The 57,671-nt window shown below is 49.2% G+C and carries 53 protein-coding genes and 2 tRNA genes (2 of these 55 cut by a window edge); 37 read left to right on the top strand and 18 right to left on the bottom strand.

The features are described 5' to 3' along the window. Window positions 1–85, bottom strand: the start of a protein-coding gene (locus EIH22_RS02590) for a DsrE family protein (RefSeq protein WP_124054249.1). It extends 260 nt beyond the left edge of the window; the window shows 85 of its 345 coding nt (coding positions 1–85); the start codon lies at window positions 83–85; the stop codon falls past the left edge of the window. A 201-nt stretch (window positions 86–286) separates the two neighbouring features. Here EIH22_RS02590 and EIH22_RS02585 point away from each other — a divergent pair, with 201 nt between their 5' ends. From EIH22_RS02585 to EIH22_RS02570, 4 genes are all read left to right on the top strand, one after another. Further along, the gene (locus tag EIH22_RS02585; RefSeq protein WP_124054248.1) at window positions 287–1,897 is read left to right on the top strand and encodes a succinic semialdehyde dehydrogenase; all 1,611 of its coding nucleotides are present in this window, start codon (window positions 287–289) and stop codon (window positions 1,895–1,897) included. A gap of 9 nt (window positions 1,898–1,906) precedes the next feature. Next, window positions 1,907–2,755, top strand: coding sequence for an SDR family oxidoreductase (locus EIH22_RS02580; RefSeq protein ID WP_124054247.1), 849 nt, complete (start codon window positions 1,907–1,909; stop codon window positions 2,753–2,755). A gap of 93 nt (window positions 2,756–2,848) precedes the next feature. Further along, entirely contained in the window at window positions 2,849–3,679 is an 831-nt protein-coding gene (gene rsmI, locus EIH22_RS02575) for a 16S rRNA (cytidine(1402)-2'-O)-methyltransferase (protein ID WP_124054246.1), read from the top strand. Continuing rightward, complete coding sequence (locus tag EIH22_RS02570; RefSeq protein ID WP_160149006.1) at window positions 3,672–5,903, top strand: MMPL family transporter; 2,232 nt, start codon at window positions 3,672–3,674, stop codon at window positions 5,901–5,903. Before rsmI ends, EIH22_RS02570 begins: the two co-directional genes overlap by 8 nt. A gap of 99 nt (window positions 5,904–6,002) precedes the next feature. Here EIH22_RS02570 and EIH22_RS02565 read toward each other — a convergent pair whose 3' ends face one another. Next, a complete protein-coding gene (locus EIH22_RS02565; protein WP_124054244.1) occupies window positions 6,003–7,085 on the bottom strand; it encodes an isochorismatase family protein in 1,083 nt (360 codons plus the stop codon). 194 nt (window positions 7,086–7,279) lie between these two features. Here EIH22_RS02565 and metG point away from each other — a divergent pair, with 194 nt between their 5' ends. The 7 genes from metG to EIH22_RS02530 all read left to right on the top strand — a co-directional run bounded on the left by metG (window position 7,280) and on the right by EIH22_RS02530 (window position 15,960). Then, window positions 7,280–9,085 (top strand): methionine--tRNA ligase, encoded by a 1,806-nt coding sequence (gene metG, locus EIH22_RS02560; RefSeq protein ID WP_124054243.1) that lies wholly within the window; start codon window positions 7,280–7,282, stop codon window positions 9,083–9,085. Between the two features lie 9 nt (window positions 9,086–9,094). Further along, window positions 9,095–10,054: a TatD family hydrolase gene (locus EIH22_RS02555; protein ID WP_124054242.1), complete on the top strand. Its 960-nt coding sequence runs from the start codon at window positions 9,095–9,097 to the stop codon at window positions 10,052–10,054. Window positions 10,055–10,347: 293 nt separating this feature from the next. After that, window positions 10,348–11,631 carry an aggregation-promoting factor C-terminal-like domain-containing protein gene (locus EIH22_RS02550; RefSeq protein ID WP_124054241.1) on the top strand — a complete coding sequence of 428 codons (1,284 nt, stop codon included), beginning with the start codon at window positions 10,348–10,350 and terminating at the stop codon, window positions 11,629–11,631. A 57-nt stretch (window positions 11,632–11,688) separates the two neighbouring features. Further along, entirely contained in the window at window positions 11,689–12,663 is a 975-nt protein-coding gene (rsmA, locus tag EIH22_RS02545; RefSeq protein ID WP_124054240.1) for a 16S rRNA (adenine(1518)-N(6)/adenine(1519)-N(6))-dimethyltransferase RsmA, read from the top strand. Next, complete coding sequence (locus EIH22_RS02540) at window positions 12,660–13,565, top strand: 4-(cytidine 5'-diphospho)-2-C-methyl-D-erythritol kinase (protein WP_124054239.1); 906 nt, start codon at window positions 12,660–12,662, stop codon at window positions 13,563–13,565. The genes rsmA and EIH22_RS02540 overlap by 4 nt, the downstream gene beginning before the upstream one ends. After that, complete coding sequence (locus EIH22_RS02535; RefSeq protein ID WP_124054238.1) at window positions 13,565–15,424, top strand: ABC-F family ATP-binding cassette domain-containing protein; 1,860 nt, start codon at window positions 13,565–13,567, stop codon at window positions 15,422–15,424. The genes EIH22_RS02540 and EIH22_RS02535 overlap by 1 nt, the downstream gene beginning before the upstream one ends. Before the next feature lie 20 nt (window positions 15,425–15,444). Further along, window positions 15,445–15,960 (top strand): MarR family winged helix-turn-helix transcriptional regulator, encoded by a 516-nt coding sequence (locus EIH22_RS02530; protein WP_200829147.1) that lies wholly within the window; start codon window positions 15,445–15,447, stop codon window positions 15,958–15,960. A gap of 134 nt (window positions 15,961–16,094) precedes the next feature. Here the strand turns inward: EIH22_RS02530 and EIH22_RS02525 are convergent, their stop codons facing one another. Both EIH22_RS02525 and EIH22_RS02520 read right to left on the bottom strand, forming a co-directional pair. Further along, window positions 16,095–17,309, bottom strand: coding sequence for an ABC transporter permease (locus tag EIH22_RS02525; protein WP_124054236.1), 1,215 nt, complete (start codon window positions 17,307–17,309; stop codon window positions 16,095–16,097). Between the two features lie 2 nt (window positions 17,310–17,311). Beyond that, window positions 17,312–18,280 (bottom strand): ABC transporter ATP-binding protein, encoded by a 969-nt coding sequence (locus tag EIH22_RS02520; RefSeq protein ID WP_235001743.1) that lies wholly within the window; start codon window positions 18,278–18,280, stop codon window positions 17,312–17,314. 164 nt (window positions 18,281–18,444) lie between these two features. On the opposite strand from EIH22_RS02520, the gene EIH22_RS02515 reads away from it, so the two are divergent. The 11 genes from EIH22_RS02515 to EIH22_RS02465 all read left to right on the top strand — a co-directional run bounded on the left by EIH22_RS02515 (window position 18,445) and on the right by EIH22_RS02465 (window position 30,417). After that, window positions 18,445–18,515: transfer RNA gene (locus EIH22_RS02515), tRNA-Gln, on the top strand. Window positions 18,516–18,562: 47 nt separating this feature from the next. After that, complete coding sequence (locus EIH22_RS02510) at window positions 18,563–19,633, top strand: NTP transferase domain-containing protein (RefSeq protein ID WP_124054235.1); 1,071 nt, start codon at window positions 18,563–18,565, stop codon at window positions 19,631–19,633. A 77-nt stretch (window positions 19,634–19,710) separates the two neighbouring features. Further along, window positions 19,711–20,691, top strand: a complete 981-nt coding sequence (locus EIH22_RS02505; protein WP_124054234.1) for a ribose-phosphate diphosphokinase — start codon at window positions 19,711–19,713, stop codon at window positions 20,689–20,691. A 496-nt stretch (window positions 20,692–21,187) separates the two neighbouring features. Then, window positions 21,188–22,504 carry an MFS transporter gene (locus EIH22_RS02500; RefSeq protein WP_124054233.1) on the top strand — a complete coding sequence of 439 codons (1,317 nt, stop codon included), beginning with the start codon at window positions 21,188–21,190 and terminating at the stop codon, window positions 22,502–22,504. Between the two features lie 5 nt (window positions 22,505–22,509). Then, on the top strand, window positions 22,510–23,481 hold the full coding sequence (gene aes / locus EIH22_RS02495) for an acetyl esterase (protein WP_235001742.1): 972 nt from the start codon (window positions 22,510–22,512) through the stop codon (window positions 23,479–23,481). Window positions 23,482–23,503: 22 nt separating this feature from the next. Further along, a complete protein-coding gene (caiA, locus tag EIH22_RS02490; protein WP_124054231.1) occupies window positions 23,504–24,637 on the top strand; it encodes a crotonobetainyl-CoA dehydrogenase in 1,134 nt (377 codons plus the stop codon). A gap of 9 nt (window positions 24,638–24,646) precedes the next feature. Continuing rightward, window positions 24,647–25,858, top strand: coding sequence for an L-carnitine CoA-transferase (caiB, locus tag EIH22_RS02485; RefSeq protein WP_124054230.1), 1,212 nt, complete (start codon window positions 24,647–24,649; stop codon window positions 25,856–25,858). 93 nt (window positions 25,859–25,951) lie between these two features. Next, window positions 25,952–27,529, top strand: a complete 1,578-nt coding sequence (locus tag EIH22_RS02480) for an AMP-binding protein (protein WP_124054229.1) — start codon at window positions 25,952–25,954, stop codon at window positions 27,527–27,529. A 16-nt stretch (window positions 27,530–27,545) separates the two neighbouring features. Continuing rightward, the gene (locus EIH22_RS02475) at window positions 27,546–28,421 is read left to right on the top strand and encodes a MaoC/PaaZ C-terminal domain-containing protein (protein ID WP_124054228.1); all 876 of its coding nucleotides are present in this window, start codon (window positions 27,546–27,548) and stop codon (window positions 28,419–28,421) included. A gap of 11 nt (window positions 28,422–28,432) precedes the next feature. Beyond that, complete coding sequence (locus EIH22_RS02470) at window positions 28,433–29,776, top strand: MFS transporter (protein ID WP_124054227.1); 1,344 nt, start codon at window positions 28,433–28,435, stop codon at window positions 29,774–29,776. Between the two features lie 2 nt (window positions 29,777–29,778). Further along, window positions 29,779–30,417, top strand: coding sequence for an MBL fold metallo-hydrolase (locus EIH22_RS02465; RefSeq protein ID WP_124054226.1), 639 nt, complete (start codon window positions 29,779–29,781; stop codon window positions 30,415–30,417). A gap of 23 nt (window positions 30,418–30,440) precedes the next feature. Here the strand turns inward: EIH22_RS02465 and EIH22_RS02460 are convergent, their stop codons facing one another. Then, a complete protein-coding gene (locus tag EIH22_RS02460) occupies window positions 30,441–31,082 on the bottom strand; it encodes a TetR/AcrR family transcriptional regulator (protein ID WP_124054225.1) in 642 nt (213 codons plus the stop codon). Window positions 31,083–31,233: 151 nt separating this feature from the next. Here EIH22_RS02460 and EIH22_RS02455 point away from each other — a divergent pair, with 151 nt between their 5' ends. The 11 genes from EIH22_RS02455 (at window position 31,234) to EIH22_RS02405 (ending at window position 44,015) form a co-directional block, all read left to right on the top strand. Further along, on the top strand, window positions 31,234–31,995 hold the full coding sequence (locus tag EIH22_RS02455) for an electron transfer flavoprotein subunit beta/FixA family protein (RefSeq protein ID WP_124054224.1): 762 nt from the start codon (window positions 31,234–31,236) through the stop codon (window positions 31,993–31,995). 20 nt (window positions 31,996–32,015) lie between these two features. Further along, window positions 32,016–32,891, top strand: coding sequence for an electron transfer flavoprotein subunit alpha/FixB family protein (locus EIH22_RS02450; RefSeq protein WP_124054223.1), 876 nt, complete (start codon window positions 32,016–32,018; stop codon window positions 32,889–32,891). 5 nt (window positions 32,892–32,896) lie between these two features. Continuing rightward, window positions 32,897–34,195 carry an FAD-dependent oxidoreductase gene (locus tag EIH22_RS02445; protein ID WP_124054222.1) on the top strand — a complete coding sequence of 433 codons (1,299 nt, stop codon included), beginning with the start codon at window positions 32,897–32,899 and terminating at the stop codon, window positions 34,193–34,195. After that, window positions 34,195–34,491, top strand: a complete 297-nt coding sequence (locus EIH22_RS02440) for a ferredoxin family protein (RefSeq protein WP_124054221.1) — start codon at window positions 34,195–34,197, stop codon at window positions 34,489–34,491. Before EIH22_RS02445 ends, EIH22_RS02440 begins: the two co-directional genes overlap by 1 nt. 402 nt (window positions 34,492–34,893) lie before the next feature. Next, complete coding sequence (locus EIH22_RS02435) at window positions 34,894–35,493, top strand: 50S ribosomal protein L25/general stress protein Ctc (RefSeq protein WP_124054220.1); 600 nt, start codon at window positions 34,894–34,896, stop codon at window positions 35,491–35,493. A gap of 112 nt (window positions 35,494–35,605) precedes the next feature. Next, complete coding sequence (gene pth, locus EIH22_RS02430) at window positions 35,606–36,205, top strand: aminoacyl-tRNA hydrolase (RefSeq protein WP_235001741.1); 600 nt, start codon at window positions 35,606–35,608, stop codon at window positions 36,203–36,205. Between the two features lie 17 nt (window positions 36,206–36,222). Further along, on the top strand, window positions 36,223–39,744 hold the full coding sequence (gene mfd / locus EIH22_RS02425; protein ID WP_124054218.1) for a transcription-repair coupling factor: 3,522 nt from the start codon (window positions 36,223–36,225) through the stop codon (window positions 39,742–39,744). 221 nt (window positions 39,745–39,965) lie between these two features. Beyond that, window positions 39,966–41,246, top strand: coding sequence for a phosphopyruvate hydratase (eno, locus tag EIH22_RS02420; protein ID WP_124054217.1), 1,281 nt, complete (start codon window positions 39,966–39,968; stop codon window positions 41,244–41,246). 197 nt (window positions 41,247–41,443) lie between these two features. Further along, on the top strand, window positions 41,444–42,367 hold the full coding sequence (locus tag EIH22_RS02415; protein WP_124054216.1) for an FtsB family cell division protein: 924 nt from the start codon (window positions 41,444–41,446) through the stop codon (window positions 42,365–42,367). 52 nt (window positions 42,368–42,419) lie between these two features. Continuing rightward, the gene (locus EIH22_RS02410) at window positions 42,420–42,977 is read left to right on the top strand and encodes a DUF501 domain-containing protein (protein WP_407640824.1); all 558 of its coding nucleotides are present in this window, start codon (window positions 42,420–42,422) and stop codon (window positions 42,975–42,977) included. A gap of 51 nt (window positions 42,978–43,028) precedes the next feature. Then, window positions 43,029–44,015: a Ppx/GppA phosphatase family protein gene (locus tag EIH22_RS02405; protein ID WP_124054215.1), complete on the top strand. Its 987-nt coding sequence runs from the start codon at window positions 43,029–43,031 to the stop codon at window positions 44,013–44,015. Window positions 44,016–44,024: 9 nt separating this feature from the next. Here EIH22_RS02405 and nhaA read toward each other — a convergent pair whose 3' ends face one another. Next, complete coding sequence (gene nhaA, locus EIH22_RS02400) at window positions 44,025–45,272, bottom strand: Na+/H+ antiporter NhaA (RefSeq protein WP_124054214.1); 1,248 nt, start codon at window positions 45,270–45,272, stop codon at window positions 44,025–44,027. Between the two features lie 258 nt (window positions 45,273–45,530). On the opposite strand from nhaA, the gene EIH22_RS02395 reads away from it, so the two are divergent. Continuing rightward, window positions 45,531–45,604: transfer RNA gene (locus EIH22_RS02395), tRNA-Leu, on the top strand. A gap of 5 nt (window positions 45,605–45,609) precedes the next feature. Here EIH22_RS02395 and EIH22_RS02390 read toward each other — a convergent pair. The 4 genes from EIH22_RS02390 to EIH22_RS02375 form a co-directional block, all read right to left on the bottom strand. Further along, window positions 45,610–46,263: a DUF4126 domain-containing protein gene (locus EIH22_RS02390; RefSeq protein WP_124054213.1), complete on the bottom strand. Its 654-nt coding sequence runs from the start codon at window positions 46,261–46,263 to the stop codon at window positions 45,610–45,612. Window positions 46,264–46,278: 15 nt separating this feature from the next. After that, window positions 46,279–46,779 (bottom strand): DUF456 domain-containing protein, encoded by a 501-nt coding sequence (locus tag EIH22_RS02385; protein WP_124054212.1) that lies wholly within the window; start codon window positions 46,777–46,779, stop codon window positions 46,279–46,281. 205 nt (window positions 46,780–46,984) lie between these two features. After that, the gene (locus EIH22_RS02380) at window positions 46,985–47,818 is read right to left on the bottom strand and encodes an ABC transporter permease subunit (protein WP_160149005.1); all 834 of its coding nucleotides are present in this window, start codon (window positions 47,816–47,818) and stop codon (window positions 46,985–46,987) included. Between the two features lies 1 nt (window position 47,819). Beyond that, the gene (locus EIH22_RS02375) at window positions 47,820–48,770 is read right to left on the bottom strand and encodes an ABC transporter ATP-binding protein (protein WP_124054210.1); all 951 of its coding nucleotides are present in this window, start codon (window positions 48,768–48,770) and stop codon (window positions 47,820–47,822) included. 326 nt (window positions 48,771–49,096) lie between these two features. Here EIH22_RS02375 and EIH22_RS02370 point away from each other — a divergent pair, with 326 nt between their 5' ends. Further along, window positions 49,097–49,939, top strand: a complete 843-nt coding sequence (locus tag EIH22_RS02370; RefSeq protein ID WP_124054209.1) for a Bax inhibitor-1/YccA family protein — start codon at window positions 49,097–49,099, stop codon at window positions 49,937–49,939. 79 nt (window positions 49,940–50,018) lie between these two features. On the opposite strand, the gene EIH22_RS02365 is transcribed toward EIH22_RS02370, so the two are convergent. The 3 genes from EIH22_RS02365 to greA all read right to left on the bottom strand — a co-directional run bounded on the left by EIH22_RS02365 (window position 50,019) and on the right by greA (window position 51,776). Next, complete coding sequence (locus EIH22_RS02365) at window positions 50,019–50,426, bottom strand: FKBP-type peptidyl-prolyl cis-trans isomerase (protein ID WP_124054208.1); 408 nt, start codon at window positions 50,424–50,426, stop codon at window positions 50,019–50,021. Between the two features lie 91 nt (window positions 50,427–50,517). Continuing rightward, window positions 50,518–51,195: a peptide-methionine (S)-S-oxide reductase MsrA gene (gene msrA / locus EIH22_RS02360; RefSeq protein ID WP_124054207.1), complete on the bottom strand. Its 678-nt coding sequence runs from the start codon at window positions 51,193–51,195 to the stop codon at window positions 50,518–50,520. A 107-nt stretch (window positions 51,196–51,302) separates the two neighbouring features. Beyond that, window positions 51,303–51,776: a transcription elongation factor GreA gene (gene greA, locus EIH22_RS02355; RefSeq protein WP_124054206.1), complete on the bottom strand. Its 474-nt coding sequence runs from the start codon at window positions 51,774–51,776 to the stop codon at window positions 51,303–51,305. Between the two features lie 305 nt (window positions 51,777–52,081). Between greA and mca the strand changes: the two genes are divergently transcribed. Continuing rightward, window positions 52,082–52,966: a mycothiol conjugate amidase Mca gene (mca, locus tag EIH22_RS02350; RefSeq protein WP_124054205.1), complete on the top strand. Its 885-nt coding sequence runs from the start codon at window positions 52,082–52,084 to the stop codon at window positions 52,964–52,966. 88 nt (window positions 52,967–53,054) lie between these two features. Here mca and EIH22_RS02345 read toward each other — a convergent pair whose 3' ends face one another. Both EIH22_RS02345 and trhA read right to left on the bottom strand, forming a co-directional pair. Continuing rightward, window positions 53,055–54,290, bottom strand: coding sequence for a PPK2 family polyphosphate kinase (locus EIH22_RS02345; protein ID WP_124054204.1), 1,236 nt, complete (start codon window positions 54,288–54,290; stop codon window positions 53,055–53,057). A 183-nt stretch (window positions 54,291–54,473) separates the two neighbouring features. After that, entirely contained in the window at window positions 54,474–55,127 is a 654-nt protein-coding gene (gene trhA, locus EIH22_RS02340) for a PAQR family membrane homeostasis protein TrhA (RefSeq protein ID WP_124054203.1), read from the bottom strand. Window positions 55,128–55,272: 145 nt separating this feature from the next. Between trhA and EIH22_RS02335 the strand changes: the two genes are divergently transcribed. Continuing rightward, entirely contained in the window at window positions 55,273–56,034 is a 762-nt protein-coding gene (locus tag EIH22_RS02335) for an isoprenyl transferase (RefSeq protein WP_124054202.1), read from the top strand. Window positions 56,035–56,273: 239 nt separating this feature from the next. On the opposite strand, the gene EIH22_RS02330 is transcribed toward EIH22_RS02335, so the two are convergent. The 3 genes in view from EIH22_RS02330 to xseA are tightly spaced (each overlapping or abutting the next) and all read right to left on the bottom strand, a layout consistent with a single transcriptional unit that may run on beyond the window. After that, the gene (locus EIH22_RS02330; protein ID WP_124054201.1) at window positions 56,274–57,242 is read right to left on the bottom strand and encodes a carbohydrate kinase family protein; all 969 of its coding nucleotides are present in this window, start codon (window positions 57,240–57,242) and stop codon (window positions 56,274–56,276) included. After that, window positions 57,242–57,577: an exodeoxyribonuclease VII small subunit gene (locus EIH22_RS02325; protein ID WP_124054200.1), complete on the bottom strand. Its 336-nt coding sequence runs from the start codon at window positions 57,575–57,577 to the stop codon at window positions 57,242–57,244. Before EIH22_RS02325 ends, EIH22_RS02330 begins: the two co-directional genes overlap by 1 nt. Then, on the bottom strand, window positions 57,574–57,671 hold the 3' end of the coding sequence (gene xseA / locus EIH22_RS02320; protein WP_124054199.1) for an exodeoxyribonuclease VII large subunit. 1,339 nt of this gene lie beyond the right edge of the window; 98 of the gene's 1,437 nt are visible here — the last part of the coding sequence; its start codon lies off the right edge, out of view; its stop codon occupies window positions 57,574–57,576. The genes EIH22_RS02325 and xseA overlap by 4 nt, the downstream gene beginning before the upstream one ends.

Here is a 57,671-nt window from a genome sequence, read left to right as displayed (position 1 = left end):
AGCGCACCAAGTTTCGAACTGATCGAATTGTGAACGGCCAGCGATCGTTTTCATTGACGTGGAACACGATTTTCAAGTCAGACATGAGTACTCCTCTGTTTCGGGTGGGGCGTTGAGCTCGAACTTCTTTGCTGAGCTCGGAGCGCGAACCAAGGCGACATTGCGCTGAATCTCAGATTACTACTTTTCGGGACCTTGGTCACTAATAACTCGAAAAGTACGCTCTACGAAAAGAATTATCCCAAACGCTTCCCGGTGAATTGAAAAACAGTGCAAAATAGGACTTATGACTGATACCTTAAGTTCTAAAAACTTAGCGTTTAAATTTGCGCAATTGGATAAGCGTGGTCGTCGCGCCTTAGATTCTTTAGCTCCTCGTCCGCAGGATCTATGCTCTACAAATCCGCAATCTGAACCTGTTATGGAATCAAAGACTTCTGCGTTGACTGATTCGGTTATTGCAGAACTTCCCACGATCAAGGGCAGTGATGTTGCTGTTGTTTTTGATCGTGCCCGTGAAATTGGAAAGGCGTGGGCTGCAACGGATATTCGCGAGCGCAAGCGTCTTGTTCTCTCGTTTGTTGATACCTTGCTTAAAGAGTATGAAGCGGTTCTTGACATTATTCAGTGGGAGAACGGAAAGAACCGTGGATCTGCTTATGAAGAGGTATATGACGTAGCAATGAACTCTCGCTACTACGCTTTGCATGCAGAAAGAATTCTTCGTTCGAAGTCTGTGGCTGGAGCGGTTCCGGTGCTGACTAAGACACAGATTAACTTCGTCCCAAAGGGTGTAGTTGGCATTATCTCACCATGGAACTACCCGTTAACGTTGGCTGCTTCGGATGCTATCGCAGCGATCATGGCAGGTAATTCGATTGTTTTGAAGCCAGATTCTCAAACGCCGTTCTCAGCTTTGGCGATTAAGGCATTGATGGAGCGAGCGGGCTTGCCGCGCAATCTTTTTCAGGTTGTTATTGGATCGGGCCGCGAACTTGGCGGTCCGATGATTGAGAATGCCAACTATATTATGTTCACGGGTTCTTCTCAGACTGGACGTACGATCGCTAGGCAATCCGGTGAAAAGCTGATTGGTTTCTCGGCGGAACTTGGTGGAAAGAATGCAATGATTATTCGTGCGGATGCGCCTGTTGAGCGAGCTGCGGCTGGTGCAGTTAAGGCCTGCTTCTCATCTTCTGGTCAGCTCTGTATCTCAATGGAACGCATCTATATTCATAAAGATATTTGGGATCGTTTCGTTCCAGCATTCCTTAAGCGCGTGAAAGAAATGAAACTCGAAGCGTCAATGGACTGGAAGGCTGATATTGGTCCGTTGATCAACGATGCCCAGGTTGAGAAGGTTGCCGAACATATTAACGACGCCGTTGCCAAAGGTGCGAAGGTACTTGCGGGTGGTCATTTGGTTCCTGAGGTTTCGAACCGTGCGTTCTTGCCAACGGTTTTGACGGATGTTACTCCGGATATGAAGGTTTTTGGAGAAGAAACTTTCGGTCCGCTCGTCTCCCTATACAAAGTAGATAGCGACGAACAGGCCTTAAGTCTTGTTAATGCTACAAATTACGGTTTAAATTCGGCGATTTGGTCTGATGATCTGAAGATTGCTCAGTCAATGGCGATACGTGTAGAAGCTGGTACCGTTAATATTAATGATGGGTACGCCGCAGCGTGGGGATCAATCCATGCGCCTAGTGGAGGATTCAAGGACTCGGGATTGAGCCATCGCCACGGGGTAGAAGGCTTAGTCAAGTACACCGATGTACAAACTGTTGCCACCCAGCGATTGATGCACATCGGTGCACCAAAATGGCTTGGGGAAAAGGCGTGGGCAAAGGTGCTCCATACTTACCTCAGGGCTCAGCGAAGATTCGATCTCTAAGGAGACAAAATGTTTAGCAAGCCAACCAAAGTTCCAATCCGTGGTGCTGTAGTTCTAATCACCGGCGCGGGATCAGGAATCGGTAGATTGATGGCGCTGGGGGCCGCGGAACGCGGTGCCAAAGGCGTGGTGGTATGGGCACACAAAGAACGTGATGCGAAATCTGTTGCAACTGAGATCAAAGATCTCCATCCTCGCGTGAAAGTAAGTGGATATGCGGTTGATGTAACGGACTCTGAGCGGGTAAAAGAGGTTGCCACCGTTGTGCTCGCTGAGCAAGGCCGAGTTGATATTTTGATTAATAACGCAGGAATCGTGACGGGGAAGGACTTTTTGGACATAACCGACGATGAAGTACAGCGAACCCTTGCGGTCAATACGATTTCACACTTCAAAACCACGCGTGAGTTCCTTCCGGGAATGCTTGAGCGTGATCGTGGTTCGATTGTGACTGTTGCATCGGCTGCCGGATTAGTTGGTGTGGCAAAACAATCTGATTACAATGCCTCGAAGTTTGGTGCGGTTGGATTTGCGCAGTCACTACGCGCTGAATTGCGTCATAAAGGGTCGAAGGTTCATACTTTGCTCTACTGCCCCTACTATATTTCTACAGGAATGTTCGACGGAGTAAAGACGAAGTTTCCTCTTCTGCTCCCGATTCTTTCGCCGCAGAAGATTGCAAAGCAGATTCTCGATGCCATTGAAGCCGGTATACAGATGAAGGTGGCACCACCAATCGTTCGTCTTGTTCAATTGATGCAGCCATTCCCTGTTCCGTTTGTAGATGAAGTTCTGCAGTTCTTCGGAATCAACTCCACTATGGACGAATTCAAGGGAAAGAAGCCACGACCCGCCTAGTTCGGAGCGTGCTCCATCTTCACGTAAGCTAGACGGCGTCGTCATAATTAAACAGTGCAACTCGGTGTGCGCTCGTGCGGTTGGAGAAACACAATGATCATCTTAGTAGGAACGCCTCTTGGTAATGACGGTGATGCTTCGTCGCGCCTACGTGAATCTCTAGAATCTGCCGACCTCATTGCTGCCGAAGACACACGGCGCCTGCTTAATTTGGTTGGACGTCTAGGGATCGATATTCATGCGCCGGTTGTACCTTATCATGACCATAATGAGAGGCAGAAAGCCCCAGATCTTATCCGAGTTGCGCAAAATGGAAAGACCGTCGTTGTTGTGACGGACGCGGGTATGCCGTCGGTCTCTGATCCTGGTTATCGTCTTGTTTCTCTTGCTACTGATTCGGGAGTGCCTGTCACAGTTGTGCCCGGTCCTTCAGCGGTGCTCACTGCCCTCGCTATATCCGGGCTCGCATCCGACCGCTTTAGTTTCGAAGGATTTTTACCTCGAAAAGATGGCGAGTTAAGGCATGTGCTGAATGAACTCCGGGCTGAAACGCGCACGATGATCTTCTTTGAATCTCCTCGTAGACTCAAAGAGTCGCTAAATGTTATGCGTGAAGTATTCGGTGATGAGCGTAAAGCTGCCGTGTGTCGAGAACTAACAAAAACCCATGAGGAGGTTTGCCGTGGGTCATTAGCGGAGTTGGTTACGTGGGCATCGCAAGGAGTATTAGGTGAGATTTCGATCGTCGTTGAAGGAGCCGAAAAAAACGAGAATTCTGATCCTGCGAAGTTCATTCCTGAAGTATTGACTCTTGTGGAGCGCGGACTACGACTTAAAGACGCAGTAGCGCATATAGCGGAGCGCCAAAAATTGCGAAAGAATGAGCTATATCGATTGGCTTTAGAAAATGGAAACAATGTTTAAAATTAACGATCTTACTTCGAAACGAGCGCTACCGATAAGGCTAGCGCTCCTTGTATTTTGGCTGACCATGTTTACTTTAGGTGGTATGGCACAGGGAAATATATCCACTGTTTCGAATAATGATCAAGCAACTTTCTTGCCAAAATCGGCCGAATCGACGTTAGCTGCCAATGAAGCTCGTAAGTTTAACGATACTCATTCGCTTCCGCTCCTCATTGTGGCTTCGACGTCTAATGGTGGGCGTATAGCTCCCGAAAAGATCAATGAAGTGCGAAGCAGTGCACGGGATTTGAAAAATATCCAGATCGGAAGCAACTCTCGCTTTTCAGATTTTATTCTTGGTCCAATTGTGACAATTCCTAATAAGGATCAGTCTGCGATTCTTATCCCGATTCAGCTTGATACTAATCAAACAAACAAATTAGATTCCGATGGGAAAAAGAGCCTCAGCACTGTGGTTGAGGAGGTGCGGAAGCACATTGCAGATAATCAGAAAGATGCAACGCTAAAGTTCTTTGTTTCCGGACCGGCAGGCATTGCGGCGGATCTTGGCGGCGCATTCGCTGGAATTGACCTAACTCTTCTTCTTGTTGCGCTCGTACTTGTATTTATCATTCTTTTGGTAGTGTACCGTTCATTATTATTGCCATTAGCTGTCCTTTTCACTGCGTTTACTGCCCTTTGTGGTGCAGTATTGGTTGTTTATCAATTAGCGAAAGCTAGCGTGGTTGACCTTAACGGGCAAACTCAGGGGATTCTTGCAATCTTGGTGGTTGGAGCAACAACAGATTATTGTTTGCTTCTGATTTCCCGGTATCGAGAAGAGCTTTCGAGCGGTGGTGTTCCTAGTAATGCTATGAGTAGGGCGCTCCGTGGCACTTGGGAACCAATACTTGCTTCAGGCGGAACGGTGATTGCTGGGCTCCTTACTCTGTTGCTGTCTGATCTTTCTTCTACGGCATCTCTTGGTCCGATTGCGTCAATTGGAATCATTTTCGCGATGTTCGCTGCACTTACTTTGCTTCCGGGGTTGCTTCTGGTACCGGGCAAGCATGCTCGAGTCATGTTTTGGCCAGCGAAGATTCAACAGTCTTCGGGAGATGCTGTTCTTGAGGGAACCAAGATTGACTATATCGACGAGCGTATTTCCAAAAACCATCCTTTCTGGAATAAAATCTCCACATTTGTTACGAAACGAGGCAGAGTTGTTTGGGTGGCGACGACGGTTGTATTAGTTGCGTTCGCTGCCTTTGCCCCTTCTTTTAAAGCTAACGGTGTTTCGACGTTAGACACCTTTATGAAACCAACGGAATCCGTTGAGGGGTTTAGAGTCATTGGAGATAAGTTCCAATCGGGCTCTGCTCAGCCAACCACAGTCGTTATTTCGAACAAGTTGTATAGCGATGCGGTGAAAGAAATTTCGCAGATCAACGGAGTGGCGACGGTTGTACCTCAGTCCGATCTTCCATCGATTCCTGGTCAGTCTGCTCCAGCTAATACTCGCCCAACCGTTGTTGATGACCAAGTGCTTCTCAATGTAACTACGACGATGCCGGCGGAAGATGCGCAGTCAGCACAGGTTGTGCGTAATATTCGCACCGTGGCTCACAAAATTGATCAAAGCTCACTGGTGGGTGGGCCAGCAGCGCAGAATCTCGATACCCAAGAAACTGCTCGAGTCGATTTTGTGAAGATTGTTCCAGTTGTGTTGCTCGTAATTTTCTTCATGCTGGTTTTGCTACTGCGTTCAGTTGTTGCGCCAGTTTTAATTATCGTGGCGAATATCGTGTCGTTTGCAAGCGCTATGGGGCTGTGCGCGCTGCTGTTCAATCATGTTTTTGGGTTCTCTGGTTCGGATGCGTCGGTGCCAATCTACGCTTTTGTATTCCTTGTGGCGTTGGGCATCGACTATACGATTTTCCTGATGTCGCGCGTGCGGGAAGAATCTCGCCATTACGGCACTGAAGTGGGTGTGCGTCATGGTGTGGCTGTGACTGGTGGAGTGATTACTTCGGCTGGTGTGGTGTTGGCTGCTACTTTTGCGGCGCTGGCGGTAGTGCCTTTGCTTTTTATGGTGCAGCTGGCCGTAATCGTGGCTTTGGGTATCGTGATAGACACGTTTATTGTGCGGTCCTTGCTGGTGCCTGGCGTGGTGTTGGAATTTGGCGATCGGGTGTGGTGGCCGTCGGCACTTAATAAACGAGCAAGCGATAATTTGCAATAATTCGAAAAACTTTGGCGATTCGAAGAAAGAGATGACTATTTAAAGTTGGTCGTAATCATTACTTACAACCGACCTTAAAAATATTTTGAAACCTTCAAATCACGGCTTAAAGTCAATATCCGAAAAGTCGAAGTCTTCGTCGTCGGCATCGCCCGAAAAATCGAAGTTCTCATCGTCAAGATCGAAGGCATCCTCGTCGATTCCAAATTCGGAAAGATCAAGGTCGGAAAGATCAAGGTCGGAAAGATCCTCGACTTCAGCCAGGTTTTTTACAACGTCAAGCTCTTCATCTTCGCCGTCGGACGTAAGCTCGGGATCGGCGTCGTCGTCATAATTATCGGAATTATTCACGGCTTCGGCTCCGGGCTCGTGTGCGGTGAGGAATTCATCAGCTAAGAAATCTGCTGCTCCTGCTTCGTCCCGATCCCAATCGGTATCGGACCATTCGTTATCTGAGTAGTCATCGTCAGGTGAATCAAATGAATCGGAGCTCCACTCATCTGCGGAGCCCCAAGAATCAGCACGACCAAAGCCTGATCCAGCTGATCCGTTTGCCTCCTCTCCTGGGATCGGAGTATCTTCTTGTTCTTCATAAAAACCGAAAGCAACGGAAGATGAAATTTGCTCCACACCTGCTTCGTCCATTTCTTGGCGGGCGAGTTCTCCCAGCTCTGGGGTAACAGGAACAGTGAGGTCAGAGAACACGCGAGTTGGCCACCCTGCACGCAAGGAGTCTAGTGCAGTGTCCTTGACACAGTGTGATTCAGCAATTCCAACCACATCTACGCTTTGGATCGAATGCGAACGCAATACGTCTTCAAGGGTCTCGCCATCGTCGGTCTTTCCTTCGAAACCGGAGTAAGCAGGAGCATACTGGCCCTTCTTAACGGAATAATGGAAAGGTAAACCAGCAATTTCTTCGTGGAGCTCGGCTTCAGGAGTACCTGCCACGCCGTGCGTGGGCCAGGTATCAACGAAATCGGGTTCGTCAGCAAAATGTTCGCCTGGTTCAACATGCCAGTCTTGAGTTGTGATGATCAGCGAGTATTCGTCTGCGTGCTCAGTAACAAAATCAGCGATTCGCATCGCTACAGCGTTGCCGCCTTCAACTCCAAGTGCGCCGCCTTCGGTGAAAGTTGGCTGAACGTCAACGATAAGTAGTGCCCGATTTTCGGCTTCCATGGTTCCTCCACGTGGAAAAGTAAAACCTTTAAGTTATAGTGTATGACTTTATTAGAGATGGGGCATCAGAAGCGAGCCGAATGAATCGCTGGTGAAGCGCCACTGAACGGAACTTTAGCGGTGTCAAGGTGTGAACTTGGCTCCGCTTCACCACAAGTTTTACGAACACACGTTTTTAGCCGTAATCTTAAGGTATGTCAAAAATCCTTTCAGCAGTTGCCTGGCCGTATGCAAACGGCCCGCGCCACATCGGCCATGTGGCTGGATTCGGTGTTCCATCGGACGTCTTCTCGCGCTATATGCGAATGGCGGGTCACGACGTCTTGATGGTGTCCGGAACTGATGAACACGGCACTCCGATCATGGTGGCAGCTGATAAGGAAGGGATGACTCCACAAGAACTGGCGGATAAAAACAACCGAATTATTGCGGAGGACCTTGTTAACCTTGGTCTTTCCTATGATCTATTTACCCGCACTACCACTGGAAATCACGAAAAAGTTGTGCAGCAACTCTTCGAGGGGTGTCGCGACAACGGCTACATGGTTATTCAAGAGTCCGCGGTGGCAATTGATCCGAAGACGGGTAATACTTTGCCCGATCGCTATATTGAAGGTAAGTGTCCTTTGTGTGGTGCTGAAGGGGCTCGTGGAGATCAGTGCGATAACTGTGGAAACCAGCTCGATCCACAGGATTTGATCGACCCCGTTTCGAAGATTTCGGGATTGACTCCAGAATTTAAGATCACCGAGCATTACTTCCTTGATCTTCCTGCTCTTGCGGGTGCGTTGGGCGAATGGCTCGATCAAGTTGAAGAAACAGGAAAGTGGCGTCCGAACGTTATTTCCTTCTCTAAACATCTCCTCGACGACGTTCGCCCACGTGCGATGAGTCGCGATATTTCCTGGGGTATTCCGATCCCAGGTTGGGAGGATCAGCCCAACAAGCGTCTCTATGTATGGTTTGACGCTGTGATTGGTTACCTTTCGGCGTCGATCGAATGGGCACGACGCCGCGCTGCCAATGGCAAGGGAACCGCCGAAGATTGGCGGGAATGGTGGACGAACCCAGAAGCGCTGTCCTACTACTTCATGGGTAAAGACAACATCGTTTTCCACTCCCAGATCTGGCCGGCTGAGCTTCTTGCCTACAACGGCAAGGGGCAGCGCGGTGGATCAGAGCATGAGCTAGGAACGCTGAACTTGCCAACTCAGGTAGTTGCATCAGAGTTCCTAACGATGGAAGGTAAGAAGTTCTCATCGTCGAAGTCAGTCGTTATCTATGTGCGTGATATTCTTTCGCGCTACCAGCCTGACGCTTTGCGATATTTTATCTCTATCGCTGGTCCAGAGACTTCGGATTCGGATTTCACCTGGGAAGAATTCGTTCGTCGCAATAACTCAGAATTGGTTGCTGGCTGGGGTAACTTGGTTAACCGTACCGCTGCAATGATTGCAAAGAATTTTGGTGAGATCCCGGCCGCCGGTGAGCTTGAAGATATTGATCGTGAGTTACTTGAAGTAGTTCGTGGCGGCTTCGATACCGTGGGTAATCTGATTGCAAACCATCAGCAACGTGCTGCGCTCGGTGAAATTATGCGCCTAGTTGGCGAAGCAAACGGATATGTGTCGCGTACCGAGCCATTCAAAATGAAGGACGAATCGCTTCGTGAACGTCTTGGAACCGTTCTTAACACGTTGATCCAAGCGGTTTCGGATCTTAACACTATGATGAGCGTTTTTCTTCCGCATTCCTCGAATACGATTGACGTGATCTTGGGTGGAGAAGGAACTATCGCTCCGATGCCTCAATTGGTTGAGACGGTTGATATCGATAACGGTCATCCGTTCCCGATTATCACCGGTGACTATAGTAACGTTCGACCTTGGGCTGCGCGTGACGTCGTCGTCGGAACTCCTATTTCGAAGCCGAAGCCTGCTTTCCAGAAACTGGATGATTCGGTTGTAGAAGAAGAGCTTGAGCGCTTGAACTTTTCGTGAGTGTAGGGAATGTCCAAAAAGAAGAAGCGTAACGTTCCCGATATTCCGGATTTTCTTCCCGAAGGGATCGTAGATAACCACACCCATATTTCGCCAAATCCCCAGCCAGATCAGGTGGGAGAGAGTGTGGATCATGCACTGATTCAAGCTCACACGGATGATGGTCAGCTTAAACTCCCGATTCTCGAAGAAACGTTGATCGAAGGGATGCGCCAGGGAGGGATTCGAGCAGCTATCACTTCTGGTTGTGATATCCCCGAGCTCAAGCCTTCCCTTGCATTGGCCCACCGATGGGACGAAATATGGGCTGCGCTGGCGATTCATCCCAACGAAGCGGCGATGCATGCGGGTGTTCGTGAGATAGCTCCGGATGGTCTCGAGCATGAGCCCGAGGTCCACCACCTCCAGTATTCTTTGGACGAAGCGATTGAACGTGTTGCTCAGCTTTGTAAGGATGACGCCGTCGTTGCTGTTGGTGAAACGGGCCTGGATTATTTCCGCACCGGTGAAGCAGGGAAAGTCGCCCAGAGAGATTCATTCCGTGCTCATATTGCACTAGCAAAAGAACTTGGAAAACCTCTCCAAATACATGATCGTGATGCTCACGGAGATGTGGTAGAGATTCTTCGAGCCGATGGTGCGCCAGAGCGAACCGTTTTCCACTGTTTTTCCGGGGATCGAGAGTTGGCCGCAGTGTGTGCAGATCACGGTTGGTACGCGTCTTTTGCGGGGCCAATAACTTATCCTGCTAACGACTTTCTACGAGATGCTTTCTTGGTTCTTCCGAGCGAGTTAATTTTGGTGGAAACCGATGCACCGTACCTCACACCTGCACCGTTCCGCGGGCACCCGAATATTTCGTGGGGTGCTGCCTATACTGCTCGTTTTCAAGCCGATTTACGTGGGGTTTCGCTTGAAGATTGGTGCGTCCAGCTTAATTTGAACACTAAAATGGTTTACGGGATTTAATTTTCTTTTAGTAATTTTCCCCACCCGTAGTTGCATGAAGTAACAATTTGGTTACAATCTATATAGAAATTGTTACGAACATTTAGTCTGATGAATTCGCAAAGAAAACCGACTAAGCGTGGCACCGATCAAAAGATTGGAAAGTGCTATTTGGTTTATGAAGGAAACGCGGCACTGAAGATTAGATGAACGTCTTGTAGGGAAGATGTTAACAACGAGCTTTTCGTGAGGGATACACGAGCTGAGAGCTCATTGCCAAAATTCCTTGCTGTTGGCTCGACTTTGGAGAGATTTTGGGTAGACATACTGCCTCTGAGGGTACGTCGCTGAATATTGAGCATTTAGCGCCAGCTAAACCAGGTTCACGTCGCGCCCTGCGTGAAGCACAACGGGCACAGGAGCGCTCTATGAATAAAGCTTCTGTTGTGACGGCGGCACATATTGCGCAGGCTGTAGAGGGTGTAAGTGCGCCAAAAGCACAGCCGCAAATGCTCGTCACCCCGTATGTAGCAGCAAAACCAGCGGTCGCTGTTGAGAGCTCTGATGTTACGACGGAACATGTAGCTACAAATACTTATGCTGAGTACATGAACGATAACTTGGTTCGTCCTGAAGTTATCATCCGCACTCCTAAGCGTGCTCCGCGAATCTTTACAAAGTCTCGCGCAGCGGTAGTGGCGTTGGTGGCTGCTAGCTCCACGCTCAGCGTTGCTGCTGGTGCGTCGTCGTACACCTCTGCACACCAAGTTGTTAATGCTCAAGGAACTGCTTTCGCTTCGGCAACCAAGGCTCCAGTAGTTCAGAAGCTGACTCTTTCCGTTGAGGTTGACGGCAAGAAGCACAGTGTGGATGCCCTCACCGGAGCAACTGTGGCACGAGTTCTTGACGATGCTGGTATCACGGTTGGAACGTTGGACGAAGTATCTAAAGCTCTTGATTCAACTGTGGACGACGGCGATTCCATCAAGATCGTACGCGTCACCAAAGATACGATTTCTGAGCAGTTCACGGATCCACACTCATCATCTGAGCAACAGGACGCGAATTTGCCAAAGGGTGAGCGTCAGGTTGCCACTCAGGGTGTGGACGGGCAAGGATCGCGAACCTACTCCATTACCTATAAAGATGGCGTCGAAGTTAAACGAGAGGTGCTTGCTGAATCAATCACCCAAGCTCGTGTAGACGAAGTAGTGAAAGTTGGAACTGCGGAGAAGGCTGCAACGCCAGTTCCTGGTACAGCTGCTCCAGGTGCGCCCGCATCCGGTCCAGTTAGCCCAGGATCGAATCGAGAGATTGCCCAGTCAATGCTGGCATCCTTTGGATGGGGCCCTGAACAGTTCGCATACCTTGATTACCTATGGCAAAAAGAATCCGGATGGAATCAGCATGCCGCAAACCGTAGTTCTGGTGCTTACGGAATTCCTCAGGCATTACCAGGAGGTAAGATGGCATCAGCAGGTGCAGATTGGGCGACCAATCCTGCGACTCAGATCCGCTGGGGACTTGGCTACATCAAGGGTCGTTATGGTTCTCCACAAGCAGCTTATGCTCACTCCAAGAGCACAGGTTGGTACTAGTCACGATTAGCTCGGGTAAATATTAATCGAAGGGCAAACTAGGTAGTATTAACATTTATGACGAGTGAAACTTATCCGGGTAGTGGCGAAAACTCGCCGCTACCCGGAACTTTATTGGGGCCGGTACAAATTCGTGATCTGGCAAAGCGACTGGGTATTCGACCCACTAAGACGCTTGGCCAAAATTTTGTGCACGACGCAGGTACCGTTCGCCGTATCGTTCGTGATGCCCAGGTAAAACCGGGGGATGCCGTGGTGGAGGTTGGCCCCGGTTTAGGCTCACTCACTTTGGCAATCCTTGAAACCGGAGCTTTAGTTTCCGCAATAGAAATTGATCCGCCGCTTGCTCAACAACTACCAAATACGGTTGCGGAATTTATGCCCGAATTAACTAAGAATTTCGCAGTTCTTAATCGCGACGCAATGAAAATTGGATCGAACGTCGATCTTGCCATTCCCGCTATGTGGGGTGCTGAGAACCCTGGTGTTGCCTTTGCACCAAAACACCTAGTTGCGAACCTGCCGTACAACGTGGCTGTGCCGATTCTTATCGTTTTGCTAGAAAATTTACCGAGCCTAGAGACCGTTACTGTAATGGTGCAGTCTGAAGTTGCCGATCGTTTGGCGGCTGAACCAGGTTCACGAACCTACGGCGTGCCTTCAGTCAAAGCAGCCTGGTATGCAGATATCTGGCGTGGCGCGAAGATTTCTAGAAACGTATTTTGGCCGGTTCCTAACGTCGATTCGGCATTAGTTCATATGAAAGCCCATCCCACCCCACAGAACGTTGATCGGGAACTTGTTTTCGACGTCGTCGATGCAGCGTTTGCGCAACGACGCAAGACTTTGCGTGCAGCGCTCGGATCATGGATTGGCACTCCGACGCTTGCCGAAGATATCTTGACGAAAGCGGGAATAGATTTCCGTCTAAGAGGCGAACGCTTGACGATTGCGGACTTCATCCAGGTTGCGCAAGCGATTGAATCAGGATTAACTCCCGAACAAATCAGAGAACTAAAAGTTCGGAAATGAACGAGGTTAGCGTGCATAGAGTTGTTGTATCCGCACCTGCGAAGGTAAACCTAGCGCTACGAGTGGGAGCCAAACGTGAAGATGGTTTTCACCCGTTAGACACGGTATTTGAAGCCCTAGATTTATTTGACGACGTCGAAGCCACGGTAGCCGATGAACTCTCGATGGAAATCGAGGGAATTGGATCGGATCTTCCAACCGATGATTCGAACCTAGTTATGAAGGCTGCTAGGTTACTTCAAGAGTTTACCGGCACCAATTTTGGTGCCCATATGAAGGTTACGAAACGTATTCCAGTTGCGGGAGGAATGGCTGGTGGTTCTGCCGATGCCGCGGCAACTCTTGTCGCGTTAAACGCACTCTGGGAGCTTAACCTTACGAAAGAACAGCTCAGCGAACTCGGCGCGCAGCTCGGATCAGATATTCCATTCGCATTATTTGGATTGGTAGCGCGAGGCACATCCCGCGGAGAAGCTCTTGAAGCTGTGAAACCGGGTGCTTTGCACGGCTGGATCCTATTGACTAATCCGGTGGGACTTTCCACCCCGTCGGTTTTCCGAAAATTTGATGAACTTTCCCCTGATGCAGGGCAACCAGCGAGCACTGAAGATTTATGCGAAGCCGTCAAAGGTGACGATATTGCATACCTTGGGTCATTGCTCGTAAACGACCTCGAAGCACCAGCTTTTGCGTTGCGACCAGACCTCGCTGAAATCATTATTGCTCTTCAAACGGTTGGATACGGCGTTGTGCTTTCGGGTTCTGGCCCTACGATTGCAGTTCTGTGTGACATCGAGAAGCTGGAAGTGCTTAAGGCAGAGCTCGCAAACGCATTCCCGGAATTGATGATTGTGACCGCGGTTGGACCTGCGGCTGGAGCTCATATAAGGCAGCGAAGCTAGTGGCACATATTCTTAACCTCGAAAATGTTTCGATTTCCCTTGGGTCGCGGCCAATTTTGGGGGATGTGAATCTGTCTCTTGAAGACGGATCACGCGTTGGCATTGTTGGTCCCAATGGTGGCGGTAAATCCACGTTGCTAAAGTTAATGACGCGCGCTCTTTCCCCTGATTCGGGCCGCGTTACGATGGTCAACGGCACTCGAATGGCTGTGCTTACCCAAGCTGATACCCTTGATCCATCGTCTACGGTTCGTACTGCGATCCACGCCGGTGCCTCCGATTTTGAATGGGCATCCGATGCTCATATTCGTGAGCTGCACTCAGGTCTGATCCCAGATGTAGACCTCGATCGGTCCGTCACCGAGCTCTCTGGTGGACAGCGACGCCGAGTTGCTCTGGCTGCGACGCTTTGCCAAGACGCGGACGTGGTGGTCTTGGACGAACCGACTAACCACCTTGATATTGAAGGTGTGACGTTCCTAGCCGACTATCTCAATCGTCGCTTTGGGCGCTGTAGTGGGGCGCTCGTCGTCGTCACCCACGATCGTTGGTTCCTCGATGCCGTCTGTGAGCGGATGTGGGAAGTAATTCCAGGTAACGACGGTGCAGGTGGACGCAACCCTCAGCCAGGTAGCGTCGAAATCTATGAAGGTGGCTACGCTGCTTATATTTTGCAACGTGCCGAGAGGGCACGACTAGCTCAGCAGGCTGCGGAGAAACGGAATAACTTGCTTCGCAAAGAGTTAGCTTGGCTTCGTAGAGGCGCACCGGCTCGAACTTCGAAGCCACGTTTCAGGATCGAAGCTGCGAACGAGCTAATTGCAAATGAACCGCCCCCACGCGACTCGATTGAGCTAGCGAAAATGGCTACCTCCCGCCTAGGTAAAGATGTAGTCGATTTGATCGACGTTGATTTTGCATGGCCGAACGCTACCGAAAAAACGTTAAGTAATGTAACTGTGCGTCTCGCTCCAGGAGAAAGAATCGGAATCCTGGGGCGAAATGGTGCAGGAAAATCTTCGTTACTTGGGCTGATCAACAAGACTCTTGCTCCTACTGCTGGTCGAGTAAAACACGGTAAAACCGTTGTTTTAGCTACGCTTTCGCAGGAGACTCGTGAATTAGATGAAGTTGCCGATAGGCGCGTCGTCGAAGCGGTACACGACATCGCCACCCATGTTGTGGTCGGTAAAAAAGAAATGAGCGCCTCCCAGCTGGTGGAAAAGCTTGGCTTTACCAGGGAGCGTGCTTGGACGCGCGTGAGTGAACTCTCTGGTGGCGAGCGGCGGCGCCTTCAACTACTGCGATTGCTGGTAGGAGAGCCGAATGTGCTACTTCTTGACGAGCCGACGAACGACCTTGATACCGATACTTTGGCGGCGATAGAGGATCTGCTTGATTCATGGCCAGGTACCTTGGTGGTTGTTTCACATGATCGCTACTTACTGGAGCGAATAACGGATCACCAGGTTGCGGTGATGGACGGTCACGTACGTGATCTTCCGGGAGGCGTTGACCAATACCTAGAGTTATCTGCCGACGCCGAAACAGGAGTTTCAAACACGGATACGGGAGCGCCGCCGCCACAGCTTGGAAGCCAATCAGATTCGTGCGGCGAGTCAGGAATAAGTGCCGCAGCGAAAGAACGCTTGGCTAAGAAGGCAATGGACCGCATCGAAAGGCAACTCGATAAACTGAATAAGCAAGTAGCAGCGCTTGGGGCAAAACAAACCGAATTAGCAATGAGCGGTGACTATGATGAATTGGCCGTGGTTGGCAAAGAAATAGTGGAGCTTAATCAGCGAATTGAAGAGCTCGAAGAAGAGTGGTTGGAAGCGTCCGTAGACGTAACATCTTGATGTCAAGTAATATCAGGATTGTGAGTAGTCAAGAAAATGTGCCGGTGGGAGACGAAGTCGACCACATCGTTGCAGCTTGGGAGGATCAACGCCCTGATCTTGATGCACGCCCGCTCGCGCTGTTTTCGCGATTGTTAAGATTGGGCAGGCATTTAGATCGGATCCGTCGTTCAACGTTCGGTGAATTTGGGCTTGAAACTTGGGAATTTGAAATGCTGTCCGCGCTGAGGCGGCAAGGTGAGCCTTTTCGGCTAACTGCTGGGCAACTCATGCAAGAAACCTTGGTTTCCTCGGGGACTATCACTAATCGCATTGACCGAATGGTTGAGCATGGTTTCGTTAGTCGCGTATCTGAGCCGAGCGACGGGCGCGTGGTTTATGTTGTAGCAACTGAAAACGGGATTTCTGCTGTGGATAAGGCAATGGAAGCGCTCCTAGTGGTGGAAAGATCTCTCATCGACGGTATTGAACCAGGTGATAATAAAGCTGCGGTGACCGTGATTCGGACGATCCTCGAGCGGATGGATTCCGAGTAGCGAAAATTCTTCTTGACAGGGCCTTTATGGTGATTAGTTCCCATTAATAGTTCTGATCTATGGAATGTAATCTGGGGGGGGAATCACGCCAGATAGTGCGCGATGCCCCCCAGATTGATTAGTGGTTGTTTGAATCAGTGCTTTGAGCTCAGCGCTTCGCGAAGCTTTAGACGCTTACCCATATGAAGGATTGAGTTTGAATAGATTCGCCCTGCCAGTATTGACAGCAAGTAAACAGCAACGATACCCACAGCAACAGCGGCAATCATCTCGCTGGTTCCTACCACTCCATATGCCTGGCGTACTGGCATCATGAAAGGCGTGAAGCCAGGGATGAAGGAGAAAATTTTCGTAAGCAATGAATCAGGCTGTGCTGGAACAAGGAAAAGACCTAGGTAGAATGGCACGAACATGAACATTGTGAATGGTCCCGTGATAGCGCCGAGGTCCTCTTGACGTGAGACGGTTGCGGCAAGTGCGCCAGCGATCGTCGTAAATGTAAAGAAGCCCAAAATTATCCACACGAAAACCCAGATAACTGTTGACCCAAGATCAAAGGAAGTCGAGACCCCAGCGATTTTCAGTGCAACAATTCCGGTAGCGACGTAAATAACCATTTGCAAGAGAATGAATGCACCAATTCCAAGGATTTTTCCGAGGAGTAAAGTTCTTGGTTTCACCGCCGAAAGAAGGATTTCCACAACCCGAGATGACTTCTCTTCAACCACACCGATACTGATTGTGGATAGGCCCGTTATTACAGCAAAGAAGAGGAACATCTGTGTAGCGAGGCTAGCGAAATATGCTGCGGGGTTTGTTTCAATAAGGTTCTTACCCTCTGAAGGAATGGTAGTGACTTTGGGGGTGAGAGCTTGCTTAATCGCCATCTCTGCTTCATTTGTTAGAGGCCCCGTAACCCGATCTGCTGTGTTGAGCACAGAAACTTGGGAGATCACCGATACCATGGCCTTGTTTACGTCTTGACCTTGGTCTTCGCTTTGAATAATTTCTGGCTTATCGGGAGTTCCAGTCAAGACTGCCGATGGCTTGGCACTCGCAGAATTGCTCTGATTCTTCAGCCACTCTTTCGCTTCACTTTGCTTGATACCCTCGACTTCAATTATTCCGGTAGCACCAAGACTAGATGCGTAGGGCATCATGTCTTCAGTGACACCAATTGTGAAACCTGTGGAATGATCCGACGGAGAATCGTCTGAATACTTTTCGCTGAAGTATTTTCCGGCAATTCCACCTGCCAAAATTAAGATTACGGTAACAACCGTTCCAATACGCTGGGCTTTTGCGCCTGCAAGTACCTTGAATTCGCGCTTAATGATGTGCTTTAGCATCGTCACTTCCTCCCGAAAAGACCAGCTAGACCGGACTTCTTCTTTGGTTCAGATATCGTTTCTTCGGTAGAAGCCGGAACACTCACAACATTCGAGAACATCTCGGTTAAGTGTGGGCGGTAGGTTGAAAATTCGTGGACGGCTCCAACATTGAGCGCAGCACGCAAAACCTGTTGATCATCAACTCCGTTAGGGAGAGTGATGCGCAAAGTGTGATCGCCAACCTGCGTGCTTGTAACTCCAAGTGGGAGCAATGCTTGAGAGAGAACCGTGGGTTCGGCGTCGGACTTAACATCGTAAAGCAGGGTATCGGTCCGGCGAAGCTCATCAATCGTTCCCTCAGAAACGATGCGGCCCTGCGAACAGATTCCCACTCGATCACAGAGACGCTCAACAAGGTCGAGCTGATGGGAGGAGAAAAGGACGGTTGCGCCGTCTTTGATCTTTTCCTTCAGCACATTGCTCATTGCTTCGACGGCGATCGGGTCAAGTCCTGAAAAAGGTTCGTCTAGCACCAAAAACGAAGGGTTATGGATGAGTGCTGCTGCTAGCTGAACACGTTGCTGATTACCCAAGGAAAGTGCCTGGACTTGGTCGCCTCGCCGAGCGGCAACTCCAAGCCGATCAGTCCAGTATTCCATTGCCTTGTGGGCATCTTGAGGAGAAAGTCCTTGCAAAATCGCGAGGTATTCGAGTTGTTCGCCTACTTTCATGCGTGGATAAAGACCGCGTTCTTCTGGCATGTATCCGAACTTCTGGCGATCAGTAAACGTAAGAGGCTTACCATCGAGCAAAACCTCGCCCGAATCACTCTGCAGAACGCCGAGGATTATTCGCATAGTCGTGGTTTTTCCGGCACCGTTCGACCCAACAAACCCAAAGAGTTCGCCGGGAGTTACTGAGAACGTCATGCCGTTGAGTGCTTTCGTCGATCCGAACGTTTTGTGCAGATCGTTGATATAAAGGGTCAACGTTGCTCCTCAAAGGGTTGCTGTTTAGATATAGCAATTCTCAGTTTAACGTATAAATCGGATATCAACGGATAAGCGTAAACACCAGGTGAACGTTTTGCATCCCACAATTTACAATCCGATTGGAAAAGTGCAAGGGATTACTGGCACAATTAATTCCGTAATCCGCCATGGTGTAAAGGCAGCACACGGGTCTTTGGAACCCTTAGTCTAGGTTCGAATCCTAGTGGCGGAGCGAAAATGCCTGTTCATGGTGTTTGGCATCAATAGCCAGGAGGAAGCGTGACTCAGGGTAAAGGATTAGTTGCGGCAATTATCCTAGCTGCGGGTAAAGGTACCCGTATCAAGTCACAGACCCCAAAGGTTCTTCTTGAGATGTGTGGTCGCACCTTGGTCGGACACGCCAATGATGCGGTTCGCGAATTAAGCCCTGACTTCACTGTTTTTGTAGTGCGCCACGAACGTGATCAAGTTGTTTCCCATCTCAACTCTATTAATCCCGAAGCACTTATTGCAGATCAAGATGATATCAAGGGAACCGGACGAGCAGCCTGGTGCGGTATGCAGGTGCTTCCAGCTGACCTTCAGGGTCCAATCCTTGTTCTTGCAGGCGATTCTCCGATGTTTACCTCGGAAGCACTGGCCGATCTGCTCGCTGCTCACGATGGAAACGCCGTCACTGTTCTTTCCACAAAAGTAGAGAACCCACACGGCTATGGTCGAATTTTGCGTGCTGCCACGCCTGGTTCAGAAGAAGCTGACCGCACTCCGCAGGCAACCGGAAGTGTAGTCGGTATTGTTGAAGAAAACGACGCTACCGATTTGGAACGCCAGATATCTGAAATCGGTACGTCCACCTATATTTTTGATGCTCAGTTCCTTCGTGAATCACTTGAGACTCTTGGCACCGATAACGTCCAAGGGGAAATGTACATAACGGACGTTATTGCTCGGGCCGCTTCGCTTGAGGCTGGTGTGGGTTCCTACGTTTTGGCAGATTCTATCCAAGCTGAAGGAGTAAACGACCTCGTTCAGCTTGCAACGCTTCGCGCGGAAAAGAATCGCCGCATCCTTGAGGCTTGGATGCGCACCGGCGTCGCCATTATCGATCCAAGCACGACGACGATTGACGTCGATGTAACGATTGAACCAGATGCGGTAATAGAGCCGGGAACAATTCTGCGGGGATCGACTCATATCGAGGAATTTGCGGTTATTGGGCCGCAAACGGAGCTACGCAATGTGCGCGTAGGTAAGCGGGCGGTCGTTCCGCACTCAGTGCTTGCCGGAACGAATATTCCGGCAGATGAGAAACTGGCGGCTTTTACAGTCTCGGTTTCCGAAACGGAGTAGGCTTGAATTGCCGCTCCGTGCGGCATTTAAGTGATTTAACCCTTGAACAACTAATCACATAAGGAATGGGACGCACGATGACGGGAATTCACACCAGCGGTGAAAAGCATTTAGTTTTAGCCTCTGGCCGAGCACATCCGGAACTCGCAAAGGCGGTTGCCGACGAGCTAGGAATTGATCTTGTTCCTGTTATCGCTTATGAATTTGCGAACTCGGAAACCTACGTGCGTTTCGATGAATCTGTGCGCGGTACAGATGTTTTCATTATCCAATCGATCACTAACCCAGTGAACAAATGGATCATGGAAGCACTAATTATGTGTGATGCCGCCAAGCGCGCGTCGGCAAAACGCATCACAGTGGTTCTTCCTTCCTACCCATATGCACGTCAAGACAAGAAGCACAAGGGACGCGAACCGATTTCTGCTCGACTCATGTCCGATCTATTTAAGACGGCGGGTGCGGATCGAATCATGTCCGTTGATCTTCACGCGTCTCAAACTCAAGGCTTCTTTGACGGGCCGGTTGACCACCTGTGGGCGATGCCTACCTTGGTCGAATACGTTCGTACTCGCATTGATGTTAACAACACTGTTCTTGTTTCCCCTGATGCTGGCCGAATCAAGGTAGCTGAGCAGTGGGGTGAGCGCCTAGGTGGAGTTCCACTCGCATTTGTTCACAAGACCCGTGATATATCCCAGCCGAACCAAGCGGTTGCAAACCGTGTAGTAGGAGATGTAGCTGGGAAGACGGCAGTTATCGTGGACGACTTGATCGACACCGCCGGAACGATCACCGGTGCGGTTCGGGTGGTTCTAGAAGCTGGTGCCAAAGATGTTATCGTTGCGGCTACGCATGGTGTTCTTTCGGATCCTGCCCCACACCGATTGGCTGAGTGTGGATTACGTGAGCTTATTGTTACAGACACTATGCCGATCGGGCCTGAGAAGCGTTTCCCGCAACTTACGATTCTTCCGATTGCACCTGTTCTTGCCAACGCCATTGAAGAAGTATTCAACGACGGTTCGGTAACTTCGCTATTTGACGGAGCTTTCTAGACACGCGTTTACATGCTCCTGAATTAATAGGGAGTTAGTTGTGGGGAGGGTGCGCAGTACATCGCGTACCCTCCCCACAACTATTTTCTAGATGATGGAAGTCAATGGAGTTTGATTCGATTAATCCGAAGGAATAGTATTTTTCACCTGCTATTTTAATGAGGATTTTGCTTGAAACAACGCCCTTTTAGACAAAAGTCCTATTGCTTGAAGAATGATCGTGCTACTTTAAAGTTGTGAGCTGGCATACTTTCATGCCTCCGAACTGCGTCCAACGACGGAATTTTGATTCGGGTGGTTTTCACCGCCGATTGAGCGGGAAAACACAGGCTCCGAAATTAAGAACGGACGGAAACCGTCCGATATTAAAAACCCCACTTCGTTTCCGAGTGGTATTTTGTGTTGCCTTTTTGCCAAGAACCCAATGGAAGTCTCTTTTGATGGTTTTGAAAAAGCTACACATTCATCTTTTCCACCTGCCGAGAAAGGCACTAGCATGATTTCGTTGCGCCGAGAGGTTAAACCAAGCGATCTCAGTAAAGGTCACCGGATCTTCCTTTTGATCCTCGTGTCCATGGGTAGCTCAATTATTTATTCGCCAGCATATCTTAAGAACGTTTTCTATGATCCGCTTATGCGTTCCCTTGACGCAACTAATGCTGATCTTGGAATGATGCTATCCGCATATGCATTAACTGCCACTATTTGTTACTTACCGTCTGGAATCGTAGCGGATAAAGTCCGTGTACGTACTCTTGCGTGGGTTGGATTCACAACCACCGCAATTCTTACTTATATTTACGCCATGCTTCCAAGCATCACCACACTAATGTTTGTGTTTGTTGGAATGGGTATCACAACGATCCTTATTTGGTGGGGTATTCGGTTCAAGCTAGTACGTCTAATCTCCGAGGAAGATTCGTATTCCCGAAATATTGGAGTTTCCTACGGAATCTATGGAGCTGCAGGGCTCGTTATTGGTTTTCTGCAGATTGCAGTTGTCAAAATTTGGGCGGACAACATCGGCTTTGGCGTGCAATTTATGATTGCTGTGCTTGCCACGCTTATTTTAATCCTTGGCATCCTTTCTTACCTATTTATTCCAAAGTTTGAAGGCGAAATTGTTACCGGAGAATCAGCATTCAACCTGAGTTCTGCATTACTAGCGTTGCGTAACCCAGTTGTTTGGCTATCCGCTGGCTGCATGTTCTTTGTCTATTTCTATTACACAGGCGTGAACTACACGACCCCTTATCTTTCGGGAGTAATGGGAGCTTCTTTAGGCGTCGTTACTTTTGTTTCGGTTCTTCGAACCTATGGTGTAACACTTCTGTCAGGACCAGTCTTTGGATTCATTGCGAAAGCGGTTGGTTCGCCGTCGAAAGTAATCGCAGTCGGTTCTATTATTACCGCAGGATTGGTACTGGTATTTACGGTATTACCTACTACCTCCGTAATGGTGATCCTTGCAGCTGTGGTCGTCGTGCTCTTGGGCTTCCTAGCAAATGGTGTATTCGGAATTGTTTCTTCGCAGTTGACCGAAGGTAAAGTTCCACTTTCAGTATTTGGTTCTGCAACAGGAATTCTTTCTGTTGTGGGATTCCTTCCTGATACGTTCTCTTCAACTTGGTTTGGTGGAATGATTGATGCAAAAGGTAATGATGCCTATCCTCAGATCTTTATGATTCTTGCTGGATCTGCAGTAATGGCTGGTATTTTGGCTGTAATTCTTATTGCGTACGTCAAGAAAAATGAAAAGAAACTTGCAGTTGCAGAAGAACAAATTCAAGCCGAAGCGATTGCTGGAGAGTAATCATAATGAATAAACTCGACGTTCCATCGATGTGGTCAAGCCAAATTAATGATGCAGTTAAAATAGCAAAACTGAATTCTGAAGGTGCATATTCCACAGATCAAAGTTATGAAGAACTACGGCTTGCCTACAATAAAGAACGCGCGTTTTGGAATGAAGGCGGTCCGGAGATGGAAAAGACGATTGACACGTTAATTCCTACTCGACACGGAAAAGTTCCGGTCCGCCTTTATTTCCCATCTAAGATAAATGATCATTCACTTATTGTTTTTACACATGGAGGTGGATGGGTACTTGGAAATTGCGATACTCATGATCGAATTACACGTATATTAGCCCACGAGTCTGGCTCGATCGTAGCTTCCGTGGATTATACGCTTGCTCCTGAAGCAGTCTATCCTCAACCTGTTGAGGAAAACGTAGACGTAATTCAATACCTTCATGTGCACGGTGGCAAATGGGGAATTGATGTAGAAGATATCTCTCTAGCGGGAGACTCCGGTGGTGCTCATATCGCCCTTGGTACCTACTTTATGTTGCGAGATAAAGAAAATATCTCGGGCTTTATCAGCTCATTGCTCCTATTCTACGGCTGGTTTGGCCTCCAAGATTCTGTTTCTGCGCGACTTATGGGCGGTGAATGGGACGGTCTGACTCGCGAAGATTTTCAATACTATAAGGATCTTGCACTTGCTGGTCCCGAAGAATATTCGAAACCGTACGTGGATCTCCTCAGTAACGACATGAGTAAAACAATGCCACCAACTTATGTAATGGCTGCTGAGCTTGATCCGCTGATCGACGACTCAAAAGCATTGGCCAAAATGCTTGAAATATGTAACAAATCCGTGGAACTAGATGTTATCCCGGGTGTAATTCATGCCTTTTTGCATTACTCCAAAATGGTTGATGCGGCGGGCGAAGCATTAATACACGCAGCGGAGTTCTTCCAGCGGCGTCATCTATTACGGAAATAAAACAAAGGAAAGAGACAGAAATATGGATTTCTCGCTTAACGAAGAGCAGCAGCTTATGGTGGAAGGATTCACCGAGCTAATGGAAACGGAAAATTGGGAAAACTATTTCCGAGAGTGTGAAGAAAATTCTGAGTACCCCGAAAAATGGGTAAAGGCGATTTGCGATCTGGGTTTTGATCGAATTCTTCTTACAGAAGAACATGATGGATTAGAGCAAGGGTGGCTTTCGCTTACTGCCGTTTATGAAGCGCTCGGTCGTGCTGGTGCACCAACATACGTTCTTTACCAGCTTCCTGGATTAGGAACGGTTTTGCGTGAGGGTACAGAAGAACAGAAGGAAGCAATCTTTTCTTACTTAGGAACTGGTAAGCAAGTGCTCAATTATGCAATGACTGAACCGAGCGCAGGTTCGTCATGGTCAGATATGAGAACAACATACCGCCGCGTTGAGGGAAAAATCATTCTTAACGGACACAAGACGTTCCAAACTTCTGCGATGAAAGTTCCATATCTTATCGTGATGGCTCGTGATGCCGACAACATGGATGTTTACTCGGAGTTCTTCGTTGATATGACGAAAGAAGGAATTACTCGCGAGCCTCTCCACAAGTTGGGTCTACGAATGGACTCGTGTGCTGAAGTGTACTTCAACAACGTAGAACTAGAAGAAAAAGATTTCTTTGGAACTGAAGGAAATGCGTTCCGTCGTGGCGTACAAGACTTTGATCTTGAGCGTTTCCTTGTTGCTCTAACGAACTATGGACAGGCATATTGTGCCTTCGAAGATGCCGCTCGTTACGCGAATCTCCGTGTTCAAGGCGGTGAAGCTATCGGTCGTTATCAGCTGATCCAGCTTAAATTTGCAGAGATGAAAATTCGCTTAACCAATATGCGCAACATGCTTTATGAAATTGCATGGAAGCAAGAAAATGGCTTGCTTGGACGCGGTGATTGCTCAATGGCGAAATATTATTGTGCAAATGCGGCTTTCGCTGTTGTAGACGATGCGCTCCAGGTGCTTTCCGGCGTCGGAATTACAGGTGAACATCGCGTACAACGCTTCTTCCGAGACTTGAGAGTGGATCGTGTTTCTGGCGGCACCGATGAAATGATGATTTTGACTGCCGGTCGAGCAGCGCTTCGTGACTATCGCTAAGGAGGAGCTGTGGAGTTTAACAAACCATCTTTTGGTGTATTAGACGATGTTAAAGTGGTCTATTCGGCGGTTGAAATTGCGGCACCTACGGCGGCAGCAATTATGGCTGAATGGGGAGCCGATGTTACTTGGGTTGAAAACGTATGGACGGGAGATTCCATGCGTGATACCAAGTGGACGAAAGAGATGGAACGCCGCAATATGCGTTCAATTTCAATGAATCCATTCACGGATGAAGGAAAAGAAGTTCTTCGCGCGCTAGTAAAAGATGCCGATATCTTCATCGAATCGTCAAAAGGTCCTGTTTACGCCAGAAAAGGAATTACCGATGAATTCCTATGGGAGATCAATCCAAAATTGGTGATTGTGCATGTGTCTGGTTTTGGGCAGTGGGGCGACGACGTTCAAGTTAATTCTGCTGCTTACGACCTTACCGTAGCCGCTTACGCGGGTATCATTGCACAGAACGGAACTCAAGAACAGCCAACGAATATTTCTCCATATTTGGGTGACTATATTAACTCGTTAATGATTATTTCTTCATCTTTGGCAGCACTGCATCGAGTCGAAAAGACAGGTGAAGGCGAAAGTATTGATCTTGCAATGTATGAAACATTATTGCGAGTAGGTACCTACTATATGATGGATTATCTCAATGAAGGTATTCGTTATCCTAGGCCAGGTGCAAGGCACCAAAATCTCTGTGGTATCGGGATTTATGAATGCCAAGACGGGTTTATTGGTCTTTGTCTCTACGGTGTGCCACAGAATAAGTATTTGCTTGAAGAAATAGGTCTGGGGGAGTTGTGGGGAAGTGAAGAATACCCTGAGGATACCGCTGCGCTTTGGCTGAGTGGTTCTAAGGCACAACTAATTGAAGATAAACTTGAGGCTTACCTTAAGGAACGCTCAAAATACGATGTTCAGCGTGATTTCGTTGCCAATCGAATTGCGGCTCAAGTAGTTAATGAGTTTGATGATATTCTCGCAGCTGATCACGTTAAACAACGCGAATGCTACATCGAATGGATGAAGGAAGACGGCACCTCGGTTAAGGGACTTAATACATTCCCTAAATTTGCACGTAATCCTGGAGCATTTTGGCGACCAATGCCCCAACTTGGGCAGGATACGCGTGATGTGCTTATGCGTGCGGGCTTGCCGGTTGACTATATTGAAAAGCTCATTGAAAACGGCACTGTAAAGACAAACGAGAACTGAGAGTAAGTGGTTGCTCCGATTCTGGTGAGCAACCACTTACCACCGACTACATAGAGCAAGAAAGAGGAGAGCGTCAAGCTCTAGGTGTTGACCATGACTGAAAAAATGAGACTTCGTGAAGTTTGGGCAGATCAATGTATTGCTCAAGCAAACCGTGAGTTTCTGGTTTATGAGGATCCTGATTGCGGAGTTATCCTTACCTACACCTATGAAGAATTTGATGCTCTCACAGATTCTGTTAGTCGGATTCTTATTGGTCGAGGAATCAATTTCGGTGATCGCGTATTAGTGCTTTTAGGAAATTCAGTTGAATTTGTAGCACTACATCTTGCACTCAGTAAAATTGGTGCCGTCCTCGTGCCTATGAACGAAATGTCGTCGGAGGAAGAAATTGACTACTGCATCAAGTTTACAAAGCCAAAAATTGTTGTGACCACTCTGGCAATTTCGGCAAAACTCCAAGACCTCAATTCCTACCCTGAGCTGAATGAAAAAATTCAGAACGCATATTTCATTCATCTTGATGAATTTTCTAAAAAGCAAGAAGAAAAAGGTGTTCCCTACGTAGCGGAGCTCGTCGTCGGAGAAAACCAATGCGCATCAGCGCAATTGGATGTTGGTGGCATTCCCGCTGAAAACGAGCTGGCTGAGATCATGATGACTTCTGGAACAACGTCTGCACCGAAAGGAGTGATGCTGACTCAATATAACTTTGTTCATGCGGGTAGATATGTCAATTGGGAACTCTCAATGACCTCAAGTGACCGCTATGCAACTGCTATGGCTGTGTCTCATGTTAATTTCCAACTGTCAGCTCTGTTACCTGTGATCACAGCAGGAGCAACGTTAATCCTATTTAAACGTTATTCTGCAACAACCTTCTGGAAGAGTGTTCAAAGGCACCAAGCAACACTTATTCAATCGATGGCGATGATGGTTCGGACGATTTTGCTTCAACCGCAAAGCCCAGGAGAACAGAATCATAATATTCGAGAAGTGCATTATTTCTTGCCTCTTTTAGACTCCGAGAAACTTGCTTTCGAAAAACGTTTTAGAGTTCGACTACTTAACAACTACGGATCCACCGAATCTTTGGTGGGCGTCATCACCGATCTTCCCGGTGAAAAACGCAACTGGCCGTCAATCGGAAAAATAGGAACTGGCTATGACGCTGAAATTAGAGACGACGACGGAAGACCTGTTTCTTCGAAAACCCCTGGAACCCTTTGGATTAAGGGTGTACCTGGCAAAACGCTGATGGCTGGGTACTGGCAAGATCCGACGCAGACTGCCAGAACGCTTGTTGATGGCTGGTATAACTCGGGTGACATCGCCTATAAGGACGCCGATGGTTGGTACTTCTATCTGGGAAGAAGGTCAGAATTAATCAAACGTGCTGGTGAAAACGTTTCTGCTTTGGAAGTCGAACGTGTTTTAAGCCAGTGCCCAGGGATAGCTGAAGTTTGTGTAGTTGGTGTTCCTGATCCCATCAGTGATGAAGCTGTAAAAGCTTTTGTTGTGCTCAAGCAGGGTGCGGAATTAACAGCGGTGCAGATTATCGAATATGCCCGAAAAAGACTCTCATATTTTAAAGTGCCAACGATTGTCACTTTTATTGATGAACTTCCCCGCGGACAATACGGAAAAGTTCGACGAAAACTACTGAAATGACTATGGAAGGATAGACATGGCTATTAATACAGAAATGGTGGGAAAGACTTTCGGTCCGTTTCCTCATGATTACACATTCCGTGATTTGGAATTATTCGCACTCGGCTGTGGGGCAGGTATAGATGGTAAAGATGGTCTCGAGTATTTGAACGAAGGAGATGAAAGAAATCCTCAACTCAAAGTGTTGCCGATGTATGGCGCGATGCTCATTGTTGATTCCGCAGTGACCAGAACCATCGATTACGGATACAACTACGCTGGCTCGCTTCATTGGGGATTTGATATTAAATTCCACCAGCCAATTACAAAAATGGCTGACCACATTGAAACCCATGTAAAACTTGAAGGTCTTTATGACCGTGGTGAAGGCAGAGGTTTGCTTGCCCAGCATATCGGAGATTCTTATGATTCCGATGGAAATTTGCTTTTTACAAACGAGTCTTGGGATTGCCTTATCTACGACGGCGGTTGGGGAGGTCCGAAACCACCGAAGGATATCGTTGAAATGCCAGACCGTGAAGCCGACGTAGAGGTTACGGAAAAGATTCCTGAGAACCAAGCGTTAATCTATCGTTTGTCTGGGGATTATCATCCACAGCACATCGATTGGGAATATGCAGCTAAGAATGACCAGCCGCGCCCGATTTTGCACGCAATTTCGTATGCAGGTGTAGTTATGCGCCATGCAATTAATGCGTTTGTGCCAGGGGAACCAGAGCGAATTAAGCGTTTCAAGACTCGTATTACTTCTCCCGTTCTGCCCGGAACTACTCTCACAACGAAATTATGGAAAGTAGGTGAAGGAGAACTTCGATTTGCACTAGTTGATGCAGATGCTGAACAGACAGGAGCAAAACCACATCTTAACTGGGGCATTATCGAGTTCGAATAGGGAGAAAACTGATGAACTACGAGGTTGAAAAACCAGTTAAATTGGACGACTTACCTATGACTCGTTTCCTCAAGAGAGTGACGGTATTTTCTAGTGGCGGTCCTTTTCTCGAAGGGTATGTGCTTGCAATCATTGGTGTTGCCCTTGTTCCTATGGGCAAAGAACTATCGATCGACTCACATTGGAGTGGATTGATTGGAGTTGCGGCATTACTGGGACTGTTCTTAGGAGCATTCCTAGGTGGGTGGATCACCGATGTTCTAGGACGCAAGAAAATGTTTGTCGTCGATGTAGTAACAATTGGTTTGCTCTCCGTACTGTGTTTCTTTTTAACCTCGCCGTTCCAAGTTTTTCTGATGCGATTCTTAATCGGCGTGGCAATTGGTGCTGATTACCCTATTGCCACGTCGATGATTGCAGAATTTACACCACGCCGCTTTCGCGCTATGTCGATGGGAAGCATTGCAGCTGTGTGGTACCTCGGAGCGAACGTGGCCTACTTGGTTGGGTATTTCATGATTGATTTGCCTAATGGGTGGCGTTGGATGCTAGCAAGCTCGGTGATTCCATGTTTGATAATTTTGCTGGGACGCTGGTCAATTCCAGAATCGCCACGGTGGTTGCAATCAAAAGGCCGTGGGCAAGAGGCCGAAACGATCATGCGCTCGGTATTTGGTCGCTCAGTTGTGGTTGACGACGAAGCATGTGAAAACACGAAGCTATCGACCATTTTTCGGAAGAATTATTTGTGGCGAGTCATTTTTGTGGCAATTATTTGGTTGTGCCAAGCAATACCGATGTTCGGTATCTATACCTATGGTCCGCAGATTATCAATCAATTCGGGCTAGGGGAAGGAAAGGCATCCTTCATTGGTGAGATCATCATTGGAATGTTCTTCTTACTCGGTACAATCCCAGCGATGATCCTAACGGAACATTGGGGGCGGCGTCCCGTCGTCGTATGGAGCTTTGCTCTGATGACTCTAGCGATGGCAGTCCTTGGTGTATTACCTGCTGGAGCGATGGGCGGAGTCATCTTCTGTTTCATTGTCTACGCTTTAGCATCTGGAGGACCAGGGAACTTGCAATGGCTTTATCCAAACGAATTGTTCCCTACGAGTGTAAGGGCAACGGCGATGGGAGTGGCGATGTCACTATCGCGCATAGCCACAGTTGTATCGATTTACGTATTGCCAATTGCGCTAGAAAAATATGGACTTTCCGCCACAATGATGGCTGGAGCAGTGATTTCACTCCTAGGTCTACTTGTTTCGATGGTGTGGGCTCCAGAGACTAAGGGGCTTTCACTCGTTGAAACTTCTGCTGAAAATTTCACTGGAAGAAAGAAGAAATAGCGATGTTTCAGATCACTTCTTTTCCCGTTGGTAGTTACCGTGCAAACTGCTATATCTTGACGAATACCGCAGGAACGTTCGTCATCGATCCAGGAGCGGAACCTGATCTGGTATTGGCACTTACTCAGCATTTAAACGTAAAAGGAATTATCCTGACGCACTGCCATTCGGATCATATTGGTGCTGTAAACGAATTAAAAGAAAAAACTGGTGCGCCGATTTACATTGGAGAAGCCGATGTTCCCGGGGCTGCAAATCCTCGTATCTCCGGCTTCGAAGATGAAGGCTCAGATTATAGAGTGACGGCAATTGACGTACCGGTTCACGATGGCTATCGAATAGTTCTAGGCGACGATTCACTTACCGTGATTGAGACCCCTGGTCACACGATTGGATCGATCTGTTTATGGGATCAGAAAGCTAACAAGATGTTTACTGGCGATACGTTATTTTCGTTCGGCTATGGTCGCACAGATTATGAGACCGGAAATATGACTCATATGCGTGAAAGTTTACGGAAACTCGCTCAGTTTGATCAGCTCATGCACGTGTTGCCAGGGCATGGTCCGGCAACATTGCTTGGTGCTGAGTTTGCTCGCAATCCATTTTTGATCCGTGCTGATTCCGAAAACCTCCAGTGAAGATCAGCTTGTGAAGGAGATAATTATGAAACGATTCGCAGCATTCGCTCGTGACTGTCGTGGTGGAGCACTGTTAATTGGTCGTCCACGATTTCAGCAGCATACCGAGGAATCTTTCCAATGAAGCATTCCACGTTTTCCTTTGCAAGCTCGATTGAGCGCATGAGCACTGAGCCCGAAACCGCATCAAGTAACCGAGTGATGGACATTTCTGATGGGATTTTACCGCTAAGTTTTAGTTCCCATAATTCGTCATGGAGAACCCTTTTACGCTGGCCAAATAGATATTCATTAACCGTTGCGAGAGCTGGTGCCTGCGACGAGAAAGCATCAATCTGGACGCGCCTTACCGCTTTGCCATATTCACCAAAGTATAGATTGAGGCGATATTCGGCTTCTGATATCAACATCGTGCGTACGTCTATAGGGAGAACCTCCGGTACACGTATTTTGTTAAGGAATGCTGCAGGAAGCAATGCGTCTTTGGTTGGCCAGCGTGAATACAGTGCTGATTTTCCGATCTTGGCTTCTGCTGCAACATTGGTGAGATTAAAGCTGGACCACCCACATTCGCCATATAAGCGCAGAGTAGCATCCAAAATCTTGTTATCTGTTTCCACACGACGCGGATGGCAAGGCTGTGAAGGCACGGAGGTGAGATTCATATAAATCCCTACTTTCGATTCGAGGCTTGCTACGAGTTAACCACTATTAAAGCATAGAACAGTTGGACGAAAGTCGTAGCTAAATTGAAAAATCGCAAAAAATTAATACGAGAGAGCTTCAAGATAGTTCGATCATTATGAAAGGAATAAAATGACTGTTGTTGTGGCGTATAAATACGCAGCGAACCCACAGGATACAGCTGTAAGTGCTGAGGGTGTAGTGGATTGGTCACGGGCGAAGTCAGGTGTAAGTGACTATGATCCAGTTGCAATTTCACTCGGTAGAAATCTAGCTGATTCCCTTGGCGAAGAACTGGTTGGTGTTAGCGTGGGAACCGCTGAAGTTGCAAGTTCGAAAGCAACGAAAGCTGCAATGTCACGTGGATTTGACCGCGGAATTCTCCTTGCCGACGACGAAACTGCAAAGTGGAATTCGACTCGCGTCGCGAAAGCGCTGGCGAACCTTGTTGCGGGAATCGAGGGTGCAGAAATTCTGATTACCGGTGACTCTTCCGTAGACGAGGGGGCACGAATGATGTCTGCCTTAGTTGCAGGCTTTTTAAAGTGGACCTGCTTCCAAGATGTAGTTTCGGTGGAGAAAACCGATGGCGGATTTGCCGTAACTCAGCAGGTGAGTGGAGGAACTCGGACGATTCATGTGGATGGGCCAGTTGTAATTTCGGCAACTTCTGATGCTCTTACTCCGAAGGTTCCATCAATGAAAGAAATTCTAGCTGCGGGTAAAAAACCTGTTGAAGTTATTCCCACCGTTGATGTTGATCAATCCGGTGCAGAACTGCGAGTGATTTCGTATGCGAAGCCAGAATTTAAAGAGCGTAAAAAAGCAATGTTCTTAGGAGAAACTGCAGTGATGGATGCTGTTTCGGCAATGCGTGCAGACGGAATTCTTTGAGATTTTAGGGAGTGAAAGAAATGGCTAATACTTGGATTGTTTGTGAAGACGAACAAATTGCGAACCTTATTTCAATCGCAAAAGAAATTGGTGGCAACGTTAATGTGCTTGTGGCTGGGGACGCTCAGATTAGCGGAGCAGATCACGTTATTCGTGTTCCAATTAGTGCGAATGTACCGGTTGAGGCATATGCGGGTGCGATATCTGAAATACTCGCCCATGACGTTGAGGAAGGCGATGTCGTTCTGTGCGTGAACTCCGCAACTGGTCGTGTTCTAGCCGGTGCCATTGCGGCAACGCTGGATGCTCCTGTATTGACAGGAGTGAAAGAAATTTCGGCTGGTTCAGCTACTCGCCTCCGGTTTGGAGGAATTGTTAAAGAAGAGGTAGCTTTTTCTTCCGGCGTCGTCGCTGTAATAGACGGTACTGGTGAGGCTGGAAGTGATGGCGCAAACGCGGTTGATAAATCAGTCGAACCATATTCGGCAACAGTGTCAAGCGTTGATGCCTCCGAAGGCAAGAAGGTTAATCTCGCATCTGCGCGTCGAATCGTGGCAGCTGGCCGCGGCTTCGCAAAAGAGGAAGACCTCGATATAGCGCGCGATTTGGCTCAAGCGTTGGAGGCGGAATTAGGTTGTTCGCGTCCGTTGGCAGAGGGAGCTGGATGGCTCGATCGCGATGCATATGTTGGTATTTCTGGACAGCACGTTTCCCCAGATATTTACGTGGCTATTGGTATTTCTGGGCAAATTCAGCACACTGCAGGAATGGTCGATTCCAAGACGGTTATCGCAATCAACAATGATGACAAAGCGGTAATTTTTGAAAAAGCGGACTACGGAATCGTTGGCGATCTTTACACAGTTTTGCCTGAACTTACGCAGGCATTGAAGTAGGAAAAATGGCTGAAGAATATGATTTTGATGTAATCGTTGTAGGCGGTGGCATCTCAGGATCGGTTTGCGCCTATTCATTGGCAAAAGAGGGTCACGAAGTTCTGTTAATTGAACGTGGCGTTGAACCTGGTTCAAAGAACCTTTCAGGAGGTATCTTCTATAGTCGAGTAATGGAACAGGTTTTTCCAAACTTTACTGATGAAGCACCAGTTGAACGGGTTATTACTCGCAATACGTTGAGCTTCATGAACGAAGAATCTGTTGTAAACGTTGACTATTGGGATAAGCGTCTAGCGCAACCGATAAACGCCGTGAGTGTACTACGTGCAAAGCTTGATCCTTGGTTGACTGAGCAGTGCGAAGACCTCGGCGTCACAGTCATGCCAGGAATCAAAGTTGATGAGCTGATTTCGGAAGATGGCCATTTTGTGGGAGTTCGTGCGGGCGATGAAAGCCTTCGAGCCCGTATCGTTGTTGCGGCAGATGGAGTTAATTCCTTCCTTTCGCAATATGCAGGTATTCGTGGAAAAGAACCAGCTTCGCATCTAGGAGTAGGCGTTAAATCAGTGATTCGAATCGGAGAGGAAAAAGTCAAAGAACGTTTCAACCTTTCCGATAACGAAGGCGCTGCTTACGCAATTGTAGGCGACTGCACACAAGGTGTTGCTGGTGGCGGATTCATGTATACCAATAAGGATTCCATTTCCATCGGTGTTGTGATGATGCTTGAGGACTTGAAGCAGAGCGGGCTTGCTTCGGCAGATATTCATGATCATTTCCTAACTCATCCTTTCATCGCTCCATTTTTGCAGGACGGGGAACTCCTCGAATATGGCTGTCATTTGGTTGCTGAGGGTGGAAAAGCCATGCAACATGACTTGGTTCGTAATGGTCTAGTTGTGATTGGTGATGCTGCTGGATTCACTTTGAATACAGGACTTACAGTTCGTGGTATGGATTTAGCTGCGCAAAGTGCAGTGTGTGCATCGAAAGTAATCTCGAGTGCTCTGGCTGCGGAGGATTATTCTCAAGCGAAGCTCGAAGCTTACGTGAGCGAATATGAACAAAGTTGGCTGGGCAAAGATATGGAAACCTTCCAGCGAGCACCACATTTCTTAGAAACCACCAAAGAGATGTATGGTGACGTCGGAAAATTACTAGCCGATACGTTCTTTGGCGTGTATAACCTTGATTTGACTCCTAGAAAGAGGATTCTCCCAGTTGCGTGGGGTGCTTTTAAGAAGTCGAAGATGTCAATGGTTCGTTTAGTAAAAATCGCGATTAATGCTGTGAGGGCGATGTAATGACTCGATATGAACCAGGTACCGTTGCTGCGCGTTTGGGCAGTAACATGTATGAAACCGACGAAGAAAATTCGCACATTGAAATCAATCAAGAGTTAGCTCGATCAACGGGAGCGGGAAAGCTCTTAGTGCAAGTTTGCCCAGCTCGCGTTTACGCAGAAGAAGCAGATGGAACAATATCGATCGAATATGCGGCTTGCCTTGAGTGTGGCACCTGTTTGGCAGTCGCTCCTCCGGGTGTGTTGAAATGGCATTATCCGGAAAGCTCGATGGGAATTATCTTCCGTGAAGGCTGAATAGCATTGCGAGATAATTGGCTACAGTTCTGCTAAAGGAAATGCTCCTTGGGAAACGATCCTGTCTACCAGGCTAGTTTTTCCAAGGAGCATTTTAAATTAATAAGCAATAGTGCAGGCTTCGCTAGCTAACTCAATTCTGAAGCGAACACAAAACCGTAATTTCTTAAAGAGTGTGACGTTCGCACATCTGTTTTTTCACGAAGGTTTTTGTATGTAAACTTATAGAGTTGCCTCGGCGAGGGAATAGCTTGTGTGAACGTGCTCCTCATTGGAATGCATTCGTTAAGAAGCAAGTGAACGTCTGAAAGACGGCGTCCATGTTCCGTTATCGACGCGGTGTCTATGCTCCTGCGTAGCCTCCGTACTGAGGCCGTCTAGATTAACAAAAGGAGTATAGAGATGGCAGACGCTATTAAAGCTGAAAAGCGCGAAAACTTTGGAAAGGGCGCAGCCCGTCAGCTTCGCCGTGAGAACCGCACCCCTGCAGTTCTTTACGGTTTTGACGAGGCCCCACTTCACCTTTCATTCGACGCTCATGAAATCTACATGGAAGTTCGTAGCAACGCTAACGCGCTTCTTTCCCTTGAAGTTGAAGGAAAGAAGCAGCTTGCATTGGTCAAGGATGTTCAGCGCAACCCGCTTTCACGCATCATCGAACACGTTGACTTGTTCCGTGTGAAGGCAGACCAGAAGGTTGAAGTTGAAGTCCCAATCCTTACCGAAGGCGAGCCTTTCGGTGGAGCAGTTGCTTCAGTTGAGCTTCTTACCCTCTCGGTTCTGGCACCGGCAACCTCGATTCCTGAGCACATCACTGTTTCGGTCGAAGGACTTGAGGATGGTACCACTATTCGTATCGCTGATCTCGAGCTTCCAGAGGGTGTAGAGACGGCTGTAGATCCAGAAGCACCAGTTATTGCTGTTTCGATCCCAGTGGTTGAGCTCGGTGAAGACGAAGCAGGAGACTCAGAAGAGTCGGAAGAAGCTGAGTCTGCTGAGTGAATGAACTCGCAGATTAACTCTGCGATGAGTTTTTCTTAGTGTGGAGGCCTGCCTGTGTGGTAGGCCTTCATGCATTTGTTGTTCAGATGAGGGAAAATAGATCTCAGAGACTATGCAAGGAGAAAACATGTACACCGTGGTGGGATTGGGGAATCCTGGCCCTAAATACCAAAAAACGCGCCACAACGTGGGGCAGATGGTTATCGATGAACTCGTAAGCAGGGTCGGTACGAAGCTCTCAGACCACAGGCAGTCCAATACCAGAGCAGCTTCGGCACGAATTGGAGTTTCCCCTGGCACACCGGGTGAACAGGTGATCCTTGGCGTTTCGAAATCGTATATGAATACTTCCGGTGGACCGGTCAAAGCGTTGATGGGCTACTTCAATGCTCCGGTAGATACGCTGCTTGTTGTGCACGATGAACTAGATTTACCCTTCGGCACTCTCAAACTGAAGCGGGGCGGCGGCGAAGGTGGTCACAATGGATTGAAGTCTATCTCCCAGTCGTTAGGCAATAAAAACTATATTCGCCTGCGCTTTGGAGTCGGGCGCCCGCCAGGCCGCCAAGATCCTGCTGATTTTGTTCTTGCGGAGTTTTCGCCTTCCGAGCGCAAAGAACTCCCGTTCCTTATTTCGGACGCTGCTGACGCCGTCGTCGACGTTCTAGAACACGGTTTAGAGACCGCTCAAATGCGTCTCCACACTGCCTAATCTTCATCGGAAAGCACATGAATCTTCATTCCCTCCTTGACCTAGTTGCGGAACAATCGAACATTGAGCCACTAATGCCTGAGAGGTTCGTCGACGTCGATATCCCACGTGGTGCGACGGCACCTTTTCTTGCTGTACTTGCGGGTGCACGAACTGGTCAATCGGTTCCTCTCCAAGTTGCGGTAACTGCTTCCGATCGTGAAGCGCAACAACTAGAGGTAGAGCTCGCGGCGTATCTACCAAGTTCGTCCGTGGCAATTTTTCCATCGTGGGAAACGCTTCCACATGAGCGCCTATCGCCACGATCCGATACGGTGGCCCAACGCTTGCGCGTACTTCGTAGACTCGCTCATCCAGAAGAGTTCCCCGAGCTCAAGGTGCTAGTCATGCCTGCTCGAGCACTTCTTCAGCCGATTTCTGCAGGGCTTGGTGAACTCCAAGCCGTGCGCCTTTGCGTTGGCGATATTTACGATCTCGCTACCTTGCAAGAAGATTTGATGAATGCTGCCTATGCACATGTGGACATGGTTGAGAATCGCGGAGAGTTTGCCGTTCGAGGTGGCATTATTGACATCTTCCCACCTACTGAACCGCATCCGCTTAGGATTGAATTCTTCGGTGATGAAGTCGAAGAAATTCGCCAGTTCTCGGTTGCTGATCAACGCTCAATGGATGAAGTTGAGCAAGTCTATGCTCCACCTTGCCGTGAAATTCTTATAACTCAGGACGTTCGCTCTCGAGCTACTGCGGCGTTATCAGACTTTCCAGGTGCAATCGATATGCTCGATAAGATCGCCAACGGAATTGCAGTTGAAGGGATGGAGTCCCTTGCGCCTATCTTGGTTGAGAAAATGGTTCCGGTGGTGGGAGAGCTCCCCAAGGGTTCGAGGGTGCTTCTAGTAGAACCTGAACGAATTCGCGCCCATGCAGAGTCTCTGATGGCTACTACTGACGAATTCCTTGCCGCCGCATGGTCCAGTGCAGCTGCAGGTGGAAAAGTTCCGGTGAGCGTAGATGCTGCGTCATTCTCCAGCCTCAGCGCTACTCGCGCGGCTGTGATTGACCTTGGGATGTCTTGGTGGTCTCTTGGAGCATTCTCAGGGGAGTCAGTGCTGTCCTTCGGGCTACGTGAGCCGAATAATTTCTCCGGAAAGATTGACGAAGCCTTGGCTGAGCTAGATGTACGCGCTCGCGAAGGGTGGACGGTTGTTGTTGCAGTCGAAGGCGCAGGTATGGGCCGGCGTCTTCAAGAACAGCTGATGGATATTGACGTTCCGGCAAAAATGGTTGAGGATCTCAACGACGCTCCCATGCCTGGCATCGTAACTATCGTTGCTGCGAGTCTTGCAACCGGCTTTATTTCCGATGACGCGAAGTTCGCCGTATACTCTGCCCACGATCTCATGTCTCGTGTTCGCACGACACTTCGAGACAAGAGAACTATGCCTAAACGCAGGAAGAAGTCGGTAGATCCGCTCTCGCTTAAGCCTGGCGATTATGTGGTTCACGAACGCCATGGAGTTGCGCAGTTCGTTAAACTGGCGAAGCGCTCGCTTGGTGGACCTGGTGGAACCCAACGTGAATACGTGGTGCTGGAGTATTCGGCATCAAAACGCGGCGGACCGCGTGACCAGCTGTGGGTGCCCACCGATCAACTAGACCAGGTGAGCAAGTACTCGGGTGGAGATGCACCGTCCCTCAATAAGATGGGCGGTGCTGACTGGGCGAAGACGAAGGCGAAGGCACGGGCTGCGGTTCGCCAGATTGCCAAGGAATTAATTCGTCTTTATGCGCAACGCAGAGCGACGCGCGGGCACGCCTTCGGTCCAGATACTCCGTGGCAACGTGAACTCGAGGACGCTTTCGAATTTGTGGAGACGCCCGATCAGCTCTCCACGATTGAGGAAGTCAAGCGGGATATGGAATCGCTTGAGCCGATGGATCGCTTGATTTCGGGCGATGTGGGCTACGGCAAAACTGAGATTGCTGTTCGTGCAGCATTTAAGGCAGTCCAAGACGGAATGCAGGTTGCGGTGCTGGTGCCAACCACGCTTTTGGTACAGCAACACCTTGAAACTTTCAAAGAACGTTATGCAGGATTCCCCGTAGTAGTGGATAGTCTTTCGCGTTTTCAAACGGCGAAAGAGACACAGAAGGTCAAGGGCGGTGTTTCCAAGGGAAGCATTGATGTGGTGATTGGTACCCACAAGCTTATTACCGGTGACGTGCGATTTAAGAACCTCGGTTTGGTGATTATTGATGAAGAGCAGCGGTTCGGTGTTGAACACAAAGAAACACTCAAGCAGCTCTATCCAACCGTTGATGTTTTGGCGATGAGTGCTACTCCGATTCCGCGCACGCTCGAAATGGCGGTAACCGGAATCCGGCAGATGTCTACATTGGCGACGCCGCCGGAAGAACGCCATCCGATCCTCACCTATGTGGGAGCGCAGGAATCGAAGCAGGTTTCGGCAGCGATCAAACGTGAATTATTGCGTGATGGTCAGGTTTTTTATATTCATAACCGCACCGAAAGTATCGATAAAGTTGCAGCGGGACTCGGAGAGCTTGTTCCAGAAGCGCGCATCGGCGTCGCCCACGGAAAGATGAGCGAATACCAGCTCGAGAGCGTGATTCAGCAGTTCTGGGACAAAGAGATTGACGTGCTCGTATGTACCACGATCGTTGAAACGGGACTCGATATTTCTAACGCGAATACGCTTATTGTTGAGGACGCTCAAAAACTTGGACTTTCGCAGTTACATCAGTTGCGCGGGCGTGTGGGACGTGGCCGTGAGCGCGCTTACGCCTATTTCCTTTATCCGCCCGATAAAGCGATGACGGAGACGGCGATTGAGCGCCTTCGAACGATCGCATCGCACACCGAATTGGGTGCAGGAATTCAAGTTGCGCTGAAGGATCTAGAGATTCGAGGTGCTGGAAACTTGCTTGGAGGTGAACAATCTGGGCACATCGCCGGGGTAGGTTTCGACTTGTATCTGCGCATGGTCTCTGAAGCAGTTGCGCAGATGACCGGGCAAGATAAGCGAACTGAGGAAGAAAAGAACGCTGACGTTCGGATCGAGTTACCGCTCGATGCCTACGTTCCACAAACATGGGTGAGTTCTGAACGGTTGCGTTTGGAAATCTACACTAAGATCGCGCAGACGACGAACGAAACGGAACGCGACGACGTCGCCAATGAACTGGTGGACCGTTATGGAAAGATTCCGACGGAAGTTAAGCGGCTCTTTAGATTGGCTCAGCTTCGCGAAATGGCGCGTGGAGTGGGGATTGAGGAAATCACCATGCAAGGGAGAAATATCCGTTTTGCGCCGGTGCAGTTGCCGGATTCGCGGCAGGTGCGGCTGAAGCGCCTGTATCCGCGCGCCGTGGTTAAACCTGCCGTGCGTGCGCTGCTCGTTCCGATGCCAGATGCCGACGGCGGACGCATGCTTGGCGTCGAGAAACCGCTGGACAACGACGAAATCATTGAATTCGTCGAGAAACTGATCTACGCCGTCTTCATTGCGCAATAGGGAAGGTTTCCTTCGATTCGAAGGTTTGCTCTCGGTTTGGGATATTTTCCCTCTCGGGTGAAAATCGGTCCCACTTTCTTCACCGTGTGGGAAATTCACAGTGGTTGTAGGACAATAAGAAGTGGACAGGCTCACTAATAGGGGTCAAACGTCCGAGTTCTATTGCGATACGAGCGATAGAATACAAGTTGTCATGTATCCACCTTATAGAAGGAGTCCTTGTGGCAAGTATTGAGGCCGTAGCCTCCCGTGAAATTCTCGATTCCCGTGGAAACCCAACCGTTGAGGTTGAAGTTCTGCTCGACGATGGCACATTTGCCCGCGCCGCAGTCCCTTCAGGTGCATCCACCGGTGCGTTCGAAGCTGTAGAGCGTCGCGATGGCGATAGCTCCCGTTACCAAGGTAAGGGCGTTCAGGACGCAGTTGAAGCCGTAACGGAAATTATCGAACCAGAGATCATCGGTTTTGCAGCCAATGATCAGCGTCTGCTTGACCAGACTCTCATCGATCTCGATGGAACCTCCAATAAGGGCAAGATTGGTGCAAACGCTATTCTTGGTGTTTCCCTTGCAGTGGCAAAGGCTGCTGCAGAGTCCGCAGGTCTTCCGCTCTTCTCCTACCTCGGTGGACCAAACGCACACACCCTTCCAGTTCCAATGATGAACATCCTCAACGGTGGATCACACGCTGATTCCAACGTTGACATCCAGGAGTTTATGATTGCTCCTATCGGCGCACCAACCTTCAAGGAATCGCTCCGTTGGGGTGCAGAGGTTTATCATGCTCTGAAGTCCGTTCTCAAGGAGCGTGGACTTTCGACCGGTCTTGGAGACGAAGGCGGTTTCGCACCAAACCTCGAATCCAACGCTGCCGCTCTTGACCTTATCTGTGAAGCAATCCAGAAGGCTGGCTTGGAGCCAGGTGCAGACGTTGCACTTGCTCTTGACGTAGCATCCACCGAATTCTTCAAGGATGGTGGCTACCAGTTCGAAGGCGGCATCAAGCCAACTGAATACATGGTTGACTACTACGAGAAGCTCATCACTGACTACCCACTCGTTTCCATCGAAGATCCACTTTCTGAAGATGAATGGGATGCTTGGGTTGCTCTTACCGCTAAGATCGGTGACCGCGTCCAGCTTGTTGGTGACGACCTCTTCGTAACCAACCCGGAGCGCCTTGCAAAGGGCATCGAAATGGGTGCTGCAAACGCACTCCTTGTTAAGGTTAACCAGATTGGTACCTTGACTGAGACCCTCGAAGCTGTGGAGAACGCACACCGCGCAGGCTACAAGTCGATGACCTCACACCGTTCGGGTGAAACCGAGGACACCACGATTGCTGACCTCGCAGTTGCAACTAACTCTGGACAGATCAAGACCGGTGCTCCTGCACGTGGCGAGCGTGTTAACAAGTACAACCAGCTTCTTCGCATTGAAGACGAACTTGACGATGCAGCAGTATACGCTGGTCGGAGCGCGTTCCCACGCTTCAAGAAGTGAGCTGTTTGCGTAGGTGCTCAATACTGAGTAACTTTTGCGAAAGTGCTTTGGGTGGGGCGGTGCATTGCACCGCCCCACCCTTTTTGTTATCGGTTGGTGAAAGACGAGGTATCTGCACTACCCGAACCTTCGAAATGTTCGCCGGCTCACCGCCTGTGGATACGCCACCTTTTTGAATAGACCTCTAAACTAGAGGTATGAGTTCGCGCCCTCCTGCACCACGCCGCCCGCGCCAATCTGGTAGCGGCGATTCTTCGCGTGCAAATAGGGAGGGATCGCCTTCGCGGCTACGTACTCCGCGTCAAAGCGAACAAACTGGTCAACCAGTGGGCAAGCGTAATCCTAATTCCGTTACAGATACCAAACGCTCGGTTCATAAGTCGGTAAACCACCAAGGGCAGCGCGGTCAACGCGTGGGAAAGCAACCGCGCGAAGGGGAGTTGAATCGCCATCCTCAAACGCCTCAGCCGGAACGCCCTAGGCAGGCGACCAAGCAAGCATCGCAACAGATTTCTTCCAAGAAACGACGTTTCCACAAAGAGAATAAGGCTGCTCAGCAGATTGATCCGACTGCCAAAACAAAGCAGAATACAACAGCCGAACAGCAGAGCGCCGAAACGAAACCGAGGCGGCGTCGTGATTTTGGTTCTGAATGGAATGTTGTTCTTTCTGGTTCGGAAAAAACTCGGCAGTTTTCTTTGCGACTTGCCCTCATTATCGCAACGGTGATGGTGGGTGTGTTCTTGGTTTCTACGCCGTTGCGTGGATATATCGCTCAGCAGGAGGAAAAGCGCGAATTACTCGCCACCTTAGAACAGAATAAAGAGCGAGTTCAGGAGTTGGAGCAGCAACTTGCACTGTGGAATGATCCGCAGTTTATCCAGTCACAGGCACGCCAGCGACTTGGCTTTGTTCTACCCGGTCAGACGCTTTATTTGGTAGATAAAGATGCGCTCAATGGCGGTGAATCTGAACAAAAAGAGCAGTTAGAAGAGCTGAATAAGGAACGTCGCGCTGCCACACCTTTCTACGTGACGATGTGGGATTCGATTTCAATCGCGGGAAAGTCAGGCGACGCTGAAAATCCGTCCAATGTTCCAGTGATTAACAACGGAAAATAGGATTTTCGTTAGACTTTAATGAGTTGTTTTGTGTTATGGAGAAGGAATAATTGTGTCAGAAACCAAAGAAATCGGCCTTGAGCTACTTAAAAAGATCGCCCAGAACGCTTCAGAAATCAACGATACCGATCGTGCGGTGCTGTCTGCTCAGCTCGGTCGTGATCCACGTGGGTTAGTGGGAATCGGCGCTCGATGTGCTTGTGGCGCGCCTGCTGTGACCATCACTTTTCCGCGTCTCCCGGATGGTAGCCCATTCCCGACACTCTTCTACCTCTCGCTTCCTTCGCTCGTAAAAGAGATTTCGCGTATTGAGAGTTCAGGAGGAATGACGCCGTTTAATGAGCGTTTGAAGGACGACGCCGAATTGGCCGCAGCCCACGAGCGCGCTCACTTTTCCTACGTAGAACGCCGTGACCTGCTCGAAGATATTCCTGAAATCGCTGGTAAATCAGCAGGTGGGATGCCTGATCGAGTGAAGTGCCTCCATGCTTTGGCTGGCTACGCGTTGGCAGTTGGTGAAGGTGTATGCCCCGTTGGTGATGAGGCTTTAGCGATGGCCGGTTGGGATCCAACTGTGTGCCGTTGCAAGGACATTTTCGAAGAAGACTGAGACACTGCCAGCAATGAAAACTGGCAGGAGCCGTGTGGCAAGGTAGAAGTTGTGAGAGTAGCTGGAATTGACTGCGGAACGAATTCGATCCGCTTATTGATTGCTGATGTAGATCCGCAGACTCGAGAGTCAGCGTTGACGGACGTTGTACGCTTGATGAAAGTTGTGAGGCTTGGCGCGGGCGTCGACCGCACCGGTCGATTCGATCAAGAAGCCCTTGATCGTACCTTGAAGGTCGTTGATGAATATGCGGCTCTGTGCAAGGAACACGGGGTTGAATCAATTAGGTTTGCGGCAACTTCCGCTACTCGCGATGCTGAGAATCGTCAAGAGTTTATTGACGGCATTATGGATCGGCTTGGCATTGAACCTCAGGTATTGACGGGGGATGAGGAAGCTAAAACCAGCTTTGCCGGCGCTATCTCTGTGCTTGGAAAGTCGAGTGAATCTCCGTTGATTGCTGTTGATCTAGGTGGTGGTTCCACTGAAATTGCTCTTGGCGATGCCAACGGTCAGGTTATTTCTTCGTATTCGATGAATGTTGGCTGCGTGCGAATGCATGAACGCCACCTTCGCAGCGATCCAGCTACAGAAGAAGAAATACACGCCGCCCGGCGCGATGTACGTGAATTCTTAGATCGGGCAGAACAGGTAGTTGATTTTGGAACCGCACACGGAGTTATTGGATTGGCAGGCAGCGTTACAACCATTACTGCACTAGCACTTGGGCTTGATGAATATGATCCTATGAAGATTCACGGAGCATCATTGACGATTGAGGAAATCGACTGTGCCTGTAACTGGTTCTTGAAATCTACGGCACAAGAACGTACCGAACTCGGTTTTATGCACCCAGGTAGGGTGGACGTCATCAATTCAGGTGCACTGGTGTGGCAAGAAGTTGTGCACCGCCTTGCTCAAAGGACAGAAGAACAGGGACATCTATTGAGTCATGTTGTAACTTCGGAGCACGATATCCTAGATGGCTTGGCGCTTTGGGCGGCACGTTCACCCCAGGCTCCAGAAATCATAGCCTGAAGGCAGTAATTAGTCGCTTGGACTCATCGAAGTGTGGATCTCGGTGCGAACTGCGAAACGGTTACGCCAGTGAGAACGTGCTGAAAGAGTAATTCCGCCGAGGATTACCGATAGAAGTGTTCCAACCAGAACAGCGATTCGTGAATGAGGTTCGTGCGGATCGGTGGTCGGGAAAGATAGCGTTGCAATCAGTAGTGACACCGTGAACCCAATTCCCGCAACAAGCGAAACCGGGATGATGTCAAGCATATTGATTCCCCGGCCCAACTTTAGCTTGAATACCTTGACCATAATGAATACGCCACCGCTGATTCCCAGCATCTTTCCGAGTGGCAGACCCAGATAGATACCTAGTGCAACTGGATCAACGAACATTTCTCCGAAGCCACCGGCGTCGACTACGTCCACACCGGCTGCGAAGAATGCGAAGATTGGAAGAATGAAACCTGCCGAATAGAATTCAATTTTTGAGGAAAAATGGCTGGTGAGTGATTCATGCTCAGCTTTGCGCTGGATTGCTGGAACCATCATTCCAAGTGCTACACCTGCAATAGTGGCATGGATACCTGAAAGGTGCATCAGGTACCAGGCAAGGATGCCGAGTGGCCATAAAATGTATGCCTTGGTGATGCGCTTTTGTACGAGCATGCCGAAGATACCGATCACTGCGATTGCTAGAACCAATGCAATAAAATTAAGACTACCGGCAAAGAATATGGCGATAAGGATAATACCGAGCAAATCGTCTACAACGGCTAGAGTCATAAGGAATGTACGGATCGAAGGCGGTAGCCCTTTCCCGAAAAGCCCTAAGACGGCGAGGGCGAAAGCAATGTCAGTTGCAACTGGAACGGCCCAGCCGCCAAAGTTATTTGAGCCGGTAGCCAATTGAATGAGCGTGTAAACGATGATTGGACCGATCATTCCACATACGGCAGCGAGGATTGGAACAAGGGCTCGTCGCACATCGCGTAGGGATCCAACCGTAAATTCTTGTTTGAGCTCAAGTCCTACGACAAAAAAGAAAATCGCCAGGAGACCGTCTGCTGCCCATTGCGCAATGGTGAGATCGAGGTGAATGGCTGAAAACCCGATGGTTGTTTCAGAAAGGGCTGTATAAGCGGAACGAACTGATTCAACCGGGAAGTTTGCCCAGATCAGAGCTATAACTGCTGCAAGAATGAGAACGAACCCGGCAAATGTTTCGCTGTGGAGAGCGCGTTTATATCGTCTAAAAAGACTCGGTTTCTTCGCCATTGATTCATCCTAGTTTCGTTTCGACTTCATCTTTCTTTATGGAATGGTAAAGCGCCGTTTAACATTTCCATACTCAAACTAGACTCAACTTTAGTAGCATTTCGGACTAAAGCCACAGATACGATAAAGAGTGAGACGAATTCCAAACGCGATCCGATTTTCTCAGATCGCAATTAATGAGTATGCTAGTACCCAGTGAGTTCTTCTATCGGCTCCGATGCCAGTGGTGTGACCGCTGTTGGAACTGGTAGAAATCACGCCCCCGTAGCCCAATCGGCAGAGGCGGCAGACTTAAAATCTGTACAGTGTGGGTTCGAGTCCCACCGGGGGCACTCTCTTAATCTTCGATTTCTCCTTCGAGAATCACTGAATCGCCGTCGATAATGTATTCGTTCGGTTTTTGGCTTGCACTTGGGCGCTTTTTCCTGCGCTGTGCAAAGCGGAAGATCTTCCACAGCACGAACGCCAATAGACCAAGCACCAAGATCACGAGTGCAGGCAAGAAAATCGCGATAAGTGATACCGTAAACGATGTCCCATCCTCAACTGTGGAGACGACGGGCGCTCCGATTCCGAGTGTGCCAACGTTGATTATTGGCCGGCTTACCATTTTTCCTGTGTGAACAATTGCTGCGGTGAGACCGCCCAAAACAACTCCAACCCAAGGATTATTCGTAAAGAATGAAGAGTTATTTTCATATTGCTGCGCGGCAGCTGTAGCAGCGAAGATGATGCCTCCAGTGGCAGGACGGATAGCTGTTCCAACGGCATCGTTCAAAGAATCAATAGCGGGGATTTTGTCTAAGACTATTTCGGAAAGTAAAAGCAAAGAAGCAATTCCGATCGCCCAAGGTGACTCAATCCATGTAAACGAAGCAGGAAGCGTGATTACGTCTGTGTAGCGTGATACTAGGGCTACGATCAAGAAAGGAATGTAGGCATTGAGTCCGGCTGCTGCTGAAAGTCCTGCTCCTGTAAGTGCTGCAAGCATGATTCCCCTTAGTTATTAGTTTCCAAAGAAAAAGATGAGGGTTGAGATTGCGAAGGTGAACGCGGAGATAAACGCCATGGCAAGCTCTACTAAGATGCCGAAACCGAGTGACTTTAGGGCAAGCCACGCTGAGGCGATGCCTTGGACGGTGTCTCCTTTACGGCGAGCTTCGGCTAGAAAAAGCCCTACAGAAAAGCCGATGAAAATACCGAGCACTGGAATTACGAAGAAGCCGATTGCTGCACCGAGGGCACCGAAAAGGATCGAGGAGTTTGGAACTTCTGCGGCCTTTAAGCGTCTACCCGTGAGTACGTAACTTGCAACGACTCCGATGGTACTGAAAACGGTGACGAGTCCGAACGTTATCCATCCGGTATTTCCGCCGATCACGAAGGCCCATACGAGGGTAGATAGCCAAATCAAGATTGTGCCGGGAAGAACTGGAACGATGATTCCCCAGATGCCGATGCCGTAAGCAATCACTACCAAGATGGTAGTGAGAAGATCTATTTCCATTGAAGCAACCTATCACGAGGATATTTGTGTTTTCTCGCTTGCGTGCTAAGGGCGTAACTGGTATCAAGCGGCATTGTGCTTGATTGAGTCGGAGGCGGGTAGTAGAGGTAAATCGAAGAATTAAATGTTGGGGGTGGAGTGGCGTTCTACCACTCCACCCCCAACGTAAGTTGACTTGCCTAAGTCGAAGCAATAAGTAATCCGATTAAATGTCGGACTTCTTGAAACGGATAATTCCTAAGACTAAGAAGAACAGTGGGTAGAGAAGAAATAGTGCAAATGCACCACCTTGACTGTATGGAACTGTGACAGACGGATCCACGATTTCGCCACTTGAGATTTTCATAATTGCATATTGACCAAGGTTAGATGGAAGGTAAAAGTTGAGTGTCTTTCGGAAGAAGTCCAGTGGAATGAGGGTCAACAGGCCAAGGAACTGCATCAGAACAACGCCGGCAGTGATTGCACCTGCAGTTGAGCGGAAGATATAGCCGAGTCCAACTCCCATGACAGACATTCCTACCAAGACGCCGATCATGGTGAGGAATGGGCGAACGTCGTCGGAAGTGAAGGTCACCGGCTGTTTGCTCAGAAGAAGAGTGGTTCCGGTCATGATTACCGTCAGCACGCTTGCAAGAAGGAAAGAGTAGACGACGACGGCGAATGCTTTAGCGAACAATGACCGCAAGCGTTGTGGGTCAGAAAGCGCTGTGGTCCGCATCGTATTATGTGCATATTCGGAGGTAACAGCACCTACTGAGATAACCAAGAAGAAGATCGAAGATAATCCCCATCCGCCAACAATCATTGAGGCATCTGGTGCAATGTCTGAGAAGTGCGCCACGGCACCGACTAGCCCAGCTGAAATGATAATTACGAGCAACGAGGTGATTTTTGTGAGCTTCGTAGTCCAGAGCTTATAGAACTCAGACTTGATTGAACCACCAAGCGTAACTTTCGAGGAAAGTGCCGTTTGCGAACGCTGGTAGGTCACCTGTGGCTGCGCGGATTTTTCTTGACTGAAAGTATTGACACTCATCTTAGTTTCCCATCTGCGTATAGTTCGGCTTCGTATCAACACGGTAGTCAACGTCGTCGTCCGTGAGCTCCATGAATACATCTTCGAGTGAGGAGTAAGTCTCAGTGAGCTCGTGAATCTCTACATTGTTTTCGTAGAGGAGGTGACCAATGCTCATACGGTCGCTTCCTGAAATCTCTAGATACCCAGTGGGGTAATGCTCCGCTGGTTGATTCATTAGGTAAGTAACATTGGCGGTGCGAAGCACGTTTTCAATCGCTAAAGCATCTGGGCCAGCAACTTTGATCTTTCGGTTCGACGCCGTTTCAGTAAAGTCACGAATCGGTCCCGAAGCAATCAGTTTCCCTCGGCCGATGATGACGAGGTCGTCGGCGGTAAGGGCCATCTCGCTCATGAGATGCGAGGACACCAGCACGGTACGTCCCTCAGCAGCGAAGTTTCGCATGAGCTGGCGAACCCAGCGTACACCGTCAGGATCCAAGCCGTTAACTGGTTCGTCAAGGATTAGTACTTCAGGGTCTCCAAGCAGAGCAACGGCGATTCCCAGGCGCTGACCCATACCAAGTGAAAACCCTTTGAGCTTCTTCTTGGCAACCGAATCAATTCCGGTAATCGTCAAAACTTCGTCCACGCGTGACTGTGGGATTCCATGGGTCTGGGCGACGATAGTGAGGTGTTGGCGCGCAGATCGACCCGGATGGAATGCCTTGCCATCAAGGAGTGATCCGACTTTCGAAAGAGGGGCTGAGAGTTTGGAATACTCAACTCCATCGAAAAGAGCGTGGCCGTTATTTGGGCTATCGAGACCAACCATGCACCGCATCGTCGTTGACTTTCCCGATCCGTTTGGTCCAAGAAATCCGGTGACCGCGCCGGAACGGACAGTGAAGGAAAGATCGTCTACCGCGCGCTTCTTTCCGTAAGACTTCGTAAGGTTTTCTACAGTAATCACTGAGTGCTCCTGAATTTGTTTGAGTGTGTCCGGGATCGGTTGTCCTTCACCTGTCCTTCACCGAGCGTGTTTTGATGGAAAAGATACTCCCGATTCCGTTCAGTTTTATCTTACGTGCTATGTTTACCGGGGAAATTCATTCCACAGGCTGATTTTTCGCGTATGGCCCCTCAGGGTTTACCCCTGAAGGGCCAGCAATACCAAGGATTTCTTGGACTTTTGTTCGCTCAAGGTGGAGGGGCGGTGGCTCGAGATTCTCTTCCCCTATCAGATAGAATGAAGCCAGAAGTCGAGGGCAGTACCTCGATCTATGTAGGAGGTTTACGTTGAGTAATCCAGTAATGGATCGGAATCCATATTTTAAGCAAACTGCGCAACGGCCAAATCAATTCCCAAATCAGTACGGTCAGACGCAATACGAAAATAACTATTCTGCACAGTATTCACCAGAAGGCTACGTAGAATCGCAGCCAAGCTACTCTCCATATGCGTCTTCAGATCGCATGACCTACGCTGACGCGATGAATAAGACGGCAATTCTGCTGGGTACCACTGTTTTTGCCGGAATCCTTACTATTCTATTCTTCCCAATGAATGCTATGCCGATGCTTGCTATTGGTGGCTCATTGGTTGCCTTTGGCGTGGGTATGTTCATTGCTTTCCAACGCATGGTCAAGCCAGGGGTTGCAATTGCTTATGCGGCGCTTGAAGGCGTGGCTTTGGGTGCTCTTACTGGGTATCTCGACTACTTCTTGCCAGGTGTTGCTCTCCAAGCAATTCTTGCTACGGCTGTGATTGTGGCTGTTACGCTTGGTTTGCACTACTCCGGTGCAATTCGTACGACGCCGCGCGGTCGCAAGATTGTTTTGATTGTTGCACTAGGTGGAATTCTTTTCGCTTTCATCAACATGGGACTCATGTTCTTTGCACATACTAATCTGCGTACTGATGTGTCGTTCGGTGGGATGCCACTTGGTGTGCTTATCGGTGTAGTCATGCTGTTCGTAGCCGCATACTTCCTCATTGCTGATTTCGAAGCAGTACAAGATGCAGTTAATAATGGCGCTCCAGCGGAATTTGCATGGACCTGTGCAATCGGTATCGTCATGACGATCCTGTGGATCTATGTAGAAGTTCTTCGCATCGTATCGATCCTTGCTGATCGATAATCAAACTTACTTTCTAGTAAGAATGCTAAGTGGGGCGGTTCTTTCGAACCGCCCCACTTATTTGATCAGTTTTGCTAAATCAGCGTGCATCAAGAATGTCCACTACGAACACCAAAACGTCGGTGCCTGAAATGCCGGCACGTGGGTTTCCGTTCTTGCCGTAGCCCTTAACTGGTGGAACCGAAATAAGTAGACGTGAGCCCACCTGCTTGCCAACAATCGCCTGATCCCATCCCTGGATAACCATTCCAACGCCAATTGGGAAGCGCGTTGGTTCACCGCGGAAGTAGGATGAGTCGAAGATGTCTCCAGCCCAGATTTGGCCGTGGTAGTTCACTTCAATTTCTTGCCCAGCGGCAACAACCGGACCAGTTCCCTCTTCGAGAACCTCAACGCGCAGTCCCTTAGGAGCTTCGACGTCTGCTGGGAAGGTGAGTTCTGGCGTTTCGCCAAACGAACCAGAAACACTTGGAAGAATCACGTTCATGCTAAAACCTTTCGTAGAATAGTCGTTCATAGTCTACTTGTAATTCGAACTAGTCGAGAAAATGACTGATGAGGAAACCGGCTCCAGTGGATTAACTCTGTGACAGTGGTCCAGTACCAGGCAGCGGACACGCCATTCCGGACTTGGTATGGCAGCGGTAGCCATCAGGGTTCTTGTAAAGATACTGCTGGTGGCCATCTTCCGCCGGATAGAATTGTGATTGTGCCGCGTCAATTACCTCTGTGACGATCTGCGCCTTGCCGCCTGAAGCACCCTTCAGTACCTGTTCGTATGTTGCGAGCATCTCCTTCGCAGTTGCGTACTGCTCCGGCGTCGTTGTGAAGATAGCCGAACGATACTGGGTTCCGACGTCGTTACCTTGGCGATTTAGCGTAGTTGGGTCGTGGCATTCGAAGAAGGTCTTGAGAATTTCAGCAGTGGAGATTTCGCTTTCGTTGTGAACAACGCGCACAGTTTCGGTGTGTCCAGTTTCCCCGGTGCATACTTCTTGGTATGTGGGGTTCGGTGTGAATCCACCCATGAAACCGACTGCAGTAGTGACGACGCCGGGTGTGTTCCAGTAAATTTCTTCCACGCCCCAGTAACAGCCTGCAGCTAGGAATATTTCTGCTTCGCCCGCATCGGGATTTTTGAGGATATCCGAGCCAAGAACAAGATGCTTTCCCGGATTTGGCAGGATCAGTGTCGATCGGCCGGGCAGCGCGTTGTTGGGTGAAACCATGGTGGGTTCAGGACGGAAAATAAACATTTGCGCTCCTCAGATAGTTAATTGGATATTTAAAGTGTGCCTGAAAAACAGCTGCGGGCGTATTCCTGGATAAGGAATCCGCCCGCAGCTGAGAATAGCTGTAAAAATTACAGTGTTTCGATCTTCAACACCTCAACGGTGAATTCTTTTCCGTTTGGTGCCACGTAAGAAGTCTTATCGCCTACCTTGAGCCCCATGATTGCTGATCCTAGTGGAGCTGATTCTGGGTAAACGTCGATATCGAGATCGGCTGCAGCTTCACGTGAACCGAGCAAGAAGTGCTTTTCGTTATCATTTACTTTTGCGGTAATAACCAAGCCTGGTGCAACGGTGTCGAGTGAGGTTGGTGCTTCACCAACCTCTGCATGCTCAAGAAGGTAGGTGAGTTCTTGGATGCGCCCTTCCATCTTAGATTGCTCTTCACGTGCAGCTTGGTATCCACCATTTTCGCGAAGGTCACCTTCCGAGCGAGCTGCTTCGATGCGCTCAGCAATTTCAGTGCGTCCGGTGGTCTTGAGCGTCTCAAGCTCAGCAGACAGGCGATCAAAACTTTCTTGTGAAAGCCATGTTGTATCAGCCATGTGAGTTCTCCTACTTCATTAATTGCGATAGTTATCTTCGGCGACGGTAATTTGTGTTATTCGATTTTTGCTCGGTTTATCCGAATTTTCTTCGACGCCGAATCTAACAAAACGTGCCCGAAGGCACGTGGTGTATCAAAGGGATACCTTACCATCAAGGTTAAGTGTGAACAAAGTATCAGCTCGGAGTGGATTTTTTAGACATTAAGATGGTTTCGTGGCTTGTTTCTCATCCCACACTGCTAAATCTATTAAAAATTCAACTATCCTGTTAGAATAGAGCCAATTCACTGCGAAAGGGACATATGCTTACCGACGAACGGCGACTCATGGCGATCCATGCTCACCCTGATGATGAATCATCTAAGGGGGCAGGGATGATGGCAAAATATGCAACCACTGGGCGCGTTCGAGTCGTAACTATGACCGGTGGAGAGCGCGGTGATATTTTGAACCCGAATCTCTTGCATCTGGCAGAAGAAATTATGGCAAATATTTCTGATGTTCGACGTGCAGAGATGCATGCAGCTGCTGATGCTCTGGGGATTGAGCATACGTGGTTAGGGTTTGTTGACTCGGGTCTGCCAGAAGGTGATCCACTCCCGCCACTTCCTGAAGGCAGCTTCGCTGCAATTGATCTCGACGAGCCAGTACGGCGCTTGGTTCGTGAGATTAGGGAATTTCGGCCACAAGTAGTTACCACATATGACGAAAACGGTGGTTACCCACACCCAGACCACATTCGTACCCATGAAGTGACAATGGCTGCTGTGGCAGCGGCGTCGAACCCTGACCAATATCCAGACGAAGGCGAACCTTGGCGAGTGCTCAAGGTTTACTACGACGTATCCTTTAGCTTGCCTCGTCTCACAGAACTCCACAATGCCATGGTTGATAGAGGCGTAGAGAGCCCCTTTGGTGGTTGGATTGAGCGCCGCAAAGATACCCCAGCTAAGAAGGTCGATGCGCGTGTTCGTGTAGATAAGTACTTCCCTCAGCGAGATGCAGCACTTCGAGCTCACGCAACACAGATTGACCCAAATGGATTTTTCTTTGCAACGCCACGTGACCTCGAAGCGGAAACTTGGCCTTGGGAAGAATTTACCTTGGCGATTTCGCATGTAGGGAAGGTAGCGGATGTTGAAGCTGATCTCTTTGCGCGAATTCCTGGAGTTGAGCCGCTCATCTAAACTCGCCAAAGTCCTGTGAGAGCTGGAGATTGCGAAATCCCGATAATTTGGCGGTAAGGCCCGCATATTCTGTTCGGGCCAACAACCACTACTTATCCTTCTTTTTCTTCTTGCCGTCTTTCTTTGATTTCTTAGATTTTTTATCCTTCTTTGGATCTTTCTTCTTGGCTTTCTTTTCGTCCTTAGAAGCGTCCTGGCCGGTGGTTCTGCCCGTTGGCGCTTCTCCGTCCTGCACCTCTTGCGGATCGTGCGTCTCTTTTGGTTTGGGTGACTCTGTAAGTTCAGTGAGTGACGTGGTAGGGGAGCTATCGATAGTGGCGACCTCGTCGTCGAAACTTTCGATTGCCTGAGCCGCTTCCTTAACGACGACGTCGCGCAGTTCGTTAACCTCCAATGTTTCGCTCTCAGTCATGGTCTCTTGGAGGCGGCGGTACTGAACGTCCTCAACCCAGCGCGGTTTTGGCCATTCAAGGTCAAAATCGATAAGAGCTTGGGTGAGCAGTTCGGTGACTGCGAGGCGTGCATACCATTTGTGATCTGCAGGAATAATGTGCCAAGGAGCCCATTGTGTTGAAGTTTCGATGAAAACGTCTTGGTAGGCTTGCTGATATTCGTCCCACTTTAGACGGGTATCAATGTCGTTTGGATTGTATTTCCATTTCTTATCAGGGCGAACAATTCGCTCAGCTAGGCGCCTGCCCTGTTCTTCATGTGAAACCATCAGCGCAACCTTGATAATGGTGACGCCGTTTTCTGTGAGTTTCTTTTCGAAGCGATTGATTTCGCCGTAGCGCTTTCGCCACGTAGGCTCATCCACGATTTTCTCAACGCGTTGAACAAGTACATCTTCGTAATGGGAACGGTCGAAAAGTCCGATTTTTCCAGGCTTTGGTAGCGCACGGCGGATTCGCCAAAGGAAGTGATGCGATGCTTCTTCCTTTGTAGGTACGCCGAACGAGGCGAGCGAAATCCCCTGTGGATCGACGAGCCCGAGCACATGACGGGCAATGCCACCTTTTCCGGCGGTGTCTAGGCCTTGAACCACTAGGAGAACGGAACGTTGATCACCGAACTTGCCTGCGGCAAAGAATCGTTCTTGTAGCTCAGAAAGCACATTGCCGCGGCTCTCGAGGAATTCTTCGGCCGCTACTTTCCCTTCGTCCCAGCCGGGAGTGGAAGCGTGATCAAAGTTAGCGAGGTCAAAATCTGTACTTACGCGCAATGTTTCATTAGGGGATTGTACCCATCCTTTGCCTGGTTGGGTGGACGTTACTTTCGATTCCCGTGTTGCATCCTTGTGGTTCTTAGATGATTTCTTCGCCATGGAAGCTCCCTTCGTTAGGGAAAAACTATCACAACGAGTTGAGCCTTACATCACAAGTTCTATTTGCCGAGTTCAGTTGGTAGAAGGACCATGCACTTGGAATTGAGTGACTGGGGAAGTGCGAGCAGTATTCAACAGTGCGTCAGATGTTGTTGAACTGGTCGCTAAACTGAGCGCAACTGCTTACCAGACGGTGCTTAATGCAAACCACACCGCGATTGCGTGGCAGGCATAGCCAATGACCGTTCCCAGATGGAAGAACTCATGGAATCCGAAAGAGAGCGGCCATGGATTCGGCCAGCGGAAAGCGTAGCAGATTGCACCGATCGTGTAGGCGAGGCCACCAGCAAGTAATAACCAGACGATTGCTGGTCCGCCATTGTTCCAGAAATCTGGGAGAAACCAGACGGCTACCCAGCCGAGCAAGATATAAAGCAACACATAAAGCCAGCGCGGTGCATTGATCCAGAAGATATGCATAAAGATGCCTAGGATTGCACCAATCCAAACAATCGAGAGCACAAGCTGCGCGCGCGCCGTTGCCAGTAACATTACCGAAAGTGGTGTGTAGGTACCGGCGATCAGCAAGAAAATGTTGGCGTGATCCATGCGTCGCAAGATTGCCTTGGTACGTGGAGTCCAGTTACCGATGTGATAGCAGGCAGAGACGCCGAATAGGGCGAGCGCAGCGAGTCCGTAAACAACGAAAGACCACGTAACTGAGGAAGTCGGTGCGAAACAGAGAAGAACGATCGAGTTGGCGACCGCAAGCGGAGTAGTGAAGAGGTGAATCCAGCCGCGTGCCTTAGTCTTTGGCATATTATCGTTTCGACTCATGACACTCCTACGCGCTCAGAAATGGGAACCTATAAAAACCATGGTTCACCAGTACTTCTAACACTACATGAGCGGAGTACGATGTTTACATTAATCGAGCAAGGTATGCTGGAATACATCACGAGGAAAATCGCGAGGAGGCCGAATGCGAATTCCCAACTTTCTTTATGCGCTTTACGAGCGAAGTTTGCGGAATCGGTTGCCGGCTACCCAAGTTCCACATCACGTGGGAATTATCCTTGATGGAAACCGGCGCTGGGCCAAAGCCCTCGGTGTAGCAGCATCGAGTGGGCATCGCCGCGGCGCCGATCACGTAAGCGAGGTCTTGGGCTGGTGCGAGGAAACCGGGATTGGGATCGTCACTTTGTGGATGCTTTCCACGGATAACCTAACGCGAGCAAAAGATGAGCTCAACGAGCTCCTAGATATTATCGTTGGGCTTGTTGAGAGCTTGGCTGAAACGAAACGCTGGAAGCTCCGCGTGATCGGTGATATGAGTCTTCTTCCCAGTGATGCTGCCGCGCGTATTCTTCACGCCGCTGAGCGTAGTGCGGAAGTTGAAGGCATGACTGTTAATGTGGCGATTGGTTATGGCGGACGCCAGGAGATTATGCAGGCTATGCGAGACTACCTGCTCGAATGTGAAGCAAATGGGGTAACACTCGGTGAAGTGGCGGACAGCCTCACCACCGCAGATATTACAAACCATATGTACACGCGTGGGCAACCAGATCCTGACTTGATTATCAGGACTTCAGGCGAGCAACGCATGAGTGGCTTTATGCTCTGGCAGACCGTCCATACAGAATTCTTTTTCTGTGAAACATACTGGCCAGATTTCCGCCGAACCGACTTTCTTCGCGCGTTGCGTGACTACTCGCAACGTGAGCGACGCCGGGGTAAGTAAATATAAAACGCCAGCGCATAAATTAGCCTGATAAGAGGCAACATGAACTTTGCGCACCACTAAGCAGCAGCCCCACGTATCCATTTAGCCCACACATGTAGATCCAGCCCCACGCACTACAGAAGTCTGGGTTAAAGGACAAAAGGGAACGACGCCGAAACGAAATTTTCGCATCGACGTCGTTCTTTGTGTTGAAAGGAAAACCTTCTTTCGAAGGCAAACCCTAGTTAAAGGGTAACTCAGAGCCCCTCAAGGGAGTACTTTTCAGATTGTGCGGAAATCTCTGCGCGGTTCGGCGGGTTTGCTCCACGACGGGTAACGGTGATGCTGGCTGCTGTGGCGGCATAGTAACCGAGGGTCGTGAGCATCGTCTTGGAAAGGCCGCGAATCGCGTCAACCTCTTCGCGACCAATCACCGACAGCCTACCCAAGCCGTCAATAAGTGCAGACATCAGCGAATCACCTGCGCCGACGGTATCGACGACCTCAACTGAAATCGCTGGGATCGTTACTTGGTGATTCTTGGTGTAAAGGTGAAGACCAGCGCTTCCGTCGGTGATAACAACCAGTGAAACACCTGCATCGAGTACCTTATCTACAGCAACGTCGAGGTCAAAATCCTCGTAGAGGAATTCGAGATCTTCCTTGCTTGCCTTGAATACATCAACGAGGTCAAGGAAAGATTCGACTTCTTCGCGCAACTTCGAAGCTGGCCCGACGACGTCAAGGCGCACGTTTGGATCGTAGGAAATCGTTGACTTGGGGCGGTAGAACTTGATCCACTCGCGCACGGCCTTGGCTCCCGGCTCAAGATGGGCGCCGATTGAACCGATGTGAACTAAGCGGGGTGCGCCATCGAGCAGGTCAGCACGCTCACGCTCATCGGTTGGTGGCATCGGATAATCGGAATGAAGTTCGAATGTGTAGTTCGCCGATCCGTCAGCACCGAGGTGTGCCTGGGCAAGAGAGGTTGGGTCCGCCGTCACTGATCCTGCCACCAAATGTACGCGATCAGCAGCGCAGTGCTCAACGATGGAATCTCCTGCGGCGTCGTCACCAATACGGGTGAGAAGGGACGTATCTCGACCTAAGCGAGCTAAACCGATGGCTACATTCATAGGCGAACCACCTGGGCGGCGATCAAGTTCTTCGCCGTCCTGGTTGTAGAAAATATCGATGAGGGATTCACCGATTACGAGGATCGTCATTAGTTGTTCTCCGAATCTCGTGAAAATTCTGCCTCTTCAGCAGCTGATTGAGTGTCACGTGTTAATGCTTGGGTACGAGCTAAACGCTGTCGTGCACCGTTGAGCCAGGCTTCGCACCTGCGTGCGAGGGCTTCCCCGAGCTCCCACAAAGTAAGTGATTCCTCCAGCGGAATATTTCCCTGCTCAAGTCGGGCGACGATGTCAACAAGCTTCGATCGTGCTTCTTCATAGGATAGAGAAGCGACTTTCTTATCAAGTTCTTCTGGGGAATGGAGCACAGGTGCAGTGGCATCAATACTGCTATTCGGCGATGTATTTGATTTCTGATCAGTCATCTTGCCTCTCCATTCCTAATAGTTGGCTTTTCATTTTCGGTAACCACAACGCGGATCGTGCCATCTGCAAGCCTGGCTTCAAGCTCAATCGGCG

The organism is Arcanobacterium ihumii, assembly GCF_900604515.1.
Lineage (GTDB): Bacteria > Actinomycetota > Actinomycetes > Actinomycetales > Actinomycetaceae > Arcanobacterium_A > Arcanobacterium_A ihumii.
Note: the sequence above shows the minus strand (reverse complement) of the source record. Positions and strands in the feature narration are given on the sequence as shown.

Bases quoted from the DNA above. Each gene is read 5' to 3' on its own strand.
- EIH22_RS02380 (WP_160149005.1), bottom strand. From the start codon at position 47,818: ATGAGTGTCAATACTTTCAGTCAAGAAAAATCCGCGCAGCCACAGGTG.
- EIH22_RS02475 (WP_124054228.1), top strand. From the start codon at position 27,546: ATGGCTATTAATACAGAAATGGTGGGAAAGACTTTCGGTCCGTTTCCT.
- mca (WP_124054205.1), top strand. From the start codon at position 52,082: ATGCTTACCGACGAACGGCGACTCATGGCGATCCATGCTCACCCTGAT.
- EIH22_RS02505 (WP_124054234.1), top strand. From the start codon at position 19,711: ATGACGGGAATTCACACCAGCGGTGAAAAGCATTTAGTTTTAGCCTCT.
- EIH22_RS02470 (WP_124054227.1), top strand. From the start codon at position 28,433: ATGAACTACGAGGTTGAAAAACCAGTTAAATTGGACGACTTACCTATG.
- EIH22_RS02585 (WP_124054248.1), top strand. From the start codon at position 287: ATGACTGATACCTTAAGTTCTAAAAACTTAGCGTTTAAATTTGCGCAA.
- rsmA (WP_124054240.1), top strand. From the start codon at position 11,689: ATGACGAGTGAAACTTATCCGGGTAGTGGCGAAAACTCGCCGCTACCC.
- EIH22_RS02565 (WP_124054244.1), bottom strand. From the start codon at position 7,085: ATGGAAGCCGAAAATCGGGCACTACTTATCGTTGACGTTCAGCCAACT.
- mfd (WP_124054218.1), top strand. From the start codon at position 36,223: ATGAATCTTCATTCCCTCCTTGACCTAGTTGCGGAACAATCGAACATT.
- EIH22_RS02555 (WP_124054242.1), top strand. From the start codon at position 9,095: ATGTCCAAAAAGAAGAAGCGTAACGTTCCCGATATTCCGGATTTTCTT.
- greA (WP_124054206.1), bottom strand. From the start codon at position 51,776: ATGGCTGATACAACATGGCTTTCACAAGAAAGTTTTGATCGCCTGTCT.
- EIH22_RS02500 (WP_124054233.1), top strand. From the start codon at position 21,188: ATGATTTCGTTGCGCCGAGAGGTTAAACCAAGCGATCTCAGTAAAGGT.
- EIH22_RS02365 (WP_124054208.1), bottom strand. From the start codon at position 50,426: ATGAACGTGATTCTTCCAAGTGTTTCTGGTTCGTTTGGCGAAACGCCA.
- EIH22_RS02480 (WP_124054229.1), top strand. From the start codon at position 25,952: ATGACTGAAAAAATGAGACTTCGTGAAGTTTGGGCAGATCAATGTATT.
- EIH22_RS02440 (WP_124054221.1), top strand. From the start codon at position 34,195: ATGACTCGATATGAACCAGGTACCGTTGCTGCGCGTTTGGGCAGTAAC.
- EIH22_RS02330 (WP_124054201.1), bottom strand. From the start codon at position 57,242: ATGACGATCCTCGTAATCGGTGAATCCCTCATCGATATTTTCTACAAC.
- rsmI (WP_124054246.1), top strand. From the start codon at position 2,849: ATGATCATCTTAGTAGGAACGCCTCTTGGTAATGACGGTGATGCTTCG.
- EIH22_RS02540 (WP_124054239.1), top strand. From the start codon at position 12,660: ATGAACGAGGTTAGCGTGCATAGAGTTGTTGTATCCGCACCTGCGAAG.
- EIH22_RS02390 (WP_124054213.1), bottom strand. From the start codon at position 46,263: ATGCTTGCAGCACTTACAGGAGCAGGACTTTCAGCAGCAGCCGGACTC.
- EIH22_RS02415 (WP_124054216.1), top strand. From the start codon at position 41,444: ATGAGTTCGCGCCCTCCTGCACCACGCCGCCCGCGCCAATCTGGTAGC.
- EIH22_RS02325 (WP_124054200.1), bottom strand. From the start codon at position 57,577: ATGACTGATCAGAAATCAAATACATCGCCGAATAGCAGTATTGATGCC.
- EIH22_RS02580 (WP_124054247.1), top strand. From the start codon at position 1,907: ATGTTTAGCAAGCCAACCAAAGTTCCAATCCGTGGTGCTGTAGTTCTA.
- EIH22_RS02385 (WP_124054212.1), bottom strand. From the start codon at position 46,779: ATGGAAATAGATCTTCTCACTACCATCTTGGTAGTGATTGCTTACGGC.
- EIH22_RS02460 (WP_124054225.1), bottom strand. From the start codon at position 31,082: ATGAATCTCACCTCCGTGCCTTCACAGCCTTGCCATCCGCGTCGTGTG.
- EIH22_RS02465 (WP_124054226.1), top strand. From the start codon at position 29,779: ATGTTTCAGATCACTTCTTTTCCCGTTGGTAGTTACCGTGCAAACTGC.
- EIH22_RS02455 (WP_124054224.1), top strand. From the start codon at position 31,234: ATGACTGTTGTTGTGGCGTATAAATACGCAGCGAACCCACAGGATACA.
- caiA (WP_124054231.1), top strand. From the start codon at position 23,504: ATGGATTTCTCGCTTAACGAAGAGCAGCAGCTTATGGTGGAAGGATTC.
- trhA (WP_124054203.1), bottom strand. From the start codon at position 55,127: ATGAGTCGAAACGATAATATGCCAAAGACTAAGGCACGCGGCTGGATT.
- pth (WP_235001741.1), top strand. From the start codon at position 35,606: ATGCAAGGAGAAAACATGTACACCGTGGTGGGATTGGGGAATCCTGGC.
- EIH22_RS02450 (WP_124054223.1), top strand. From the start codon at position 32,016: ATGGCTAATACTTGGATTGTTTGTGAAGACGAACAAATTGCGAACCTT.
- EIH22_RS02335 (WP_124054202.1), top strand. From the start codon at position 55,273: ATGCGAATTCCCAACTTTCTTTATGCGCTTTACGAGCGAAGTTTGCGG.
- msrA (WP_124054207.1), bottom strand. From the start codon at position 51,195: ATGTTTATTTTCCGTCCTGAACCCACCATGGTTTCACCCAACAACGCG.
- EIH22_RS02445 (WP_124054222.1), top strand. From the start codon at position 32,897: ATGGCTGAAGAATATGATTTTGATGTAATCGTTGTAGGCGGTGGCATC.
- EIH22_RS02570 (WP_160149006.1), top strand. From the start codon at position 3,672: ATGTTTAAAATTAACGATCTTACTTCGAAACGAGCGCTACCGATAAGG.
- metG (WP_124054243.1), top strand. From the start codon at position 7,280: ATGTCAAAAATCCTTTCAGCAGTTGCCTGGCCGTATGCAAACGGCCCG.
- EIH22_RS02345 (WP_124054204.1), bottom strand. From the start codon at position 54,290: ATGGCGAAGAAATCATCTAAGAACCACAAGGATGCAACACGGGAATCG.
- EIH22_RS02525 (WP_124054236.1), bottom strand. From the start codon at position 17,309: ATGCTAAAGCACATCATTAAGCGCGAATTCAAGGTACTTGCAGGCGCA.
- aes (WP_235001742.1), top strand. From the start codon at position 22,510: ATGAATAAACTCGACGTTCCATCGATGTGGTCAAGCCAAATTAATGAT.
- EIH22_RS02435 (WP_124054220.1), top strand. From the start codon at position 34,894: ATGGCAGACGCTATTAAAGCTGAAAAGCGCGAAAACTTTGGAAAGGGC.
- nhaA (WP_124054214.1), bottom strand. From the start codon at position 45,272: ATGGCGAAGAAACCGAGTCTTTTTAGACGATATAAACGCGCTCTCCAC.